The sequence below is a fragment of the Synechococcus sp. N26 genome, from assembly GCF_900473975.1.
Lineage (GTDB): Bacteria > Cyanobacteriota > Cyanobacteriia > PCC-6307 > Cyanobiaceae > Parasynechococcus.
Genome location: NZ_UCNM01000012.1, coordinates 55026 through 110553, shown reverse-complemented (window position 1 = coordinate 110553; position 55528 = coordinate 55026). Strand labels below are relative to the sequence as shown.

Genomic DNA, 55528 nt, shown 5'->3' with positions numbered 1-55528 from the left:
ATTCCATTTCGATCCAGCACCAGTGAAATTAAATAAACGCTCCGTACATAGAACCGCAATGAAAAGAGGCTGTTTTTGAGGGTTTACGCCTGGAACTACAATTGAATCACCCATTTTTTGAGCGCGTCCAAAATCAAGTATTAATGGACCATATTTTCGGGTTTCAGCTATTGCAGGGACTGCAATCAAAAGAGCTACTACAAGAAAAGGAAGGCGATTCACGGTTCTACGTCATCAGAAAGGCTCTTTAGCCTGATTATTTAGTATTCATTGATGCACTCGCTACCAATCATTGAGAGCTACAACCATATTGCTCGCAGTTGATTTGCACATCTGAGAGCGGCGAGATCACCTCTGTGAAGGCTGGTGGTTTCGCTTGTCTAGCCCGCCTCAGGAACCCACAGCCCATCTCCTTCTGCCACGTCGGCGCCCAGAGCTTGCACTTCTTCTTCAGGTGCTCGACCTGCAGCAATGGGGCCACCACCGTGGACAGAGCTGCAGTGGGCGACGCTGCGCAACGTGATTGAGCTGGCTCAGGACAGCTAAGCCTCAGTAGCGAGCGAAGACAGAGGTTGTTCCGTCATGGGCAATGGCAAGTACCTCAAAAGGTTCAGCCTCGACGCCAGGCACCTCCATCCCAGGAGAACCCATTGGCATCCCTGGAACCGCCAGACCTCGGATATTGGGCCGTTCCCTCAAAAGGCGCTGAATCGCAGATGCAGGTACATGCCCTTCAATCACATATCCCTCCACATCAGCGGTGTGACAAGAAGCCTGTTGAGAGCTAACACCACGCTCCTGCTTCACGGCATCCATGTCCTCGGTGACATGGTCATCAATGCGAAACCCCGCCGAGGCGATGTGTGCTCCCCATTGAGTACAGCAGCCGCAACTCGCTGATCGATAAACCGTCATCTGCGGGCCCGCAGCACTGCTGGTATCAGGCATCGCAGCATCCCCTTTCACATCACCGTGCGCGTGAACAGGTTGAATCACCCAAAGCAGCGATCCGACTACGCAAGCTCCAACTAAGCCCTGTCGCGCAGAAGCTTGCCAACGGGCTACAGAACGCGATGCCTTCATGGAGTCGTCTACCAAGCGAACAGAGTCGATTTCTGGATTATCGCGACTTGCTCTGACTCGTCGGCGGATGCTGCGGCACAAGCAGATTGAGGCTTGGCAGACGATGCAGAAGACGGGCTGGAGGCGCTGACCTCCACCTGTGTGGTGAGCAGACGGACCCAAGGCTGTCAGGCATGGGTCCGCGTCCTGAGGAGTTTTCGCGTCACCTCTAGGACTTTTTCTTTGTACTCAAGTCATACCAGTCGATTCAGCGAAATTTGCTACCAAACGCCTGAGGTAATTGCGCAAAAAAACTCAGGTTTGTGGGCCAAGAGCTGGCATAGAACCTTTTCAGGCACGGCCCACGACTTAGAGCTTCGATGCCTTGGGGGCGGACATGAGACGCCGCCCCTCCACACACAGCAGCTACTGCTGTTGCTGCATCTGCTGGTGACGCCTGCTGCTCCAACTCGGGATGCCAACTCGAGGCAAAAAGAAACCCCTGCCGAGGGCAGGGGTTCGGGATCTGATCAAGCTTTGATCACTTGGTGTAGGACGCGCCTCTGTAGGTAAGGCTTGGGTGAGCATTGTGAGCGAGTTCTTCGCGGCATGTGTTGTAGTGCTGGCGGCGGTAGGTCAGCTCGACACAAGCTTTGGGTGAAGCTGCTTGAGCTTCGTAGGAGTGACCTCTGTAGAGAAGAGCAGTCATGGTTAGTTCCTCAGAAAATTCCAAGTCCCCGTTCAGTGGCTTGGAGTGTCTGCGCCCCATCGAAAGGGGTGAACGTTATGTAGCGGTTGCTACAGATCCTTTATAGGGGAGTGTCAACCCCTGCGTCGTTCAAACGGATACACAGCGCGTTTTTGGCACTAGCACCGCTCAACACCCTCCCCCGCAAGATTGGCGCACACTTTGGCGCACAAAAAATGATATTTAGCCGTTTTGCACTAAAAAAGCGGCCCGTGTGGACCGCTCAGATGTCAGTGCTGAACTGACTTTTTTGAAAAATGGAGCCAAGGAGACTCGAACTCCTGACCCCCTGCATGCCATAGAGGCACTTTGGACGCCAAAAACCACTGCAAACACTGGGCTGGCGCTTAATTAATACAAACTATGTGCGCAGAAAGGTGCGCAGAATTGTCCTACTTCAAGGCACCTATCAGGCTGAGATCACAGTCAAAATTGATCAACGTCGATTTGATCCTTGCCGATCTGCGACCTGAACAACTCTGCGGCAGTAAGAGATGAACTCCTCAGGGGGCATATCCCCCTTGGCGTCATTGGTCTGCCAGCTAACGATTTCAAAGTCAGGGACCGGCTCTGCTGTGACGTGATCAATCGTCGGCAGCAGAGAGAAGCGCCTCTTGTATTCAGCGCCCTCGGCCTTCGCGTCGTCGTTGTTGTACGTGCCAAGCAGCGTTGGATCGAGCTTGGACCCGTCGTATGGATCAGAGCCGTTACAGCGGTGAAATGCCTCGTTGATGGCTTCTATCGCTTGCTTGACGGTGTATTGACCACCACGCCTCTTGTCGCGCCTGGTGACTGCCACAGCCTTCCGCTGGATCAGTTCGCTGTACTTGCCATCGCTTACCCCAACCCAGCTAGGAGCACTCCAACTCACGCCACCACCTGTCATCCACTGCCCCCTGGGTAGCCATGACCCGAAAGAGAGTCACCGCCAGCGAGAAGAAACAACGCCATGAATGGGCGGTGCGGCAGATAGACGCCGGAATGGGTCTCAGCGAATTAACCGCCTTTACTGCCGAAACATGGGGGTGCTCCCGAAGACAGGCTCGCGATGTTGTGGCCAAGGCCCACAAGGACTGGCTGGACGCTTGTTATGGATCTGAGGAGATCGACCAGAGGGACTTGCTTTTCCAGCAGGTGGGACGGCTAGAGCGCATCGCCCGCAAGGCAGAAAATGCAGGTCAGTTTTCAGCGGCAGTCGGAGCCATTAGTGCGCTGAATCGAATGATGGCGTTGGGAGCTGACCAGAAGGGCTTCAGCGGTCATCGCCCTAACGGCCACTACCGGCGCTGATCCCATCTGGGGGTAGCTGACGAAGGTCCCGCAGCCTTTTAGTGATGGTGCAGAGGGTTGACCCGGAAGCAGCTCTCAGCTGAACAGACCGATCTGGAGGTGAAGCCGCTTCCAGATTTTTCGTTGGCTGATTTGAGTGTTGGCGGCGCCCCCCGCCTGTGCGCTGATCAGCCGGTGATTGCCTCAGCTTTTTTGGACCATGCTCAGATCTGCATCCTGACGAGCGTTGCAAGCTTCGGATTGAGCCAATGCCGGATCAGTCGCGCAAAGGCGTTTCATCAGTTCATCTTGATCGTGCTCGGACAATGAGCCGTCAGGAGACCATTTCAAGCAAGTTCTCCCTGTACACGTTTGGGGAATGAAGGAAGTGGCCACAAGACCCTCCTGTCTCGATTGTTGCAATTTCCCATCCGACACAAGCACTTCAATACCCCTGCCTGGGGACAAAAGAAAAACCCTGGAGAGTGACAGCTCCAGGGTTCGGCTTCCCTTATTCACAGGAGGAAAGCCTTGGCTGCAGCACCAAGGCCCTCGCTCGATGACCGACAGAAGTAACGGTGGATTCTGCCGATGGAATCAATCAACTCCTCTTTGGTGCGTGCCAATACCCCTGCCTGGGGACAGTTCAGTGCGTAGTGCTTCTGCCGCATCTCCATTCTTTCCAGGCCAGCCTTGGCGCGCTCCAGAGGGTGGCTAGCACCAAGGGAGTGACCGGCACCGCGGTGATCACGATGAAGGCCTGCAGGGCATCGATGGAGGTGCTGTCCCCCAGACCCGAGCCGATGCGCAGCAGCACCAAGGTAAGGCTGCCGATCATCAAGGCCCAGAAGAGGCGCAGCAGAGCAGGGGGCTCATTGCGGCCGCTCACCACCATGGCCGCGGCATAACTCATTGAGTCGGCGCTGGTGCACATAAAAAGCACCACCAGCACCAGGCCGATCGGAATCAGCAGACCGGCCAGGGGGAGTTGGCTGAGGATCGTGAGCAGGGCAGCGGCGGCTCCGTTCTGGGCCAGGGCTTCGCTGATGCCGCCCCCCGCCAATTCGAGATGCAATCCGGTGCCCCCCAGCAGGGTGAACCAAAGGTTGGTCACGAGCGGGCAGAGGATGGCCACCGCCAGCACCAGTTCACGGATGCTCCTACCGCGGCTGACTCCAGCGGTGAACAGCCCCATCAAGGGCGCATAGCCGAGGAACCAGCCCCAGTAGAACACCGTCCAGCCGTTCACCCAGTTCGCCGGCACGGCATTGGGAGTGAGGGCCATCTGCGGAAGATGGATCAGGTAAGTGCCAAAGCCACTGAAGAAGTGCTGCATCAGCCAGAAGCCCGGGCCTAACAGCAGCAGGCCCGCCGCCAGAGCCAGGGTGAGCCACACATTGAGTTCCGACAGCCACTTGATCCCTTTTTGAATGCCGCTGACGGTGGAGGTCGCGAAGACGGCGGTCAACAGCACCACCACCAGGGATTGCAAGCCAGCACTGTCGCTGAGCCAGGGCAGTTGGCCTGCGGCATTGCTGAGCTGCAGCGAGAGGAAACCCAAGGGGCCAACCGTGCCGGCGATCGCGGCCACCACAGACAATCCATCCGCCAGGTGACCGAGCGGACCATCCACCCAGCTGCGCGGCACGATGTTCACCAGCAGCGTGCGGGGACGCAGGGGTTCACCGCGTCGCTCCAGGATCGAGAAGGTGATCGTTGTGGTGGTGGCCACAAGAGCCCAAGCGAGGAAGCCCCAGTGCAGAAAACTCACCGCCAGGGCGGGATCCACGGCTGCGGCTGTGCTGCCCTCGACCCCCGCAAACACCGGTGATGGGGTCTGGAAGTGATACAGCGGTTCAGCTGCCGACCAGAACACACCACCCCCCGCCAGCAGGGTGCAGATCAGCACTGCGCACCAATCGAAGAATTTGAGACTGGGCTTGCTCTCCGCGCCTCCAAGCCGGAGTTTGCCGACTGGGCTGATGGCCAGGATCAACGCGATCAGAAACAGCAGCACCACCATCCACTGCCAGACCCCGCCGAGGGCATCACTGATCACGGCTTTGCCGTTGTCAGTGAATTGCTTGGCCAGCGCCAGGTCGATGGCCGACACCAGCAGAAAAATCAGCAGGGGAGCAGCCCCCACCCAGAGAGGGGGCTGTCGCCACCAGGAATGCTGGTTCGCGGGGGTGTCAGACATTGGATGAAGGGTGAGGGGTCAGGCGCGGACGGCGGCGCGTTGGTGGCTCCAGCAGGAGAGATCCACCGCTGGTTGTTCGCCACTGGCGAGGCGTGCCAGGGAATCACCGATGAGGGGGGCGAACTTGAAGGCCTGGCCGGAGCCTCCTGCGAACAGGCTCAGCTTCGGGGTGAGCCGGTCCAGCACGAAGTTCACGTCGCTGGCCATGGAGTAAGGGCTGATCACGGTCTCCACCCGCTCCTGCACACCCTCCAGTTCGTTGAACAGGAAGGTGTCGAGCAGCTCCACCAGGCGAGCGGGTGGCTCGTTAACCATGGCGTTGGGTTCGGCGACGCGCAGCTCCCGCGGAGCCCAGTCGATGCCCGCCTTGATCCGGGGGCGGCCATCCGCCGTTTGGCTGAGGACGGGGAATCCGTAGTAGAGGCCACCGTCATCGCCGCGCTCCTGCTGGAAGCAGAACCACTGGGGGTAGCGATCGGCAAGTGCCGGGTCGACGGTGTAGTGGGCCCAGAGCATGGGCCACACCTCCAGTTTGGGTGCGAGGCCTAGAGGTGCCAGCAACAGCTGGCTCCAGATCCCGCAGGCCACCACCAGCTGTCCGGCGGCGATGTGTTCGCCGCTCTCCAGGGTGACGCCACCGCCATCGGCATCGAGGCCCGCCACGGGGCAGTGCTCGATCAGCTGATGGCCGGCGTTGCGGGCGGTGTTGATCCAGTGGGCCAAGACCCTGTCGCTGCGCACGGCACCGGCGGTGGGCTCGAACAGTCCGGTGAAGCCCGGCTTCGGCTTCAGCGGGAAACGGGCCGCGATCTGCTTGGCATCGAGAGCCTCGTAGGGGATGCCCTGATCGTCCATGACCCGTCGGGCCCCAGGGATCGACCCCTCGATCGTCTCTTCATCCCAGCTTTCGCCGTAGAAGAGCAGGCCGTGGGTCTCCCGCAGTTGCTGAGCAGCGTGGTTTTCTTCCTCGCGCCAGAGGCAGTTGGCCTCCTGGGCGAGACTGCAGAGCACCGGGTCGGAATACATCTCCCGAAACATCCGGGTTTCGCCATAGCTGCTGGCTTTGGCGTGGGCCAGGGTCTGAGCTTCCAGCAGCACCACATCGCGCACGCCGCGGCGGGCCAGGGATGCAGCGCAGCTGAGGCCGGCCATGCCGCCGCCAACGATCACGACGGCTACTCGGCTGGGCAGGGAGGCGGGTGTACTCATTCGCCTTCTCCAAAGCTGAGGCCGATGGGCTCGGTGGTGGGTGTTGCAGCCACCTCCTCAAGGGCTGCTCCCACCGACAGGCCCTGTTCGCGCTGATTCAGATACTCGCTGGCCCGTTGGCGCACCTCATCGCGAACGAAGGCATAAACGTCTTTGGCACCCGCGTCTTTCCAGGCGTCGGGGGAGAACCGCTCGATTGAATCGGCGATCACAGCTCCCGCATTCACCAGAGGGTCCGGCAGCACCCGCACACCCCGGCGACGCAGGTCATCCGCCAATTGGGGTTGCTGGAAGGGGGCATTGGCGGCAGGCACCACGGCGGGGGTTTTCAGCGCCGTCGCCATTTCGGCGTTGATCAACCCCGAGATCGAGCAAGGCAGCAACAAGTCGAGGTTCAGCTCCCACCAGGCGCAGCTCTCCGGCAGAGGCGTCGCGCCGGGAAAACTGGCTTTCTCGCGGTCCAGATCCACGGTGAACACGGTCCAACCGTGCTCGACGAGATGGCGGGCAACGGTGCCACCAACGGCACCGCAGCCGTGCACGAGGGCCCGACCGGGACGGGCGTCGTTGAGGTCCTTGTCCAGAACGGCCTCCACAGCACCGAGGGTGCCGTGGGCGGTCGCGACACTGGCGTCCACAGGGCTGCCGACCGCCGCCAGCACATGGGGGGTGAGCGCCGTCAGACGCTCCATATCCTCCAGGCTGGTGTTGAGATCGCAGCCGGTGATCATGGCTCCATCAAGCGACTCCAGCAGCTCGGCGGTGATGCTGATCAGCTCATCCTTGACGGCATCGGGTTCAGCGGCCCGGGCAACGATCTTGCCGCCGGCAAAACCGGTGCCGTAAAGATCGTGCTTGTGGGTCATCAACCCCGCCAGCCGCTGGCCGTCTGCGATGCAGGCCTCATCGCTCGGGTAATTGAGCACACGCAGGCCTCCATTGGCGGGGCGCTTGGCATCGGTATCTTCCGCCACCACGAATACCGAGAGGTGGTCGGAGACGTGTTCCGCCAGCACCGACACGGTCGGCGCTGTTTTCTTGCCGCTGCTCATCAGGCCACCTTCTCCATCATCTGGTGGTGTTCGACGTAGTCGAGGCTCCATTCGCTGGGGGCTTCGGCGATGCGCTGCTGCAGGCGCTCGAACACCGTGTCTGCTGCGGTGTCGCCGGCAGCATTGGCAAAACTGTGGCGGCTCCAGCTGCGGATCGTCGCCATCAATCCGGCGGCGAAAGTAGCCGTGTCACCGTTCTCGTTCCATCGGCGACGGTAAGGGCACTTCACGTAAACGGTGCGCTCGTCCACCAGCCGCAGGCCGTTGCGGTAGGCGGCGCTGCTCTCGTCCTTCAGCGGAGCCATGAACTCCTCGGGGGACTTGTAGAAGTTCAGAACCGTGCCTTGTTGGTACTGCTCCTGGCTGATTAGGCCTTCCTCGGCCATGCCCCGCCAGATCTGGTGCAGCTGGTCGTGCACGTTGCGGGTTTCGCCGCCGTTGTGGCCGAGATAGAGCCCTGCTTCATCACGGGAGAGGTTCACCGTCAGCAGGCGGCCGCCCAACTTCAGTTCGCGGCTGCGCAGCTCGAGGATGTGGCCCCAGTCCTTCATCGCTTGGGCGGTGAAGCATTGAAGTGCGTCGGCATCACCGGAGGCCAGCACATGGGTATGGCTGTTCAGGGGACCGGGGGAGGTGCTCAGCCAGTGCATAGCCGTGGCGGAAAAACCGAAGCTCACTGAGTTCGGCGCCACAGAGGGCTCATAGAAGCTGCGGGCACTTACCAGCACCGTTGGCTTCGGATCCCGGGGGATCTGCAGGGCCAGGTTGTTGGCCAGAGCAATGTTGTCGTTGCTCGGAAGATCGTTGCCGATCAGCGTCAGGTGCGCCGATGGCTGATTTGCATGTAGGCGATCCAGCACCTGGTTCCAGAGCCCAACAGCGGTTCCACCGTCGGCAGCTCCGTAATCGATCAGGACATGGCTGTCAGCGACAGCCAGTTCATCTACACAAGTCAAGGCCCAGTCCGAGGCGGCTTCGATGCACAAAAGAGCGCCCTCGGTCTGCGCGCTGTAACCCGTGGTCATGGCGATGGCCATGGACCTCGTCAGCGGCAGGCCTCACCGTACAGACCATGCCCCGAGAGCCTTTGTATCCGTGGTTCTTCTTCAGCTTGCTTCGAGCAACTGGCGCACCTCAACCAGACTGATTGCTGAGGCAGTGGTGCCTCCGAATGCGTCGAGAGGGATGGCTGAGGGGCCACCCTCTTTTTTATTGCCGCCTGAGCGCGGATTACTGCTGTTGCTGCATCTGCTGCTGACTCAGCGATTGACCACCTGTCCCCCCAGGAGGAGGTCAGACACCATGGACACGCTCAGACATGGGTGCTGTCTGCTCGGATCTCCTGCAGTGCAGTGGCCTTGCTGATGTTTAGTGGCTTTACGGTGTCAGGCGTGAGCACCGGGCCTGGCTCACAGATATCGTCAAGAACGCTTGCCATGAGCCAGCACCAATGTTGTCTAGTTCGTGTTGTAGCCAAAGGCGATGGTGAGACATTTCTAAACCTGCAGAGCGGGCACAGTGTTGTCGCCCCAGTAGCTCCAAATCTGATTATTCATGGCTGTAGTTGAGCCATCTCCAGTCGTCATGTTTTGGATCTGACTGGTGCTCAGGTTGCCTCCGGTGTAGACCGCCTCAAGGGTGCCTTTGGCGTAGATACCGATGCCGGTTACGCCGCGCGCTGTGACGTTGTCGGCTACTGAAATGTCCGAAGTGAAGACACCAATGATCTTGATCTCGTCAACAGCGTCTAAGCCTTCAATGAAGTCCGCTTTCTCTCCATTAGGGCTATTACCTGCTTTACCGTACCACCAATTACTTAAATGCTGGTCGGATTTGATTGCGATTAGATCCTTGATGCTGTCTTGTTGTGATTTAAAAGTGTTCCACCCGAAGTCACCGTGAAGTTCATCCGATCCACTACCGCCATCAATGATGTCGCGACCATTTCCACCGTGAATCAGATCATTCCCAGATCCACTGCTGATTAAGTCCCATCCAGCAAGACCCCTCAATGTGTCGTCATCTTCGCTACCACTAATTGCTGAACCTTCAGGGAGGAGAAAATCACCCTTTTCAATCTGTTTTCCCTGACCAATTTGGCCTGAAGAGTCAACCTGTATTACAGCACTAATTTTTACTTCCGCCTCCCATGTAGAAGCCTTGACGAGGTTGATCACGTTCTGAGATTCAGTGAGAAAATGCCTGCCATACTCGCGTAACCAATTTTTTGTTATGTCTACAGAAGCGGTGGTCGAAAACTTCAACGGTGCTTCGAGCTTGAAAAATGCAGTCTCCTCGAATCCAGGTGAATGCGCAAAACCATAATCCTCTCCGCTAAATCCGCTAAAAAAGCCGGATTGGACTCCCTCGCCAGAATCGACGTCTGGGGAGATATATCCACCTATTCTGATATCTATCTCTTGCACAAATGCCCCGTTATTATCGACATCTAAATAGACATTCCCATAGTTATAGCCGCTGCTTGTAAATTGATATTGGAAAAAGCCTTGATAGCCATTTTTGCCTATCCAAGTGCCCTCGCCATCTACCCGTTCCTTCCAGGTTCCTGACGACATTGAATCGGCATCAACATATATACCGTTAAATAAAATTGACAATGCCAGAACTAGAAATGCGATTAGTATTTTATCATTGCTTAAGCTTACCCTCGCCCGACTAAGCGCCTACTTTTTTTCTTAGCAAAGAAAATTCGAGAAGCTAGTACTCTCGGGAACCTTCTCGATCCTCGGCCATTTATTTGTAATTGGTTAGCCCTGTTTTGCCTTACGCCTGGAGAGGGGGGACAGTGTTGTCGCTCCAGTAGCTCCACATCTGATTATTCATGGCCGTTGTTGAGCCATCTCCAGTTGTCATGTTTTGGATCTGACTGGTACTCAGGTTGCCTCCGGTGTACACCGCCTCAAGGGTGCCTTTGGCGTAAATGCCAATCCCAGTGACACCACGCGCGGTGACGTTATCGACCACTGAGATATCAGGCGTGAAGACACCAATGATCTTGATCTCATCAGTGGCGTCCAATCCTTCAATGAAGTCAGCCTTCTCTCCGTTAGGGCTGTTGCCAGCTTTTCCATACCACCAATTACTCAAGTGCTGATCAGACTTGATGGCAATTAGATCCTTGGAGCCATCTTGCTGATCCAAGAAGGTGTTCCAACCGAAGTCACCGTGTAGCTCATCTGATCCACTACCGCCATCAATGATGTCGCGACCGTTGCCGCCATGAATCAGATCATCGCCAGCTTTACCAAACAATTGATCAAAGCCAGCCAATCCGCGAATGGTGTCTTCATCAGAAGTACCGTTAACAATAGAACCGACAAAACCAGAGTCGTATTCTGATTTTTCAACCTGCTTGGCTTGGATTACTGAATCAGAAGTTGAGCCATTCTTTTCAGAATTAATACGGACGACATCACTCCATGTACTAGTCTTTAGACTTTCGAAGCGAAGATAACGAGATCCCAGATATGAATTATCCTGAATATTTATCCTTTGCGAAAGCGGCTGAATAGTGGAGTCTTCGTTTAGTGATTTTATTGAAAATGTTAAATATTCAGTTGATTCTTTGATATTATCGGAGTGAATCTGTATAGATATGCTCCCATCGCGAACTCCTCGATTAAATTGCATAGTCCCGTACGATTGGGAAAATGAATAATCAAGACCCTCGGTCGCTGTATTTCCTGTCACTTCCCATCTGATCCGATCAACTTTGTTTATAAATCCTCGTCTCGAAAGACTAATAAGATAATTCCCTTTCCCACTTTTTGGTTCAGTAAACTCAAGTGATTTTTCAGATACACGATAGAATGAAGAGACCCCGTCACTTTCGTCACCGTCGTCTTTGATGGTGAATTGAGCCGTAGAGGATCCAGTAAAAGTATAAGCTCTATTATTTGTTGAAAGGTCCAACAGAACTGTCTCATCTGACTCTTTAATTGAGTCGTTTATTGTCGTCAGGTAAATATAGTTTGTGCTAAGTCCTTTTGGAAAATAAATGCTTCGACGAACATTTTTATAGTCAGAACCTCCTGTCGCGCTTCCTCTAACCTGTTTTACGGACAGGGTTGCGGGAAGTTGAATATTGCCAGATCTTGTGACTTTAATTCTTAAAAAATCTCCTTCAGTCCCATTTACGCCTTCCTCAAGTGTGAAATAATTGTATCTACCCCCATCATTATCCTTAATAGTGACAATTCCAACGTCATCAGCAAACACGGTCTGTACATCAGGGTGTTGATCAAGAACCGTGATTTTTAGCGGCACTAGTTCATCTTCTTCCGCAATAGGGTCGTCAATAGTGGGAAATAAAGCAGTCTTTCTTGTCTCACCTTCCCCGAAGCTAATGACCCTCGAATAGTTAGTAGGAAAGTCCAGACCTGTATACGCAGCAGCATTATCACCAATTCCATAATATCTATGCCTAATAACACTTACCCTCTGGGCTTTACGTGACGTACGAGTCACAACTACAATGCCATCTGAGCCTTCTTTAACGTTTAGATCCTGAATTTTGTAATTGCCTCGATCATCTAAAAATCCATTGCCATTGAGATCGTGAAGGAAGTACTCTTCAGCGCCGGAATAAAAAGGGTTCAGAGATGTATTTAATGCGCCGGAGATCGCCTCACCATTAGACGTGTAGTGCCTATGCTGAAATGTATTATTAGGATGTCTCCAGATTAGTCCAAAGAAGGTTCCTGCGAACTGAGGCCCCCATCCAAGTCCACTATTTGTATTCGGCCTCGTAATTGCTAACGGTCTTGATGAGTAACTAGTCCAAGCTGAATTTGGAGATATTTCTAATTGACTTCCATCTTTGAGGTCGCTAAAGATAGCCTTGTCTGAAAGATTCCCAGACCAATAAAAAGTTATTTGATCGCGATCATTTCTTAGGCTTACTGGCGTCGCCATCTCTAAATTTTGGAGCCTCTCTATCTGTGACTGATCTTAGGCGTATGCCCTGTTGCAGTCACATGCAAAGTCACCGAAACCGTTTAGCAAGAGAGCGCAAACAGACCACCTACGGCCATTTGGCGCACACTTTGGCGCACAAAAAATGATATTTAGCCGTTTTGCGCTAAAAAAGCGGCCCGTGTGGACCGCTTAAATGCCAGTTCTGAACTGACTTTTTTGAAAAATGGAGCCAAGGAGACTCGAACTCCTGACCCCCTGCATGCCATGCAGGTGCTCTACCAGCTGAGCTATGGCCCCATGTCGACGTGGTGGCTTCAGAGCCGCCGTCGTCGTGTCACAGCTTACACCGCGGGAGCCTCAGACCTGGCGCCAGACGGCAACCAAGCGACCCTGCACCTCCACCTGTTCGGCGGGAAGCTCAATCGGCTGGTAAGAGGGGTTGGCAGCTTCCAGCACCACCGTCGCCCCCTGTCGATGGAAATGCTTGAGCGTGGTGCCACTGCCAGCCACCAGAGCACTCACCACCGTGCCGTTGCGCAGCCGCTGGGGATCCTGCACCGGCTCCATCAACACCACATCACCATCGGCGATGTGGGAGTCGACCATCGAGTCGCCATTCACCGTCAGGGCAAACAGGCCACGGGTCTCCAGCACCGGCGCCAGGTCCAGATGCTCCTGAACATCATCGAAAGCCGTCACCAAGCCACCAGCGGCAACGGCGCCCAGCACGGGAATCCCGGCGGCACCCACCATGTCGCCCAAGAGCTGCAGCGTGCGCGCCTGGCCTTCCTGCCAGGTAATCCATCCCTTCTGCTGAAGATGGCGCAACCGGCTCTGAATCGGCGCAGGAGAGCGCAGTCCCATCGCCTGCATCATCTGGCGAATCGAAGGGCTGTGGCGATGGGTGCCGATGTAGTCCGCCAGCCAGTCGTAAAGCTCTTGCTGAGCAGTGGTGAGGGACTCCTGGGGGGCACGGGTCACCGCAAGAAAAGGTTCGGGCAATACATTTGTACCGTTCCTTGCCGTGTGCCGCAAGCGCAAGCTCAGTTCAAACCAGTTTCCACACCGCAGCCTCGGGAATGCTCGGCGCCAGGTTCAGGTCTTTGGGCTCCTTAAACACCACACGCCATTCCGGAACCCGGCAGGAGACATAGCCGGGATGCTCAATCAGCAGCCCCGGCTGCTCGGTTGTGCTGGCCACCCAGCCCGACATCCAGTGCCCCTCCTCCGAGAGGCCACCTTTGAACCAAACCCAGCAGCGTTCCTTACGCATCGCGATGCTCTTCAGCGGTTTTTGTAGGACTCAAGCTGTTGCGGACAGGCCGCCATCAGATATCCCATCAACTGCCCGGTAATACGGGACTTTTCCTGATCGGTTGGTGCGTTGGGAACATCCTCGTAACGCATCGAGGTGTCGCGCTCAAACATGGCTTTGAGCTCAGGATCCGGCAAGGCGTAAAAAGCATCCACACCCATTTCACAGATTTTCTCGGCCGTCCATCGGGCGATGATGCTCTGCTGTTGTTTATCGGTGGCCTGATCCGCTGACGCTGCCACCGCATGGGCGGTGACGATCAACGGCACCAACCAGCGGTGGATCACCGTCATAAACCACCCATCAACACCGCCAACAGAGCCTGCTGCGCATGCAGGCGGTTTTCTGCCTGATCAAAGATGCGGCTTGCCTTGCCCTCCATCACCTCGGCGCTGATCTCCTCACCGCGGTGAGCCGGCAGGCAGTGCAGAACGATCGCATCGGCTGCCGCCTGCTCCATCAGGGCTTGATCCACGCAGAATCCCGCAAAGGCCTGCTCCCGCTGCGCCTGTTCGGCTTCCTGACCCATGGAGGCCCAAACGTCGGTGTAAACGGCCTGGGCTCCCGCCACCGCCTCACGGGGGTCAGTCACCACCTCAATCGAGGCACCGTGGTGTGCCAGGGATTGGGCCTGCTCAAGCACGCCCGGCAAGGGCTCAAAGCCCTCGGGGCAGCCGATCCGCACATTCACCCCCAGCAGCGCGCCGCAGAGCATCAGGGAATGGGCCACGTTGTTGCCGTCGCCCACATAGGCCAGGGTCTGACCAGGAAGGGCGCCATGGGCTTCCTGCATGGTGAGGAAGTCGGCCAGGGCCTGGCAGGGATGCTCCAGATCGGTGAGGGCATTGATCACCGGCACCGAGGCCCAATGGGCGTAGTCCACCAGTTCCTGCTGAGCGAAGGTGCGAATCGCCAGCACATCGCAGTAACGGCTGAGGACCCGGGCCGTGTCTTCCAGCGGCTCGCCGCGGCCGAGCTGGGTGACGGAAGGATTGAGATCCACCGTCTGGCCGCCGAGGCGGGCCATGGCCACCTGAAAACTCACACGGGTTCGGGTGGAGGCCTTGCTGAAGATCAGACCCAGCACGCGGTTGCCGAGATCGATCCGACGATCGCCGCTCTTCAGTTGTGCAGCCAGATCCAGCAACGCTGCTGTTTCCCCGGCAGAACAATCCGCTGAGGAAAGGAAGTCACGTCCGCACAGCGGAGAGAGGACAGCAGCAACGCCCGCAGAAGCGGTAGCCATCGCGACGGTTCAAAGGACTGTTATCGGGGATGAGGCCCGCTGCCGTCAAGCGGTCACACCGGACGGCAGCACACTCGCCTCGAGCATCTGCTTGAGGTCATCCCCCTCGATCACCTCTTTCTCGAGGATCTTCTGGGCGATCGTCTCGAGCAGCGCCATGTTCTCCCGCAGGATCGCGAGGGCGTCGTCGTGGGCCTGGTCCACCAGCCCGCGCACCTCCTTATCAATGGCCTGAGCCGTGGCATCACTCACCGAGCGGCGTGGGTTGTTGCCTCCACCAAGGAAACGGCCACCGCCCTGCTTGTCGTAGGCCAAGGGCCCCAGGGTGTCGCTCATGCCATAGGTGCCCACCATCTGCTCAGCCAGATCGGTGGCGCGCTGCAGATCGTTGGCAGCGCCCGTGGTGATCTTGCCGAAGACAATCTCTTCAGCTGAGCGACCACCGAGAAGCGTGGCGATCTGGCCCTGGAGTTCCTCCTTGGAATTGAGGAAGCGCTCTTCGGTGGGCAGCTGCAGGGTGTAGCCCAGGGCGCTCATGCCACGGGGCACGATCGAGATCTTGGCCACCTTGCTGCCGCCAGGCATGAGATGGCCCACGATCGCGTGGCCCACCTCGTGGTACGCCACCACCTTCTTTTCATCGTCCTGCAGGACGCGGCTCTTCTTCTCCAGACCAGCCACAACCCGCTCGATCGCTTCACCGAGGTCCTGCTGCTCAACGCTGGTGCGCTGGGCACGCGCTGCGAGCAGGGCAGCTTCATTCACCAGGTTGGCGAGATCAGCACCGGCAAAACCACTGGTGGCCTGAGCCACGCTGTCGAGGTCAACACCTGCAGCCAGCTTCACCTTCTTGGCGTAGATCTCGAGGATGGTCTTGCGGCCGGAGAGGTCCGGACGGTCCACCAGCACTTGCCGGTCGAAACGGCCGGGACGCAGCAGGGCTGCATCGAGCACCTCGGGCTGGTTGGTGGCCGCCAGAACGATCACCGGCTTGTCCTGGGCGGTGAAGCCATCCATCTCGGTGAGCAGCTGGTTGAGGGTCTGCTCCCGTTCGTCGTTGCCGCCGACGACACCCATCGAACCCGAACGGCTCTTGCCGATGGCGTCCAGTTCGTCGATGAAAATGATGCAGGGCGCTTTTTTCTTGGCTTCTTCAAACAGGTCGCGGACCCGGGCGGCACCAGCACCAACGAAGAGTTCCACGAACTCCGAGCCGGAAATGATGAAAAAGGGCACCTCGGCTTCGCCGGCCACGGCCTTGGACAGCAGGGTCTTACCGGTGCCGGGAGGTCCGACCAGCAGCACACCTTTAGGAATGCGCGCACCGATCTCGGCATAGCGCTCAGGGCGCTTGAGGAAGTCGACGATCTCGGTGAGTTCCTGCTTCGCCTCATCCACGCCCGCCACGTCGGCGAAGGTGATCCGCGACTCCTCATCGGGCACGTACACCTTGGCCTTGCTCTTGGTGAAGCTCAACGCCCCCTGAGCACCACCGCCCATCGAGCGGCGAGCAAAGAACTGCAGCACCAGGATGAAGATCAGGGGCGGCACCACCCAGCTGAGGATGGTGGTGAAGATGTTCGGCTTCTTTGGGGGAGCTGCCGCGAATTCAACGCCCTTGGTTTCGAGGCGTTGGGGCAGATCCATGTCGAAGATCGGCGTGGTGGCCAGCACGGGAGGCGTTCCCTCCTCGGGATCGCTCAGCTCGTAGCGAATCTGGTCTTGCGTGATGAAGGCCCGCTTCACCGCACCGTCATTCACCTGGTCGATGAACAGGGAGTAGGGCACCCGCGGCACCTGCTGCATGCCATTGCTGGGGAGGAAGCTGCTGGCCAGCAGCAACACCCCGAAGCCAATCAGCACCAGGTTGATGATCCCGAAGCGACGGTTCGGCTGGTTGTCGTCCTGGCGGATCGGCATGGATGGCCTGAGAGTTCCGACACGCTACGAGGGATCTCTGGCAATCAACGGGTGTGAGAACCGAACGGCGCCTAGCTTCTGCCCATGTGTGGTCGCTACTGCCTCGACACGCCTCGCGCGGAATTGCAGCAGCTGCTGCGCAGCTGGTTGCGGCCGGAGGACAGCGCCTGGCTGGAGCATTACGCCCCCCGCGAGCTGATCCGCCCCCATGAGCCGGTGCTGGCTGTGCGGCGTGAGCACGGTGAAGACCGTCTGTCCCACATGCTCTGGGGCCTCCTGCCGGGCTGGGTCAAGGACCCGCTGCAGGCGCCGCGACCGATCAATGCCCGCGCCGAAACCATCGCGGAGAAAGCCTCCTTTCGCGGGCCATGGCGTCATCACCGCTGCCTTCTGCCCAGCAGCGGCTTTTTTGAAAAGGGTCATCTGATCCAGCGCAAAGACCGGCAGCTGTTCTGGCTGGCCGGTGTCTGGGACCGCTGGATCGGCCCCGATGGCAGTGAAGTGGAGACCTGCTGCGTGATCACGACGCAGCCCAACAGCCTGGTAGCCCCATTGCACGATCGGATGCCGGTGATCATTCCCGAGGGATTAGAGAGCATCTGGCTGGAACCGGGTGATGGAGCTCACCGACGCGCCCTCGAGCCGATGCTCACGCCAGCGCCAGCGGAGCCATGGGACTGCAGAGCACTCAAGCCAGCGGCCCCCGCCAACAAGCACCAGCAGCTCTCCTTGCTCGATTGAGCAAGGCTTGACAGCCGCAGCTCACTGCCGAACCTGGGGGTAGCGACAGTGGCCAAGGTGCTGGTGGGATTGGTTCAGCGGCTCCTGCGGCGGGATGACACCCAGCGGAAGCTGCTGCTGCTCTGCACTGTGATTGCCACCGTGGGCTTCGCCTTTCCCCGCTTGGTGTGGGCGACCTACATCGGCTACAGCCTGATTGCCTTGCTGCTCACCCAGGTGATGGTGGGGAGCAGCAACGCTCCGAACTGGAGTGATGCGCTGTATCGGGGTCTTGGGCTGATGGCCGTGGTGACCAGTGGCTCTGGCTGCTTACGCCCCTGGAGCTGATCTACAGCGGCATGCCGCTGGCCCTGAGTTGGAGCGTGCTGGTGGGCTGGAGCGTGATCCGCCTGGTGACACGCTTCGCCAGCACCAAGCGCGTCACCGAAGCGCTGCTGATGGGTGCCACGGCCGGGTACCTGCACATCGGACTCGCCGCCGGCCTGGTGATGAGTGCTCTGGAAACCATCCAGCCGGGCAGCTTTCAACCCCTGGAGATGGCCAACGTCGGCGATTCGAGCGTCCTGGCCAGCGCCCGCCTTTTTTCGGCAATCAACTACTACACCTTCGTTTGCCTCACCACCGTCGGTTTTGGGGACATCAGCCCGATGCTCCCCCTGTCACGGATGGTGAGTGTGGCCACCAGCGTTGCCGGACCGCTCTACCTCGCTGCCGTGATGGGGGTGCTGATCGGCCGCTTCGCCAGCAGCCTCGATCGGCAAAGCCGGGAGCGCTGAGCTCAGCTGCCGCTGCGCCAACGCAGCAACCAGTCGTTGCCCATGGGCTCGCTCTGATGCCACTGCCCCTGCAGCACCTGATCCATGGCGCTGAAGTTCAGATCTCCAAGGGGAGTGCGGGCCGCCATGCCCCCCATCAACTTCGGAGCCACCACCGCTGCAATCTCCTGCACGCAGCCCTGCTGGATCGCCGCGGCCGCCAGCTCAGGGCCGCACTCCCAAAGCACCTGGTTGCAACCGCGTTCCGCCAGGGCCTCCATCAACTGCTGCGGTTCACAGGCCGAGAGCCCCAGTGTCTCAGGCCCGGATGGCAAACGCCGGAGGTCGGCATCGGGGCCATGGGCCACGAGGGTCGGCGCCACCGCGGTATCCCAGAGCTGGGCCTGATCCGGCAGATCCAAACTGCGGCTCAGCACCACCCGCAGCGGTTCCGGCGAACGCCGGCCCCTGCTGGTGAGCAGCGGATCATCGCCGCGCACCGTGCCACCCCCAACCACCACGGCATCCATGCCGCTGCGCAGTTGATGCACCCAATCGCGGGCGGGTGGGCCGCTGATCCATTGGCTGGCGCCATTGGGCAAAGCAGTGCGGCCATCCAGGCTCATGGCCCACTTCAGAACCCCGAACGGGCGGCCGGTGCGAACGCGGTGCAGAAAGGCCCGGTTCTGCTGGCGGGCCTCCTCGCGCAGCACACCACTGATCACCTCAAGCCCCGCCTGCCTCAGCTGACGGACGCCGCCCCCATCCACCCGGGGATCGGGATCCTCCAGGGCGATCACAACGCGGCGAATTCCCGCGCGCAGCACCGCCTCACTGCAGGGGGGCGTGCGGCCGTGGTGGCAGCAGGGTTCAAGGGTGACCACAAGGGTTCCGCCCCGGGCCGCATCCCCGGCCTGCCGCAAGGCTCCCACCTCGGCATGGGCATCTCCGGCCCGGGCATGAAAGCCTTCACCCGCAAGGCGCCCTTCGCGATCAAGAACCAGGGCCCCCACGAGGGGGTTGGGGCTGGTATGGCCTTCGGCAAGGGCGGCCAGGGCCAGGGCACGCCGCATCCAGAGCTCCCACATCAGCTGAGGGGCAGCTCCTGCAGGGAGCGCCATTCACCAACGACGTAGGGAGGGATCGGCAATTCGGTGAAGACACCCGGCAACGCCAGACGTAGCGGTCGGTTATTGCTGAGATCGTCCAGCAGAGGATCGAGGGCAAATTCAGCCGCTGCGTCGCGGCCATCGGTGGCCAGCACCGGGTTGGCCAGGGTGATGTCGTCCAGCTGCCATTCGCGGCGACCCGCCAACACCTGGAGGCTCACCGGATGATCGAGCCGCAGTTTCCCGGGATAGCCCACCACGCGCAGCACCACCGGCTGGCCCGGAGGGCCTTCGCGGTAGGCCACCGCCTGCCAGCTGTCGTAATCGAGGTCCCTGAGGCTCTCCAGCGAACGGACCATGGCGACGCCATCCTCGTTTTCGTGCTGATGAACCTGGGCCCATGCCAGACCTGGCGTGAGCAGCAGCAGCCCCAGAGCAGCCAACAAACAGCAGAGCAAACGGCGCATGGGCAGGAGGTGAGTGAGTGAATTCTCACAACAAACCTGCACAGAAGGCGATTCACGCCAACAATCAACCCCTGGAGGTTGCATTCCACTCTGCTCCGGGCCTCAGCAAGAGCCTGCAGGCGGTGGGCTTCGAGATGGATGTCGCCCAATTGAGCCGGGGCCGGCACAAAGGGAGCTTGCAGCTGGGTGGTTCACGGCAGCTGCCGGTTTTATCCATCCAGACCAATCAAGACCTGCTTCTTCAGGGCAACCGACGACCTGGGGGTGATGCCCCTCAGCTCCCCAGAGGTACAGCAGACCATCGGCGGCAACACCGTGCATGAGATTGCCTGCCATTACGGCTTCCAAAGCCGCAATCACTTCGCCAGGGATTTCCGCAACCAATTCAGTGAATCCCCCAGCGCCACGCTTCAACGGGTATCAGCTCCGGGGATGAGCGTCCAATCGGTCTCCGTGGCCCAGAGCCCCCAGATGGCCATGGCCCTGAGGTAGTGGCAGGCCCGGTAGGTGTTCACTGCGGTGATCGCCTCAGGGGTGCGGAACTGCAGACCACCGGAATACACCTGCTCAACAACCGCTGAGCAGATCGCTTGCGCCGTCTGCTTGTCTCCCATCAGGCGGTAGTAGCTGGCGATCCCAAAGTTGATCCCCGTCCACACCTCGAGGGGGTGGGTGCCATTGGGATCCAAAGGCGTGCCATCGCGGCGCAGACCATTGGCCACACCGAGGGAACCGCTATCGAAAGCCTCAAAGCAGGCCTCCTTCACGGCCTTCAAGGTGCTGCGGCTGTTGTTGTCACTCACCACCGGCGGCAGGCCCAGGAGCCGTGCGTAGAAATCGCCGCAGAGTTGATCGGCCATCACCACCGGCGTGCCGCTCTCGGCATCAATGTCGTAGTACTCGCCGTTCCAGAGCAGCTTGTCGAAATTGCCCCGGGATTGCTCCAGCCAACCGCTGAATTCACGTTGCTCAGCGGAGGTATCCAGCCCGGTGCTGAGTTGCAGCGTCTGGGCAATGGCCAGGGCTGCCTCAAGCGCAGCAATCCAGAGGGCACCGCAGTAGGCACTCACCCCTTTGAGGGGCCAGTCGTCGAAGGTCTGATCCGGAGCACCGCCGTTGTCGGGCAGGCCGTCGTTGTTCACGTCGAACGTTTTGAGGTAGCGCAGCGCCTCCACGGCCGCGGGCCAGCAATCGGCGAGGAAGCGGATGTCTTCACCACTGGGGGCGAGCTTGAAGGTGCGCCACACCTGCAGCACAAAATCACTGCCGAGGTCTTTCCAGAGGTTGCAGTCCTGATAAGCGGTGTAGTTGGTCGCATCCCAGGGGATCTCGTTGGGAGCCCCCAAGTCGTGGGGGGTGGCTCCTTTCACCTTGCGGTCAGCCTCCACCCGGCCCTTGCCCTGGGTGAAGTACCAACCGATCGGGCGCTGGGTGGCATCTGCGGCCGGAATCGCCCGGGCAAAGCTGCGCAGCACGGCCTTGTCAAGTTCCGGCCAGAGCTGCAGCAGGGCCAGGGATCCGTAGAGACGAACGTCAAGACTTTCGTACCAGGCGTAGTCGAGGCACTCGAGAACGCCGAAACGACCGTAGGGATCCTCCGGTGATGCCGCACTCCAGAGAGTGCCGCCACTGCAGAGGTCGTAAAGCTCATTGAACAGAGCCATCCGCAGCGGTTCCGGCAGGTCCTGGCGTTGCAGCACCGGCTGCTGCCAGTCCTCGATCTGCTGGCGCCAGCTGCGCCAGTCACGCAGCGCTTCAGCGGCAATGGCAACCGCCTGGTTGGCATCCGCAGCGAAGAAATCGGTGTAGCGGCGCAGCGCCTGGCTGCCGGTGGCAAAAGCCGTCACAGGCAGATCCCAGCTGATCACCAGCGGAATCTCAATGCTCTGCCCGGGGGCCAGCTGACACTGCACCGCCAGCGCCGCACTGAGGGGATCGCCGGAACCACTGCGTCGGTCGTTGTTGCTTTCAGGGATGGAACCATCAGCACTGAAGCTGTCCCACAGCTCACGTCCATCACCGCTGGGATTCCAGCGACTGCAGCGCTGGATCGTCACACCGGGCTGCTCGGCTGTGGCAATGCACCACTGGCCCTCTCCTTCGGCAACGGGATTAGAGACGTTTCCCTCCAGCACCACTCCCTTGAGGGAGCCATCGTCAATGCAACGGTTGCGCTGGCCGGTGGTGCTGCCGATGGCCGGGGCGTAGTTGTGCTCCGGGCTGCCGTCATCGCGGAAGTGAACCTCAGCCGAGGAATCGGTGTTGGTGAACCAGCCGGTGGTGTTGCGCCAACTCAGCAGCAACGACAAATCCAGAGGCTGATCCGTGGGATTGCGCAGCGTCCAGACGAACACCGCCACCGGGTAGCTGGTGCGCTGGTAATCACCCGGCAGGATGGGGCTGAAGGCCTCACAACGCACCTCGGCGTCATACACGCCCTCATAGCTGGTCCAGCTGAGGGGATAACGGGCGGAATAGGTGCCGGTGCTGCGATCCGACGTGCTGGCCGGGTACCACTCCCAGGCCTTTAGCGGCTGGCCAGCCGCCGGCCGCGAGGCATCCTGATCCGGCTGAACCGCCAGGGCGTGGGCGCGCTTGCCGCGGCCATTCCCTTCAAACAGAGCGAACTGACAATCGGGCAGCACCCCAAACCAGTGCTCGCCGCCATCGAGGTGCCAGAGGTTGATGTTGCCGTCGGGCGCCCGCCCGAAGCAGCCAGCTCCAAAGCCCCCCAGCGGCATGCCGTGGTTGGGGCCATCGTCGAGGTTGCTGTCATAGCGAACCGTGTAGGGCTTATCCCAGCCCAGGCCGAAGGGTCGGCTCCAGGAGGCCTCCGGTGGCTGCCAGCCCTTGGCGTGCTTGCCGCGACCCAGCAGGGAGTTCAGGGCGGACCAACCGAACGAAGCCATGCAGGGGCCGAGAGTCGCCCCAGATTGCCAGGTTTGACGCGATCAGCCAGCCGTTGCGATCAGCCTGCAGACATCAGCCTGCAGACAGTGGTGAGGGATTGTCTTCGGCATCCAGCAGGGCATCCAAGGTGACCGCCGTGCGGACCAAGGCTTGATAGCGATGCAGGCTGCGGCGGTTCTGATCCAGCCAACGGCCGGGGGCCGTCCCCTCCAGGTCGGGCTGATCGGGATCGAGCAGGGGCACATCGTCCTGCTGAGCAATCAAGGCAATCACAAGCTCGTGCAAGCGTTGGCGACGATCGTGGGCTGGGGTCATGCCTCCTCCATCAGGTCGTTCAGGCGCTGTTCCGCCGCCAAGGGCAGCGTCACCGGATCAGCGGTGTAACTGCAGGCCTGGGCAATCCGAGCCTGCAGCAGGGCCTGCGCCAGCGGCCATGGCCCCGCAAACCCTGACACCAGAATGACGGGATGATCGATGTGATCGGCACCGACGCCGGGGCGCCCGCCTCGTTGCCCGCTCCACAGCAGACGCTGCTGCGAGCAGCCGCCGTGATTGCAGCACCGCAGCGGTTGCAGGCTGCTCTGCAGGACTGGCTGGGGGAAGCCTTGCCGGAGCTGATCAGCAGCGATGACCCGCGGGCTCTGGTGGACAGCCTGCAATCAAGAGCTGCTGATCAAGCTGTGGTGGTGCTGGCCAGCGGCGATCCGCTCTGGTTCGGCCTTGGGCGCATCCTTTGCGACCGCATCGGGGCAGAGCGGCTGCGGTTTCATCCCGCCCCCACATCGCTGCAGCTGGCCTTCGCCCGCATTGGACGCCCCTGGCAGGACGCCGACTGGGTGAGCCTGCACGGGCGGGACCCCGAAATCCTGGCCAGCACCTTGCAGAAGCGACCGGCGGCCCTGGCGGTGCTGACGGACCCGAACCAGGGGGGCGCCAGCACCGTGCAACAGATGTTGCGCAGCAGCGGGCTGGAGGCCAGCACGGACCTGTGGCTCTGCGAAAACCTCGGCCACCCCGATGAACGGGTGCAGCTGATCGCCCCACACGCCTCGTTACCAACAGATCTGCAGCCGCTGCTGATTGCACTGCTGATCGCCCGCGAACCCGCCGCACCGGATCCGCATCAGCTGCCGTTGTTCGGGCTCGATGACGGGCTCTACCTGCAGCACAGCGATCACCCCGGATTGATGACCAAGCGGGAGGTGCGCATCCAACTGCTGGCCGAACTCGCCTTACCGCCACAGGGCGTGCTCTGGGATCTGGGGGCCGGCACCGGCAGCGTCGGTCTGGAAGCGCTGCGCTTGCGCCCAGGGCTGCAACTGCTGGCGGTGGAACGCCGCGCCGGTGGCGCGCAACTGATTCAACGCAATGCACAACGGCTCGGCGTCAGCCCTGCGGCGGTGCTGGAGGCCGACGCCAACACGGTGCTGAACGGCGAGCTCCCGAGCCAACTCAGCCAGCCCGACCGGGTTCTGCTCGGAGGCGGGGGCGCCCAACGGGAGCGCCTGCTGCAGGAGGTGCTGACGCGGCTGCGGTGTGGCGGTGTTGTGGTGATCCCCCTGGCGAGCATCGAGGCCTTGGCGAGCGTTCGGCCACTGCTCGAGAACGCTGGATTGGCCGTGCGCGTGCAGCAACTGCAGGCCTGGCGGGGACAACCGCTGGGGGATGGCACCCGCCTGGCTCCGATGAACCCCACCTTGATCGTGACGGGAAGGAAGCCGGCTCAAGCCGGCTTCACGGGGAAGACTTGAGCGGGGTGATCCGAACCGGATCGCCGATGCCAATTCCCAGCCGCTGCGCCTCACCGGCACCGATCTCAATCACCGCGCCAACGAAATCAGCCCGTCCATTTCCATCGGCATCGGCGGCGTAGGAGCGGCAGGGCAGGGCAGCACAGGTGGGAACGGCAGGCACCAGATCGAGCACCCGCCCATCGCGCACAAAAATCATGTCCAGTGGCGCAAGGGTGTTGAACATCCAGAAGCGCTGCGGCTGGGGGGTAGCAAAGGGAAACCACATCCCGCGCAAGGGCGGCAGAGCCGGCCTCTGCATCAAGCCCAGCCGCTGCTGCTCCGGACTGCGGGCCACCTCGAGATCAATGCAACGCTGCTGGGCCACGCACCAGCGGGCCTCAACCGGCAGCCATTGCGGCGGTGACTCAGGGGGCAGAGCATCCATGGCCGCTCAAGCCTCCGGCAACACCTGCCCGAGGCAATAGCCCCGGCCGCGCACGGTGTGCAGCAAACGGCGTTCTCCACCGGCCTCCAGCTTCTGGCGGAGATAGCGCACGTACACCTCCACAACATTGCTGCTGGAACGCTCCCCCTGCCACACCTCCTGAAGCAGCAGCTCGCGGCTCAACACCTGGCCGCGCCGCCGCAAGAGCACCTGCAACAGCATGAATTCCCGGGCCGTCAACGCCACCACACGGTCTCCCCGCCGCACCGTTCGGTTGGCGGGATCGACACTGAGATCGTCCAGCTCAAGCAGCGCCGGTCGCTGCCCCGAGCGCTGTTGAATCGTGCGGTGCAGGCGCAGACGCAACAACAGATCGCTGGGCCCGATCTCCGAGAGCCAGAAATCATCGGCACCACTTCCCAGGCAGGCGGCGCGAGCCTCAACGCTGTCGCGTTCCAGATCCAACAAGATCGGCATGGCCCCGAAACGGCTGCGCAGGTCTTGAATCAATGCGGCCTGATCGGCCGCCAGCACAGCGGCCACTGGAGATTCACCCGGTTCAGGGGCATGGGCCGAGGGCCCGGCACTGAGCAAGTCGAGGGTGGCGTAGCCCGATGCAGCCAGACGGGGCGCCAGCGACACCGCCGAAGGGCCTGCCAACAGCAACAGGGGATCAGCGTTCATTCTCGCTCGGGCTTGGCGATGTGGGGCAGGCCCCAACCCAATTTGTTGCGCAGCACCTGGAAGAACTCATGGTCGGCGAGACGCACAAAGCGCACCGGGTGATCGCTGCGGCGGATCAGCACCCGATCTTCCGGCCAGACGTAGCAACCGGCACTTCCGTCCACCACCATCATCAGCCGCTCCGGCGTGACTGGAAAAATCGTGACGGGTTCACAGTCGCTGAACACCAGGGCGCGGGAGGCCAGGGAATGGGGCGCGATCGGGGTGAGTTGCAGCACCGGACAATCCGGCGTGATCACCGGCCCACCGGAGCTGAGGGCGTAGGCCGTCGAACCCGTCGGCGTGGAGAGGATCACACCATCAGCGGCAATATCCACCGGGGCGTGGCGGCCGATGGCGATCTCGAAGTGGCACATGCTCGTGAGCGGCTCACGGTGCAGGGCCATCTCGTTGAGAGACAGCGCCTCCCAGCGGCGCTGATCACCCCGCATCACGCTCACCACGAGGTTGCTGCGTTCCTCGATCGTCCATTGCTGGGTGAGCACCACATCGAGGGCCCGGTCCAGATCATCGAGATAGGCCTCGGCCAGAAATCCCAGGTGGCCGGTGTTGATCGTGAGAATCGGAATCCCCACTGGGGCGGTCTGCCGCGCAGCGGAAAGCACCGTGCCGTCACCCCCCAGCACGATGGCCAACACCATCGATTGATCGAAGCCCTTGGGCACACAGGCGCTGTAGCCGCGCAGGCGCAGGTGCTGATCGGGGTTGGCAAAGCCCACCATGCCCCCGGAACTGCTGGCCCGCTCCACGGCATGGCCGGCAGCCTCCAGGCGCTGCTGAATCGTGTCCGCCGTCTGCACCGCCAGCGGCTTGCCGTCATTGACGATCAGTCCGATCCGGGGCACTGATCCACGACGGGTAGAGGTCAGCCTCAGCCTATGGGACGCGCAAGAACAGAACGCCGCTCAGTAACGAAGGTTCCCGATCAGAACTGCTCGAGGAAGCGCAGATCGCTGGTGTACAGCCGGCGGATGTCGTCAATGCCATGGCGCACCATGCAGAAGCGCTCCACCCCAAGGCCCGCGGCAAAACCGCTGTAGCGCTCCGGATCGAGGCCCAGCCCTTCCAGCACGGCGGGATCCACCATGCCGCAGCCCATCACCTCCAGCCAGCGGCCGCGCCACTGCACATCCACCTCGGCGGAGGGCTCGGTGAAGGGGAAATAACTGGCCCGGAAACGCACTGGCAGGTCACCGAAGAAGGCCTTGAGGAAGGCCATCACCGTGCCGCGCAGGTGGCTGAAATCGAGCCCTTCATCAATAGCCAGCACCTCCACCTGGTGGAACACCGGCGAGTGGGTGGCATCAACGGCATCACGGCGATACACCCGTCCGGGAGCCACGATCCGCACCGGCGGCGGGTTCTCTTCGAGGTGACGGATCTGCACCGGGGAGGTGTGGGTCCGCATCAGCAGATCACCACCTAGATAAAAGGTGTCCTGCATGTCCCGGGCTGGATGGTCCTCGGGGATGTTCAGCGCAGTGAAGTTGTAGTGGTCCCGTTCCACCTCAGGCCCCTCTGCCACGCTGTAGCCGAGGCCCAGGAACAGATCGACGATCTCTTCAGTGGTGGTGATCAGGGGATGGCGATGCCCCATCGGCACCCCGGAAGCCGGGGCGGTGACATCGAGGCTTTCCCTGGCGATGCGCTCCGCCATGGCCGCCTGCTTCACGGCCTGGAGCCGCTCTCCCAACAGCGACTGCACCTGCGTTTTCAGCACGTTGGCGCGCTGACCCACCAGGGGACGCTCCTCACCGGGCAACTTGCCCATCGCCCCGAGCACACCGGAGATGCGGCCCTTCTTGCCCAGCAGCCCGACCCTCAGTTGCTCCAGCGCAGCGGCATCGGCCGCCTCGGCGATCTCCGCCGCGGCCTGCTGCTCGAGGGCATCGAGTTGATCGGTGAGCTGCTGCAGGGTGACCGGTGCGCTCACAGGGATGGAACAGACAGCTGCTGACTGTAAGCAGCCGTGCCGCTTAGGTTCATCTCAGTGCGTATGACCCCATGGCCCCGCTGCGGATCCTGATCAGCAATGACGATGGGGTCTTCGCCGACGGCATCCGAACCCTGGCCGCCGCAGCGGCAGCCCGCGGCCATGAGGTGACGGTGGTCTGCCCGGATCAGGAACGGTCGGCCACAGGCCATGGCCTCACCCTGCAGACCCCCATCCGCGCCGAGCGGGCCGATGAACTGTTCGCCCCAGGGGTCACCGCCTGGGCCTGCAGTGGCACCCCCGCCGACTGCATGAAGCTGGCCTTGTTCGAACTGGTGAAGGAGAAGCCAGACCTGGTGCTCTCCGGCATCAATCACGGCCCCAACCTGGGAACAGATGTGTTCTGCTCCGGCACCGTTGCCGCAGCGATGGAAGGCACCCTTGAGGGCATTCGTTCCCTGGCGGTGAGCAGCGCCTGCTTCCAGTGGCGTCAGTTTCAGGCGGCCGCCGACCTTGCCCTTGAGGTGAGTGAACAGGCCATCGCCGACCAGTGGCCCGACAACCTGCTGCTCAACCTCAACATCCCCCCCTGTGCCCGGGAGGAGATGGGAGCACTGCGCTGGACCCGTCTCTCGATCCGGCGCTACGACGAGCAATTCAGCCGTCGGCAAGACCCCCGTGGCCGCGCCTACTACTGGCTGGCCGGAGAAGCCGTGCAGGATCTGGAATCAGCCGGAGAAGGCCCAAGGGATTGGCCTAGTGATGTGGCTCAGATCCACGCCAATTCCCCCTCACTCACACCGATCCAGCCCGACCTGTTCTGGCGGGGCCCCCTCAGCGGACTGCCGCAGCTCAAGCTCAAGGATCAACTGGTGCGGTAAACCCGCTGCAGCAACCAAAGGGAGAACAACACCCCGATCAGGTGGGCGAACAGCACCTGGGTGTTGCTGAGCACAGACAGCATTTCCAGGGAGGTGATCGCCAGGTTGTCGGCCATGCCGCGGCCGCCGATGGCAATTCCGGGTGTCTGCATTGAGGCCTGCACGAACAGGCTGCCAGCGAGGGCCTGATAGCCGATGGTGGCGAAGGTGAGACCCAGAAGATCCGCCAACAGCCCCCGTTTGATCAGCCGCGCCACCTCGCCCCGACTGGGACGAGCCGCGCTGTCGATGGCCCGACCGGTCCGAACGATCAGCCAGCCCTGCCAGAGGCTGAACAGCAGCACGAGGAAGGCCAGGGATGTGAGCGAAAGGCCAGGCCCCAGACCCACGGCACGTTCGGAATTGCGGGCCAGGCTGCCGCCGATGTTGTTGAACAGCAGAACGCCCACCACAACGATGCCAAGGACCACCTGGATCCAGAACCGGATCCATCCCATCCGACGCACGCCGAACGACAACTTCTGGAAATCGAGGCGGTCTGGCATGCCCTGGTGCTCGGTCGTTCAAACTTGCCACCAAAGCGCCCCTTCTGCACCTCTTTGATTCCGCTCTGCTCTCCAGAGGAAGCCCGTCGGCCCACTGCCCTGGCGCTGGGGAGTTTCGATGGCCTGCATGCCGGCCATCGCCGCGTGATCGCCGAGGCCATCCAGGACAGCCCGGACGATGCCGTTGCCTCAGTGGTGAGCTTCTGGCCGCATCCCCGTGAGGTGCTATTCGGGGAGGCACGCCTGAGGCTGGATCTACCCAGCGAAAAACTCGCTCTGCTCGAACCCTTGGGGATCCAGCAGCTCGTGCTGGTGCCCTTCACCCGCGAGCTGGCTCAACTGAGTGCGGAGGACTTCGTCACCAGCGTGCTGCTGAACACACTTCAGGCCCGGCGCATTGCCGTGGGCACCAACTTCCGCTTCGGTCATCAGCGGCGCGGTGACGCCGAAATGCTGGAACGGCTGGCGGCTCGCAGCGGCGTTGAGGTGAAGGTGGTGCCGATCGTTGAAGACCAAGAGGGCCGGATGAGCAGCAGCCGCATCCGCGCGGCCCTCGACCAGGCCGACCTCACCACCGCCAAAGCCTTGCTGGGCCGGGCCTACCGCTTTCAGGGACGGGTGGTGCGGGGCCGAGGCCTGGGACGTGAACTGGGCTGGCCCACCGCCAATCTCCAGGTAGATGGCCGTAAGGCCTTGCCAGGGCTTGGCGTCTACGCCGCCTGGGCCCAGCTGGATGGGGATGGCGATCGGCTGCCAGCCGTGATGAACCTCGGGCCCCAACCCACGATCGATCCCACGTCCCCTTCAGCCGTGGAGGTGCACCTTCTGGATCAGAGCCTGGAACTGGAAGACCGGCAGCTGGGCGTCGAGCCGGTGCAGCGCTTACGCGGCCAGACCAAATTCAGCGGCCTCGAGGAGCTCAGCAGCCAGATCGGCCGCGACGCAGCCCAGGCCCGCGCGATCCTTCAGACCGGTTCTCAGGCCACGGTCGGATAGGCATTCACCAGCCCCCAGACGATGAACACGCCGATGCCGCCGAGAAGGACGATTCCCCAGACCAGAACGTGCATGGTGCTCTCAGAACCACCGTTCTCCATGACCGACGCCGAAACCGTTGCCCACAGGGTGCCATGAATCCAACCCCAAGCGATGCAACCCTTGATCCACGGGTGGCACGCCTGATCGACGCCAACCTCGACCGTGCCCGGGAAGGCCTGAGGGTGGTTGAGGACTGGTGCCGCTTCGGGCTGGAGCAACAGGATCTGGTGGTGCGCCTCAAGGACTGGCGTCAACGCCTGGGTCGACTCCATCACGACAGCTACAAGCAGGCCCGCTCCACCAGCACCGACACCGGCGCCGGACTGGAGCATCCGGCCCAACTCGATCGCCACAGCCCCGACCACGTGGTGGCGGCCAACTGCGCCCGGGTGCAGGAGGCTTTGCGAGTGCTGGAGGAGTACGGCCGCACCATTGATCCTGCGCTGGCCGCTGAAGCGGCAGCGATCCGCTACGGGCTTTACGACCTGGAGGTGACCTGCCTCAACGCCACCCTGGGAGCACGGCGACGCAACAAACTCAAGGACGCTCGTCTCTGCCTGATCACGACCCCCGGCGATGACCTGACCGATCGGGTGGAGGCCGCCCTGCGGAACGGCGTGGGGATGGTGCAGTACCGCTGCAAAGCGGGGAACGACCGCGAACGCCTGCGGGAAGCTCAGCAGCTCAGGCAGCTCTGCAACCGCTTCGGGGCGCTGTTGTTCATCAATGACCGTGTGGACCTGGCCCTGGCGGTGGATGCGGATGGGGTGCACCTGGGCCAGGACGACATGCCCAGCGAGGTGGCCCGCGATCTGTTGGGCGTTGATCGTCTGCTGGGCCGCAGCACCCACAGCATCGATCAGGTTCATCAGGCTCAGCAGGAGCCAATCGACTATCTCGGATTTGGCCCGATCCATTGCACGGCCGTCAAACCCGAGCGGAAGCCTGTTGGTGTGGAGCTCCTGGCGCAGGCCACTGCGATCAGCCAACGCCCCGTCTTCGCCATCGGTGGAATCACCTCGGCCAACCTGCCGGCACTGCTCACGGCAGGTGGCCAGCGCGCGGCCGTGATCGGCGCGATCATGCACGCAGATGACAGCGGTCTGGCCTCGCGGCAACTGCTCCAGCAGCTGGACCACGCCATGTTCTGAGCCATGCCTCTCACCCTGATGGTCAACGGTGAAACCCGCGTGCTGGATCCAGCACCGGATCCCGCCAGCCTGGCGGCGGTTGTTGCCTTGCTGGCCAACAACCCCCAGCTGGTGGTGGCCGAGCACAACGGTGTGATCGCACCCCGCAGCCGCTGGGACAGCATCGTGGTGAAGGATGACGACACCCTTGAGATCGTCACCATCGTTGGTGGTGGTTCCTAGAGTCGCCGGATCAATGCTGTGGGCGCTGCTGTGGCCACTCCCCGACTGTTGACACGATCCCGACGACTGCTCGCATCACTGCTGTTGCCGCTGGTGATTGTGGGGCTCTGCCTGTTCCAGGCACAGCCAGCTGATGCCGCCCGCGGTGGGCGCATGGGAGGGGGCAGTTTCCGCGCTCCTTCGATGCCGCGATCCGGTGGGAGTTACCGGGGTGGCAGCTACGGCGGTGGCTACCGCATGGGTGGTTACCGCGGCGGTGGGATGGGCTTCCCCTTCCTCATCCCCATCTTCGGCTTCGGTGGGGGCGGACTGTTTGGTCTGCTGATCCTGATGGCGGTAGCAGGCGTGCTGGTGAACGCCCTTCGAGGCGTTGGCAATGCCCCCTCGATCGGTGGTGCTGCTGCAGCGCCGGCCATGCCGCGCAACGTGAACATGATTCAGGTGCAGGTGGGCCTGCTGGCCAGTGCCAAATCCCTGCAGGAGGATCTGCGATCCTTGGCCGCCTCTTCAGACACCAGCAGTTCCGCCGGTCTGCAAAGACTGCTGCAGGAGACAACCCTGGCCCTGCTGCGCCAACCGGACCTCTGGGTTTACGCCAATGCCGAGAGCGGCAGTGTTCCCTTCAGTTCAGCTGAATCGACGTTCAATCGCCTCTCGATGAACGAGCGCAGCAAGCTGGACGCTGAGCTCACCAGCAACGTCGGCGGACAGCGGACCACGGACACGAGCAACAGCTCTGGAGACGCGGATGCCACCAACGAATTCATCGTTGTGACCTTGCTGGTGGCCTCCACGGCATCGGCCAAGCTCGCCGGAGCCGACACTGGAGAAGATCTGCGCCAGACCCTTCGCATTCTTGGTTCCACAGCCTCCAGTGAACTCATGGCCCTGGAAGTGATCTGGCAACCGGAAGGCCGCGGAGATGTGCTGAGCGCCAACGACCTGGTGACGGCTTACCCCAACCTCCAACACCTCTGAGACGCCAGAGCCATTCATGACTCATCTACAGGTTTTCTGAGTATTTTTCCCCAGCGATCAGGCCTAGCCTGGCTTGATTAGATTGCGCACCTACAGCGTTGGCTCCCGACCCCCGCTCCATGCAATGGCAACAGGACGGTGAGCTGGCGCGGGCTGATCTGGAAGCTCTTGTGCATGCGCTTCAGCAGGTGGAGTGCGATCACAACAGCGCTGAGCTGCAGCGTCTCGGCCAGATCGATCCTTCCGCTGCGGCTTGAAGCCTCAGCTTGAAGCGTCCGGGGCACAGCCCCTGAGCATCCGCAATGCAGCCATGGCTGCGCCGTAGCCGTTGTCGATATTCACCACCGTCAAGCCTGGGGCACAGCTGGCGAGCATGCCTTCCAAAGCGGTTCGTCCCCCTGCACTGATTCCATAGCCAACCGAAACCGGGACGCCGATCACCGGTTGCGGCACCAGACCAGCCAGCACCGTCGGCAACGCACCCTCCATTCCCGCGCAGGCGATCAGGATCCGCGCCGTGGCCAGACGTGGCAGTTGATCCAACAAGCGGTGCAATCCAGCCACCCCCACATCCATCACAAGATCCACGCCGATGCCGTGGCAACGCAGGGCCAAGCTGACCTCCGCCACCACCGTGCGATCACTGCTGCCTCCGCTGAGCACCGCCACCGCAGCAGGTGACGCAGGCACAGGAGGCAATGCACCCAGGGTGAGGCAGCGAGCGTCGGCATGCAGCTCCACCGCTGGCAACGCCTCACACACCCGTGCCGCCTTTTCGGGATCCACCCGGGTCACCAAACCCAGTTCTCCTGCAGCGGTAAAGCTTTCAAGGATGGCGATGATCTGATCGGCTGTCTTGTGTTCCCCCCACACGGCCTCGACCATGCCCAAGCGCTGACGGCGCCGCAGATCGAGGCGAGCATCCGGGGTGGTCACTGCGGCAACAGTTCCCCTTCAAACACCAGCGGGAATGGGTTGCCCTGGCGCTGTCCTGTTTGCTCGCGGGCCAAGGTCTCGAAGCGCTCCTGAACCGTCTCTACCTCAGCCATGGAGATCGATTTCCATGCCTTACGACTGCTCCAACGAATCAGCAGCGTTCCCTCTTCGGTGGCCGGATCCCAGAACAGATCACGGCCCAGAAAACCCGGCTGTTGCTTCAGCCAAGGCTCCCAGCTGCCGCGTTCCGCCGCCATCCACTGCTCACGGCTCTCCCGGGGGACCTGCAGCCGCAGGTGCTCCACCACAGCCACCACGTCACCACGTGTCGGGTCGGACTCTGCTCGCAACTCTGTCTCCGAAAGCCCGCCCAACAACAGAACCAACGCCAAACAAGGTGCAATGACCCTAAGCAGAACAGACCTGAGGCGATGCACGGTTCAGCTCCGCTGCAGCAGGGCCACAGCCTGGCAACTGATGCCCTCTTCCCGTCCCTCCGGACCCAAGCCTTCATTGGTGGTGGCCTTCACACCCACGGCATCGGGGGCGATGCCGATCGCAGACGCCATCCGGCTGCTCATCTTGGTGATGTGCGGCTTGAGCTTGGGGCGCTCAGCGATCACCACCGCATCGATGTTCACCACCGACCAGCCTCGCTCCTTCACCAGCTTGACCACCTGATCCAGCAGCTTCAAGCTGTCGGCCCCTTTCCATTGGGGATCGGTGGGGGGGAAATACTTGCCGATGTCACCGAGGGCGAGGGCCCCGAGCAGAGCATCCATCACCGCATGCACCAGCACATCGGCATCGCTGTGGCCATCCAGGCCAAGACCATCGGGATGGTCCAGGGTCACACCCCCGAGGATGAGGGCCCGTCCGGGCACCAGCCGATGGATGTCGTATCCGTTGCCGATGCGCAGCTGCATGCCGGGATCTGAAGGGTCATCCATTGTCGCGGTCTGCCAGCGGACAAACAGATCGGGCCGCCGCTCGCGGGTGCGCTGCTCCCGCTGCTCCTGGCGCCACCGGGCGATGGCACCGTGGTCGCCACTGCGCAGCACATCCGGAACGGTCATGCCGCGGAAGTCGGCGGGGCGGGTGTAATGCGGGTGTTCCAGGAGGAGTGCACTGTGGCTTTCCTCCACCAGGGAATCGGCGGTCCCCACCGTGCCGGGCAGCAGGCGTACAACACCGTTGATCACCGTCATCGCCGGCAGCTCACCACCGGTGAGGACGAAATCACCCATCGACACCTCCTCATCGGCCAAGCCGCGAATCCGCTCGTCGAAGCCCTCATAGTGACCGCAGAGGAAAACCAGTTGATCGTGGTCAATGGACCAACGCTGCAGATCCGCCTGCTGCAGGGGACGCCCCTGCGGTGACATCAACAGCACCCGGCTGCGGGGACTGCGGGGAATCGCCTCCATCGCGGCGAACACCGGCTCGGGCTTGAGCACCATGCCGGCACCGCCCCCGTAAGGCTCGTCGTCCACCTTGCGATGGCGATCCGTGGCGAAGTCCCTGGGGTTATGCAGATGCAACTCGGCAATGCCCGCGTTGAAGGCACGACCGATCACCCCCAGCTCCAGCAGAGGAGCAAACGCCTGCGGCGCCAGGCTCACCACATCAAGGCGGTAGGGGGCCATGCCGCCTCAGGCCGCGGGTTTGGACACCCTGCGGATGTCCGTGCAGAAACTGCCCTGCACCGGTGTTCCCTGGGCATCCACCGCCGTGGTGCTGCGCAGGCGCAGGTTGGCCCGCGTGAACCAGATCCGCTCCTGAACCTGCACGCCGTCAGCCCGGCTGAGGTTCAACTCCATGCTGCCGTCAGGCCAGAACCTCCAGTTGCCTGGGGAATCTCCATCGAGGATCAGCTGTCCATCAGCGGCGAAGGTGAGGGTGCTGCTGGTTCCACCAGGGGCCTGCACCTGCAGTTGGCCGAGAGCCCCCTGCTCGCTCACGCAGCGAACGGTGAGTTCACCCCGTTCACTGCTGTGCCACTCGTCATCACCACCGGCAGCCAGCTCAAAGCAACTGCGAAGGCTCATCCACTCCCCGTCGCAGAGGCTCAGAAAAGAGCCAGGGTCTTCCGGGGGAAAGGCTTGTTCACTCATGCGCCCATCCTCTCAGCCGTAGGGCAGGCATTTCTCGTTATTGATCCCCCGTGTAACCCAGCTCCGCCAAGCGGGCCGGTTTGCTGCGCCAATCAGGCACCACCTTGACGAACAGCTCCAGATACACCGGGCCATCAATCAGCACCTGCATCTGCAGCCGCGCCCCCTGGCCGATCGTCTTGAGCATCGCCCCGCCTTTGCCGATCAGGATCCCCTTCTGACTCTTCCGTTCCACCAGAACCGTGGCTAACACGGCCGTGCGACCCGCACCCTTGCCCTTGGCCGGCAACTCCTCAACGCGATCAATGATGACGGCAACGCTGTGGGGCACCTCCTCCCGCGTGTGCAGAAGCACCTGCTCACGAATGAGTTCCCCCAGCAGCACCCGCTCCGGTTGATCACTCACCATCTCGGGCGGATACAGCTGTGGCCCCAAGGGCAACTGCGCCGCCATCGCTGCTGTGAGCTCCGCGCAGCCATCGCCTGACAGGGCGCTGCAGCGGTGCACCGGCCAATTCGTCTCCTGCAGCAGGGCTGCATAGGCCTCTTCCGCTTCAGAGCGGTGCTCCTCCGCCAGCTTGTCCCACTTGTTCAGGGCCACCAGCACCGGCAGGGACTGCTGCTGCAGCAGATTCACGATGAAGGCATCACCGCGCCCCGGGCGCTCGCAGCCCTCCAACAGCAACACCACCAGGTCCACTTCACCGATGGCGCTGCGGGCACTCTTCACCAGCCGTTCCCCCAGCAAGTGGTGGGGTTTGTGGATGCCTGGCGTATCCACCAGAACCATCTGGGCCACCTCCGTGGTGAGGATGGCCCGCAGGCGGTTGCGGGTGGTCTGGGCCACGGGCGATGTGATGGCCACTTTCTCCCCCACCAGCTGATTCACCAGCGTGGATTTGCCCACGTTCGGGCGACCGATCAGTGCGATGAAGCCAGAGCGGTAATCCTCTGGCAGGGGAGTTGCATGCATGTTCTAAGTCTGCGCCGCCATTGGATCGACCCGTTGGATCGGCCCGTTGAATCGACCCATAGCCTTAGGGCAGGAATTGAAAAGGTCCATGGCGGATCAGCAGCCCACCTTCCAGCAGGCCATGGAGATCACAGCGGCCTGGCTGCAGCAGTGGGACAACGAGGAGATCAGCGATGAGGTGCTGGCCGACCGCATCGGTGAAATGGTGGCCAGCCGCGATGGTGCCCGGGGATTTTTCGTGGTGAGCCTGGCGGGCGAGAGCGTGCTGATGGATCGTTTGCCCGATGCCGTCGTGGGGCAACTACGGGGCGCCGGGGCTGGCGTTGTGGATCTGAGCGTCCGCAATCTGGCCATGAGCACCGCCATGGCCGTGCATCACCGGCGCACGGGAGATGAGGCCCAGCAGGCCGGCTCGGAGCGGGTCAGCAGCCGTTGCATTGAACTGCTCAGACTGCTTGAACCAGCGGAGGTGAAAGAGCGCCTGGAGCAACTGCTGGCCGCAGCCCTCGACAACCGCGGTGAAGACGTCTCCTTCCTGGAGAAGTGGGGGTACGACGCCGAGCAGAAACAAGCCATCGGAGACAGCGTCTATGCCGTGGCTGAGGGCTGAGCCACAAAAAAAGCCCCGGACAGGCCGGGGCGAAGGTTGATTCGATTGCGTTGGCATCGTCAGTCGCGACGATCAGCCGCAACGGTCAGTCGCGACGACCGCCACCGTTGAGCACGATGATCAGGCGCAGGATGAAGATGAACAGGTTGATGTAGGTGAGGTACATGCTCAGGGCACCTGCCAGGTATTGGTCATCCCGGTAGGAGCGGGGCATCGTGTAGAAGTCGACGAAGGCTGCGCCCACGAAGAGAACGGTGCCGAATCCGGCGATCATCAGCTCAAAGCTGGTGCCATGGAACATGGCAGGGGCAAAGATGCCACCGATGAACTGGACGACCATCGCCAGGATCAGGCCGATCAATCCAAGACCCACCACTCCGGAGAGCGCCTGGCCAACGGAATCGCTCATGCGACGGCCAACGATCGAGGCAATCACGAAGGTGATTCCGGTGGCCAGTGCGGCGGTGCCGACTGCACCCACACCCGCAACGGCTCCCGCCAAAGCCACGAGACCACTCAGGGTGAAACCGGTGATCAGGCTGTAGACCGACAGCAGCGGCAAGGCTGTGGCGTTGTTGCCCTTCAAGGCGACGTTCTGCGCCACAAAGAACAGCACCAGGTTGCCGATCACAGCCACCCAGAACAGGGGCATGAACAGCGGTGTGGCCATCATCGAGAGACCACCAATCACCCCGATTGAGGTGAGCACCATGCCGCCGCCGACGTAGGGCAGCGCTTTATTGACGACGTTGGGGCCGACGAGGGCGCTCGATTGCGCTTCGCGGATCGCCTCCTGGAAATTGCTGCTTGCTGGCATGTCGACCAGGTCACCAAAGACTCATCACATCCTGCCAGCGGTGACAAGGGATTGGGGTGTGGATCTCCCTATCGACGCTGAACTTTGGGCATTTTGCGTTCGTCCCGGCGGGCATAAGCCTCCACCACCCGCTGCACGAGGGGGTGGCGCACCACATCCGCAGCGGTGAGGCGGCAGACCGCAACCCCTTCAACACCCTCCAACACCTCGGACGCCTCCACCAAACCGCTCTGCACGGTGGACGGAAGATCCACCTGGGTGATGTCTCCGGTCACCACCATTCGCGAACGCTCCCCCAGGCGGGTGAGCACCATGCGCATCTGAGCCGGCGTGGTGTTCTGCGCCTCATCCAGGATCACAAAGGCATCGCTCAGGGTGCGGCCTCGCATGTAAGCCAGGGGAGCGACCTCGATCACGCCCTTCTCCAACAGCACAGTGGTTTTCTCCGCGCCGAGCAGGGAATGCAAAGCGTCGTAGAGCGGACGCAGATAGGGGTCCACCTTCTGCTGCAGGTCGCCCGGCAGGAAGCCAAGGCGCTCCCCGGCTTCAACAGCCGGCCGGGTGAGAATCAAACGCTCCACCTTGCGTTCGGTGAGCATCCGAACCGCGAGAACGGTGGCGAGAAAGGTTTTGCCGGTGCCGGCAGGACCGAGGGCAAAGGTGAGGTCGTGGCGCTCCATGGCGTCCACGTATTTCTTCTGGCGCAGGGTGCGCGGGCGCAGCAGATTGCCCTTCTGGCTCTTCGCCAACACCTGCTCGCCCATGGCGGCATGGTCATCGCCGCGGCCGGTGTTGAGTGCTCCCAGCGCCGACTGGAGGTCCACTGGTGACACCGACTGGCCGTCCTGCCAGATCGGGCGCACCAATTCCACAACCGCAGCAGCCCTCTCAATCTGCGTTGGCCGCCCGGTGATCACCAGTTGAAGACCCCGCAACACCATGGAGGCTCCTGTCAGAGCTTCCAGGCGATGCAGGGTTGTTTCCGCTTCACCGGCGAGGGCCAGTGCAGCATCGGGATCAGGCAGGTCGAGAACGAAACGGCCGCGTTCGCCGTCGTCAGACACCGGAATGATCAGCCCTCGGTGGATTCGGATTCTGCGGAATCAGAGGCTTCAGCTTCTGCAGCCTTCTCCTCAGCAGCTGCAGCCTTAGCCTCGGCAGCCTCCTTGGCGGCTTGCTTGGCATCAGCTTCACGCTTGGCCGCTTGCTTGGCTTTGCCCACGGTCTCTGCAGGACGCACGGTCTTTTCCAGAAGACCGCCGCGCTCGAGCAGCGTGCGAACCACATCGGTGGGTTGGGCACCCTGACCCAAACGCTCACGGATGGCCTCGGTGTCGAGGCGGGTTTCCTTCGTCCGCGGGTTGTAGAAGCCCAGCTCCTGCAGGGGACGACCGTCCCGACGTGAGGTGCTGTTGCAGGCCACGAGGCGGAAGCTCGCTTCCCGCTTCTTGCCAAACCGCTTCAGGCGGAGCTTGATCATCGTGGCCCTGGAATGAAGGAAAAGAGGTGATCCGGCGACGCCCAAAGGCCCGCCAAACAACCACCATACCGTTCCGCCCTCACAGATCCCCGAAGCCCTTCTTCTTCTTGGCGGGTCGCTGCCGCTTCGGTGGTCCACCGCGACCAGGACGACCTCCACCTCCGGGCATGCCACCCATTCCAGGCATTCCTGGCATTCCGCCCATGCCCGGCATGCCAGGCATTCCAGGCATTCCACCCATCCCGGGCATGCCTCCCATGCCAGGCATGTTGCCCTGGCTCATCTGCTGCATGAAGCCGCGCATTTTCTGGAAGTCGGCCAGCACCTTGTCCACATCTGCGGCCTGATGGCCGCTGCCGCTGGCAATCCGGCGACGCCTTGAGGGTTGACTCGCCAGGAGATCGGGATTTTCCCGCTCCTGCTGGGTCATCGAGCCGATCATCGCCTCGATGCGCTTGAGCTGCTGCTCCCCCTGCTTGAGCATGCCGTCATCGATCTTGTTCATGCCCGGGATCATTTTCATCAGACCCCCAAGCGAGCCCATGCGCTTTATCAAGCGCATCTGCTTCACGAAGTCCGAGAAATCAAACGTCGCCTCCTGCAGCTTCTTCTGCATCTTTTCGACGTCGGCGAGTTCGACCTCCTTCTGGGCCTTCTCCACCAGCGTCAGCACATCACCCATGCCGAGGATGCGGCTGGCCATCCGTTCGGGATGGAACGGCTGCAGGGCCTCCACCTTCTCTCCGGTGCCGATGAACTTGATCGGCTGACCGCTCACCTTGCGGATCGAAAGGGCGGCACCACCGCGGGAATCACCATCAAGCTTGGTGAGCACCGCTCCGGTGATACCCACCTGGTCGTGGAAGGCGCGGGTGAGTTCGGCCGCTTCCTGGCCGATCATCGAATCCACCACCAGCAGCACCTCATCGGGCTGCACAGCAGTGCGGATCCGCACCATCTCCTCCATCATCTCGGTGTCGATCTGGAGGCGACCGGCGGTGTCGACCAGGAGCGTGTCGAAGCCTTCTTCTTTCGCCTTGGCCAGACCAGCGGCTGCAATGTCTTCCGGTTTGGCCTCAGCACCGAGGCTGAACACCTCCACATCGATCTGAGCACCGAGCGTTTTCAACTGCTCGATGGCGGCTGGTCGGTAAACGTCGGCGCCCACCATCAGGGCTCGTCGCCCCTGATCCTTGAGGTGGAGGCCCAACTTGGCCGTTGCGGTGGTTTTACCGGCACCCTGAAGGCCGGCCATCAACACGACGGTGGGAGCTTCAGCTGCCTTGGCCAGAGGAGCGTTATCGCCCCCCATGACCTCCACGAGCTGTTCATGGACCACCTGGATGAACTTCTGATCCGGGCTGACCCCGCGCACCACCTCCGCACCAACGGCTTTGTCGCGGACCTCAGCCACGAACTCCTTCACCACCGGCAGGCTCACGTCGGCTTCCAGCAAGGCCCGACGGACGTCCTTTAGGGCTCCATCGACGTTGGTTTCGCTGATGCTGTCTTGGCCACGCAGCCCCTTGACCGCATCCTCAAAACGGGCTGAAAGCTCGTCGAACATCGGCGTTACGCCCCTGGATCAATGGGGTGATCGTAAAAAGCGACGGTCAAGCAACCCGGGCAAGCAACTCAGGAGCCCGAGATGTAGTCGTGCAAACGCCATTGGGTTCCATCTCTGCCGAGCACGTAGGTCACGCTGAAATCAGTCGGTGCCGTCTCATCAATGACGGTTCCATCAGCAGCCTGAAGGCGATCGCTGTAGGCCACCTGGGCCAGCAGTTCAATCCTCTGAGGCTTGCGGTCGACCACCTCAATGCTGGTGATGGAGGCATCAATCGACTTGGATCGCCCTGCAGCCTGATCAGCTTCCCTCTCCTGCTCCACGCGCTTCACCAGGGGCTCCCTGGCCACGACGGAAAGATCTGCCGGCTCACCGGAGAGCATCAACGCCTTGGCATCAAGCCATCCTTGGAGCAAAGCCTGAAGCTCAGCTTGGGTTGGGGCCTCACTGAGCAGTGGTTCTGTGGGCGCTGAAGGCTCAAGGTCGGGCTTCAGGCTCGCGATGGGCTCGTCATCCACCGGCGCGTCATCCACCGTGGATGAAACGGCATCGAGCTCCTGCTTACCTTCAACCTCCTCTTCCTCAGCGGAGAGTGAAGCGATTTCCGGCAGCAGAGGCGCAGGATCCCAGTTGCGTCGAAGCAGGGCGAAACCCGCAATGGTGATCCCGACCAATGCAACAGCGGCAGCAGCTGGGCGAAACCAACTTTGCTGCCAAAAACGTTGCTGCCAGAAAGGCATGGCATCCGTGTCTTCGGAGTCAACGTCCTGATCTGATTCAGCTGCGTCGCTCGAGTCACCAAGGGATGCATCGCCTGCCATCGCCCAGGCCAGGGTGATTTCTTCGGCACCGATCTGGCGCGACGCCTTGCGATCGAGACGATCGACAAAGCCCTGCACGTCACGATCAGCAAACCAGGCATCCAAATCAACACCAGAGGCATCGACGTCGCGATATCCCGGCAAGACATCGCGTTCAAGCCAGGCCCGGCAGTACTCGCATTGCGCAGCCAACCGATCACCAGGATGGTTCAAAAACCAGGCCTGCAGATCCGGATCACGCAAAAGCGCGAAATGCCGATCCGCATCCTTGACGTTGCCCAAAAGCAGATCCAGGCAGCCAAGCAGCGGCATGGGATCGAGGTCGGCATTGGCAAGCGTCTGCAGCCGATCGCGAGCCTGCTCGAGAAATTCAGGCTTTCGCCGCGAGAACCCTGCTGCGGTGAGGGCCAAAACTGTGAGGAAACCGGCATCAGCTGCGCCCCGCTCAAACCAGCGGCTGAACAGATCGATCTGCTCCTGAACTGTGAGGAAGCGGCGGATCTGTTGGAAGAACGATTCGAAATCCTCCTGGTTGAGGCTGCCGGGCTGAACGCCATCAGCATCGGTGGCCTCGAGACCACCACGGGCCACGACCAGCTCATCCAACAGCTTCAACCCCCGTTGATGGGAATCCTGATCACCAAGATCTCGGCTGAGCAGATCCAGAATCCTGAAGGGAGTCAGCCCCTGCAGGGCGTCTTCCAGCTGGCGCTGCTGGTCGGGCAGCTTGCCCATCCGCTGTTGCAGCTCAATGCCGTCGATCAAAAGTTGGGCCGCCGACTCATAGCGCCGTTGGCCCTGTTCCTCCACGGCAGCATCGCTGCAGGCCAAGGCGGCAAGAAGCGTCAGATCCGCTTCACGGCCACTCCCGAGGGCCGGGGCCTGAGGGGGTTGGAGACCCTGGCGTGCCAACTGAAAGGCCTCGAGAGCGCCATTGGCCTCCCAAAGCAGAATCAGGCCCGCCACCTCACTGCTGGTGGGAAGGTCCAAGCCCACCGTGCCGTTGGGATGGGATTCACTGAGGCGCAACAGGGCTGCTTCGTACTCAGCCCTGTCGGCGGGATCGGTCAGCAGATCGGCGGAGCGGCGCAGCAGATCAGCCCGTTGGAGCAGAACCTCGTGGGTGAAGCCCTGATCAGGTGGACTGTCGCAGCGGGCTTCCAAGCGGCGCAGAATCGCCTCTGGCGCTGCCGATGGACTAACGCCCAGAAGTCGGAAATGATCGATGGGCAGATCCAACAGCACCGCTGCGAGGAGACGCGGATCTTAGTCAGTGTCAGGGGTTTTGCCCATCGCTCATCGGTTGGCCCTTAAAGTTGAGTGCAATCCCCTAGGTGGACATGGGTCAGGACCTCGCTGTCGATTCCGCTCCAATTGGCACTGCGACTGCTGGCCCCCATGCCGAACGGCTCTCCAAATTGGTGACGGCACAACGGGCCACCGTGGACCGGGAGACCGGTCTGGAGCTGTACCGGGACATGACCCTGGGCCGGCGCTTCGAGGACAAATGCGCCGAGATGTACTACCGGGGCAAGATGTTTGGCTTCGTGCACCTCTACAACGGTCAGGAAGCGGTGAGCACCGGTGTGATCGGTGCGATGAAGCGTCAGCACGACTGGTTCTGCAGCACCTACCGCGACCACGTGCATGCCTTGAGTGCCGGCGTGCCGGCCCGCGAAGTGATGAGCGAACTCTTCGGCAAGGAGACCGGTTGCAGCAAGGGTCGTGGCGGCTCAATGCACCTGTTCTCCAAGGAGCATCACCTTCTGGGCGGGTTTGCCTTCATCGCTGAGGGCATTCCCGTGGCACTTGGATCTGCCTTCACCAGCCGCTACAAGCGCGACGCCCTCGGTGATGCCTCCAGCAACGCCGTGACAGCAGCGTTCTTCGGCGATGGAACCTGCAACAACGGTCAGTTCTTCGAGTGCATGAACATGGCGCAGCTGTGGAAGCTGCCGATCATTTTCGTGGTCGAAAACAACAAGTGGGCCATTGGCATGGCCCACGACCGGGCCACCAGTGACCCGGAGATCTGGCGCAAGGCCAGCTCCTTCGGCATGGCCGGAGAAGAAGTGGATGGCATGGACGTTCTGGCGGTGCGGGCAGCGGCCCAACGCGCGGTGGAACGGGCCAGGGCGGGTGAAGGTCCGACCTTGCTGGAGTGCCTCACCTATCGCTTCCGTGGCCACTCCCTGGCCGACCCGGACGAACTGCGGGCGGAGGAAGAAAAGCAGTTCTGGGCCAAGCGTGATCCCCTCAAAGCCCTCGAGCGGGACCTGACCCAAGCGGGTCTGGTGAACAGCGAAGAGCTGCGCGCCATCGAAAAGGACATCGACGGCATCGTTCAGGACTGCGTTGACTTCGCCCTCTCGGCACCCGAGCCAGATCCCGCAGAACTCACGCGTTACATCTGGGCGGAAGACTGATTCAACCGAACGGGATCCGTTGAAACCAACGACTCCCGAGGCAGCTCAAATGCCGCTCGGGAGACGGCGGGTGAGGTTGCGCAGCTTGCGCAGCGCCTTGAGCTCAACCTGGCGCACCCGCTCGCGGGACACCTCCATCAGGCGTCCGATTTCAGCCAGGGTGTGACGCTCGTTGCCCTCAAGCCCGAAGCGCATGCGCAGCACGTGCTGCTCCTGTTCGCTGAGGTGACTCAACCAGCGGCCCAGCTGCTCGTGATGAATCCGCTGTTCCACGATCTCGAGCGGTTCATCGAGGGATGAATCAGCGATCAGATCCCCAAGGAAGCTGCGCCCCTCCTCACCGTTGACGGGAGCATCCAGGCTGCTGGTGGTGAGCGCCTGACGCAGCAGCGAATCCAGCTCATCCAAGGGGATGTCCATGGCTTCGGCAATCTCCACACGGCTGGGCATGGCGCCGAGCTTGTGGGCGAGATCAAGACTCACCTTGCGGATCGTGGTGAGCCGCTCACTGAGATGAACAGGGAGCCGGATCGTGCGCGACTGACAGGCAATGGCGCGGGTCATGCTCTGGCGGATCCACCAGAAGGCATAGGTGGAGAACTTGTACCCCCGGGTGGGATCGAACTTCTCGACAGCACGTTCCAGGCCGAGGGAGCCCTCCTGAATCAGGTCGAGCAATTCCAGACCTTTGCCTTGATATTTCTTGGCAACGCTGACCACAAGACGAAGGTTCGCCTTCATCATCCGCTCTTTGGCACGGCGACCGATCCTCAGAAGACGGCGCTGTGCCGTGGTGAGTTCTCCACCCTCGAACTCACGGGAACCGTCTTCGGTGAGGGCCATCATGGCCTGTACCTGATTGCCCAGCTCGATTTCTTCAGCTGGGGTGAGGAGTGGAATTCTGCCGATGGTGGCGAGATACCAACTGACGGGGTCGCTGCTGCGCCGGCGTTGCGTCTCCAGCGGCTTGGAAGCTGTGGACACCTTGGGTGCTGCGGAAGTGAGTTGACTTTCCTACGAACAGAAAGAATGTCGAAGTGTTTTCAGCAACCCTTCAGATTCAGAACAGCAAACCGCAACATTTCAGATTTACGAAAGATTTAAAAACCAAGAAAAGCTCTTTTGGGACCTGCCAGCCGAGGCAATCAAAACGAATCATTTGTTCAGACTTCGTTGAACATCGTTGTTTGCTTTTTCTGACACCGCGCTGTATTGATTTTCAAACAATCCGCAATCGCAGAAGCATCACTGGAGCGAGCACGAACGGCCGCCAAACCGTGCAAAGCCGCAGCGGCAGTGAAGCTTTCCAGCCCAGGCTGCTGCTGTGCTGCAACCGCCTGGGCACCCCAACCGGTGGCAAAACCGGCCAGCACGTCACCCAGGCCGGTGCGGGCCACCCGTGGGGTCGTGCCGGTCAGCACCACGGCTGCACCCGATGGATCCGCCAGCACCGAATGCGCCCCCTTCAGCAAAATGCAGCAACCGCTGCAGCGGGCTGCGGAGATCGCCCTTTCCAGCGCGTCACCTGCTCCACAGTCTGGAAACAACCGCGCAAACTCGGCCGCATGGGGCGTGAGCCAGGTGGGCCCCCGCCGCTTCAACAACCAACGCCACCCCTCCGGACTGGCCGCCAGACCGTTGATGCCATCGGCATCTAGCACCAGCAAACCAGCGACGCTGAGCATCTGCTCCGACCACTGGCTCCACCAATGGCTGGACTCCCCCAGACCGGGACCGACCAAAACCGCATCCAGCCGCTCTGGAATCACCGCGTCCTCCAGTTGCATCACCTCCGGCAACACCTGCCACAAGCCGGATTGCAGACGGGGCGGCACAAAGGCCTGAACACATCCGCAGCCACTGGCCATGGCCCCCCGCAGCGCCAGATGTGCTGCGCCGGGATAACGATCACTGCCCGCCACCACCAGGCAGCGGCCGCGTTCGTACTTCATCGCCGTGGGCGGCAGCGGCGGTAACGGGGCCGAGCAGGCCTCTGTCACCGGCAGGCGGCGCGGCAAGACCGCAGCGGCGTTGCTCATCACCGAAGGCGGCAAGCCCAGATCGATCCGCACCAGCGCACCCACCCAGGGACGGGCCGGGTCCAGACACAACCCGCGCTTGATCCAGCCAACGCTGAGGGTGACCGAGGCACAGGCTGCCTGCTCGCCCAGCACGGTTCCTTGGTCGGAACAAAGGCCTGACGGCAGATCCAGACTGATCAACGACCCAGGCTGCAGCTGCTGCCGACGCCGGAACAAATCCGCCAAGAACTCAGGCAGCGGCCGACTCTGGCCGAGACCGAACACCGCATCAAGCCAAAGTGCGGCTCCGCCGGGTTCGGGCTCGTCAGCCAGGCGCTGCAGACCAAGCCACTCGCCATGGCGCAGATGTTCAGCGGTGAGGGGCTTGCGAATCGGCAGGGGACACCACAAGGACACCTCAACGCCAGCAAGGTGCAACTCCCGAGCCACCACCAAACCATCGCCACCGTTGTGACCGGGCCCCACCAGGACAACCACGCCATGGCGCAGCAGATCCCGGCGCGCCAGCAGCCAAGCCGCCATGGCCAGCCCCACCTTCTCCATCAAGGCCGCAACAGGCATGCCGCTGTCGAACACCCTCTGTTCGCAGGCGGCCATGGACGCGGCATCCAGAAGCAGATGATCAGAATCAGCGGGAGGCCACACCAGTTGCGGTTGCCGGGACCTCACTATGGAGAGAACTCCCTGCGCCGCCCATGGCCGTTGGATCCACCACAACCCGCGCTGGAGAGGCTGCTCTTGAGCGCCTGCGGCAATGGCCCGGGGAGCACCGCGTGGCCGTTGGTCTCTCTGGAGGCGTCGACAGTTCCCTGACGGCGGCACTGCTGGTGGAAGCGGGCTGGCAGGTGGAAGGCCTGACCCTCTGGCTGATGAGCGGGAAAGGGGCCTGTTGCGCCGAGGGGCTTGTGGATGCAGCCGGCATCTGTGAGCAGCTCGGCATTCCCCATCACGTGGTGGACACACGGGAGACGTTCCAGCAGGAGATCGTGCAACGGCTGGTGGATGGTTATCGCGATGGGATCACGCCATTGCCCTGCTCCCAGTGCAATCGATCGGTGAAATTCGGACCGATGCTTGATTGGGCCCTGCAGGAACGCAAGCTGCCCCGCATCGCCACCGGCCACTACGCCCGGATCCGCCATGGCGGCGATCAAGGGCGCCATCAGCTGTTGCGGGGCCTCGATACCCGCAAGGACCAGAGCTATTTCCTCTACGACCTGCCCCAGGAGGTTCTGGGGCGCATCGTTTTTCCCTTGGGGGAACTGACCAAACCCGACACAAGGCTCGAAGCCGCCCGCCACGGTCTGCGCACCGCAGAAAAACCGGAAAGCCAGGATCTTTGCCTGGCCGACCACCACGGATCGATGCGGGCGTTCCTGGATGCCTATCTGCCCCCGCGGCAGGGGGAAATCGTGCTTTCGGACGGGACTGTTGTGGGCGAGCACGACGGCATCGAACACTTCACCATCGGCCAACGCAAAGGGCTCGGTGTGGCCTGGCGCGAACCGCTTCACGTCATCCGACTTGACGCTGCGATGAATCGAGTGGTCGTCGCACCCCGGGCCGAAGCCGGCCGAGACAGCTGCGTGGTGGGTGCGGTGAACTGGGTGTCGATTGACCCGATCGAGGCGCCACGAACCGTTGATGTGCAGGTGCGCTACCGCAGCACACCGGTGTGTGCGGAGCTTTCACCCCTTCCGGCCACCGAAGCAGATCAGCAACGGGAGCGGCCCCACCGCTGTCGTCTCCGCTTTGAAGAGGAGAAGTTCTCGATCACACCAGGCCAGGCGGCGGTTTTCTACGACGGCGACACAGTCCTGGGTGGGGGGCTGATCCAACGGGAATAGGGCGTGACGCGCTGGCGCACCTGAACGAGGGCCTCAGCGACGCCTGGAGCCTCAGGCGCAAGCAACCACTGCACCGACCCGTTGGCCGAAATCAGCGCCGTGGGGCCCGTGTTGCCAACGCTGAGCAGATCCCGTCCTGTCTCGATCGCCCGCAACTGCGCAAGGGCCAGAAACTGCTTTTGCAGCTGCATCGGGTAGGGGTCGAGATTGGCGATGGCCAGGAGCCAGGTCGCTCCATCGGCAGCAGCGCGTGCCAGGGCCAGACCATCGGCGATCTCGTAGCAGATCGCAACTGCCGCAGGGGGTTCAACCACTTCCATCATTCTCGGGGCCGGACCGGGGGTCAACCCACCCACCGCAGACAGTCCTGCCGTCAGCCCGGCGGGAAGGGGCGGGATCCATTCCCCGATCGGCACCAGACGGTGCTTGTCAGCCAGAGGAACGGGAAACCAGTCAGGCGGCTCGTACAGCAACAGAGAACTGCGTTGCTGACCCCGCACCCAACGAAATCCGCCACTGATCAGAGGAATGGCTGGAGCCTCGACCGGCAGCTGAAAACGCGCCGGCAGCGCTCCTTCCGGAGCCACCACAGCAGCCGGATTGGTGGGCTCCAGCTGACGCATCGCCTCCACCAGAGCTTGGGGAAGCGCCTGTTGACGCTCCAGATCGAACTTTTCTCGCGTGGGAACAGCGGGTTGCCAGGCCCCCAGAGCAACGGAACCGACCGGCGGCGGCGGCGCCAACAACAGCAAGCTGCCCAAGCCATGGGCCAGCAGCACACTGGCCAATCCGAGCAGGCCCCAGCGACGCCAGGCTGCGGGTTGCTCGAACAGCGCCAGCAGGCAGCAGCCCCAGCACAACTGCAGCCAGGTCAGCCCTCCGGAACCGAACCAGCGGGCCAATCCCGCCAGGGGGCGGTCCCAGGGAAGGGTGGTGCCGCCGACGCCGATCCAGAACAACGGCGACCCTGATAACACCAGTTCAGCCAGGCCCCAGAGCCCGGCCAGCAGCATCAGCCGCACTGGACGCGGCCAACGGCGAGGCAGACGCCGCGCCAGCACAGACCATCCGGCCAGGAGCAGAGCGGCAAGGCTCCCGCAGGCCAACCAGAGGGCCAGTGCCACAGGCAGGCTGAGCCAGGCGGGAACGCCCATCCAGGTGAGTGGATGCAGGGCCAGCAACCAGCGGTGGCTGATCAAAACGGCCAGCAGTCCCCAGACCGCTGACCAGCGGGGACGCTCAACCACGGACCAGAGCAGCGCCAGGGCGGGGACCATCAGCAGGGGGCCGCCGAGGGATGGAGCCACACCAGCCAGGACGCCGCCCAACAGGCCCCGCGATCCAGCCTGCAGTTGGTGATTGCCCATGGTCAGCAGTCCCGGCCAAAGGCATCCTGGATCGGACCCGCCCACCTGTCGCCATGGATGCCGCGAATCCTCTTCAGCAATTGCTGCTCCGCGGCCTGGGCACAACCACCCTCGTTGCTGAGCGTCTGCGCGGCGTCACCCAGAACTGGGTGAGCAGTGGCCGGCTGGATCCGAACGAAGCGTCCGCATTGGTGGACGACGTGCTCAAGGCCCTGCGCGGGGAAACCCCCGAACTGGAACAGCAGATGGGGCGCAACCTGGAACGCAATCGCGACAACCTTCTCCAAGACTTCGGCGTTCCAAGCCAGAAGGAAGTGGATGAGCTGCGCGGCCGCATTGATCGCCTCGAGCAACAGCTGCGGCAGATGAACCGGCCTGAATGAACGCCGGCTCCGCGGACCGGAAGTCAGAATCAGCGCAACAGAAGCCCTTCCGTGCGCGACATCATCATCAGCACAACGGTCTGTGTGGCCTGCCTGCTCCTTGCCCTGGTCAGCCAGATCGTGGCCCCCTCCACCGTTTCCGCAGCCCCGGCGCAGCCTGCTGGCGTTCGCAGCGAGGCTTCGAAACCCCAGAAGGCGTTGAGCTTCGAACTCGACCCTGACGACCCCAACCCGACTCTTTTCGCCATGGCCAACGATTCCGCTCCAGCCGACGCCTCAGCCCTCGGCGGCCCCCTCGATGCTCCTGACACCACCATCACCGCCAGTGGTCTGAAAATCATCGAGCTGGAGGTGGGCAGCGGCGACGAGGCCACCCCCGGCCAAACGGTGGTGGTGCACTACCGCGGCACCCTGGAAGATGGACTGCAGTTCGATGCCAGCTACGACCGGGACACCCCTTTCAGCTTCCCCCTCGGGGCTGGCCGAGTGATCAAGGGTTGGGATGAAGGCGTCGCCGGCATGAATGTGGGCGGAAAGCGCAAGCTGGTGATCCCTTCCGACCTCGCCTACGGAAGCCGTGGAGCCGGTGGTGTGATTCCCCCCAACGCAACCTTGATCTTCGAGGTGGAACTGCTCGACGTGAAGAAGTAAGCGGAAGCTAGGCTCATCTCAAGCCAATTCCGCTCTGAACCGATGCTGCGCTCGGCCCTTTCTGCCCTTGCATGTGCCCTCCCTGCCCCTGTGGCAGAAGCCCACTGCGACGGTCCTTGTGGCGTGTACGACCCGGCTTCCGCTCGCGTGGCAGCCGAAGCCGTGCTGTCGATGACCAAGAAGCTGAAGGCGATGGAAGCTCCCGCAGCTGGTGACGCCGCTGCCCTGGCCGCTTACAACAACACCTTCGGCCGCTACGTGGCCATCAAGGAAGAGGAAGCACAGAAGACCAAGAAAGAACTTTTGATCCTCTGGACCGACTACTTCAAGCCCGATCACCTGGCCACCTTTCCCGACCTGCACGACACCTTCTGGAAAGCAGCCAAGCTCTGCAGCTCCTGCAAGGTGAACATCGATCAGGCCAAGGCCGAGGAACTGATGGCCGCCGTTGAAAAAATCCACGGCATGTTCTGGCAGTCCAAGGGCCGTTCCGACGCCTGGGTCACCGCATCCTGAGTTCAAACAGAACCAATCCCTCTATCGCAGCAGCTGGTCTTCGCGACCTGTTGCTGCTTTTTTGTGGGCGACGTCTGCTGCTGCGCATCGAAGGACGATCGATGCAACCCAGCCTTGAACCGGGAGACCGGGTTCTAGTCAGACGACTGGGACAGACGGCCGCACCCAGCCTGGGATCCGTGGTCGTGACCTGGCATCCCCAGCGAAGCGGGCTGCGCCTGATCAAGCGCCTCAGCCGAGTGGACAGCACAGGGCTTTGGTTGTTGGGAGACAACCCCGCTGAAAGCACCGACAGCCGCCAACTCGGAGCGGTGCCAGCCAACCTGTTGATTGGTGAGGTGGTGGGCCGGCTCCCGCTCGGGGAATCAGAACAGAGCCGGTGAAGTCTTCTGCAGCCAGATGGCCCCGGTGATGATTGAGAGAGCACCCGTACCGCCCACGAGGAAGGGCATCAGCCGAGCACCGCTGCGGAGGGTGAGAAACGAGACAACCGACACAACGGCCACCATGGCGCCGATGGATCCAAGCAAGTAAGCCACGAGGTAGCCCACAGCGGCATAGGGCGGCAGGGCCAAAGCAGGGATCACGGCCAGCAGGTGACTGGCCCCCGCCAGTCCATGCAGCAAGCCCAGGCCCGAGGAGGCATGGACGTGGCGACGGTGGTTGCTGGCGCCGCGCACATGCAGATGAAGATGACGATGCTCGGCGGCACCATCGTGGCGGTGCTCATGGGTGTGCAGTTCCAGCCCGAACGCCGTGCGCACGGCCAGGGCACCCACCACAAGCAGGGCCACGCCCACGAGGAATTCTGCCCAAGACGACATGGCCTCCACATGGGCCAGGTCTTTCAGACCGATGGCGATCAACGCCAGAACCACAACTCCTGTGGAATGACCAACGCCCCAAGCCAGGGCATGACGAAAGGCGGCCCATGGCTTGCTCAGGGAGAAGGGCGCCATTGCCACCAGGTGATCAGCACCACCCACCACATGAACGGCCCCGGCTGCAACACCGGTCAAAACGCTAATCAGCACAAAGAACCGCCTGAATGTTGCAATTGTGCATCAGCAGTGGAAGAGGAACGGCCTTAACCGGGCTGGATCAACTGCAACAGACCAGCTTCAACATCCGGCTGCCGCATCAGGGCTTCCCCCACCAGCACAGCCCCGGCACCGGCGGCCTGCACACGGTCGAGATCGGCCCGACTGAACAGACCCGATTCACTCACCAGCAGCACCCCCTGTTGCTTCAACCGGTCGTTGAAGTCGACCAGCAGCCGTTCGGTCGTGGCCAGATCCGTCTCGAAGCTGGTGAGATCACGGTTGTTGATTCCAATCAGGGGGAAGCCACCAATGCTCAGCACACGGTCCATTTCGGTGGCGTCGTGAACCTCCACCAACACGGTGAGGCCCAGAGCCGCCGCAGCCTTGTTGAGATAACGAAGATCCTGATCCGAAAGGATGGAAGCAATCAGAAGCACCGCGTCAGCCCCGGCCGCCCTGGCCTGGAACAGCTGATAGGGGCTCAGCACAAACTCCTTGCAGAGCAGAGGTAGGTCTACGGCCTGACGCACCTGCACCAGGACATCAAAGCCACCCTGGAAGAAGGTTTTGTCGGTGAGCACTGAGAGGCAGCTTGCACCGCCAGCGGCGTAGGCCTTGGCGATCGCCACCGGGTCGAAATTCTCACGGATCACCCCTTTGCTGGGGCTCGCTTTTTTCACCTCAGCGATCACCGCAGGTTTCGTGGCGGCCGCCTGAAGCGCCCCCAGGAAATCCTTGGTGGGGGGAAGCTTGGCAATCTGCTGCTTCAGGTTGTCGAGGGGAACCTTGTCGCGGGCGGCATCGATCTCACGATCTTTTTCCCAGATAATCTTCTCGAGGATGTGACGCGGTTCCTCGTCGTCGTGGGGCACCGCATATTCGAGATGGGCCACCCGCACCTTGGGGTTGGGGGGACGACGGCGGATCTCCATGGAAGAGGGAAAAGACTGGAACGAAAAATTGGGACGGGATCAGGCGGCCAGCTGGGCGGCAGCTTGCTTGTAAGCGACCTCCACCACCTCGCTGAGGGTCGGGTGGGTGTGCACTTCGGTGGCGAGCTGACGCACGCTCTGGCGCCGGGCAACGGCATTGGCCACCTCCTGGATCAGGTCGGCGGCGTGAAGTCCATAGATGTGGGCGCCAAGCACTTCACCACTGGTTTTGTTGAACAGCAGCTTCATCAGGCCATCGCTGTCCAGCTCAGCCAGAGCTTTGGAATTGGCCTTGAAGTAGCTGCGAACGGAACCAAGCTGGAAGCCATCCTTCTCCGCCAAAGCTTTGGCATCCGCCTCAGTCAGGCCAACAGAGCTGATCTCGGGATGGGTGAAGGTGGCTGCCGGAATGCTGCGGTAATCGATCTCGCGCGCATGGCCAAGGATGTTGTCCACCGCACAGGTGCCTTGGGCAGCAGCCGTGTGGGCCAGCATCAGCTTGCCGGTCACGTCGCCGACGGCCCAGAGATGGGGAACAGGTTGGCCGTTCACCAGAACACGCATGGCGTCGTCGATCGGAACAAAGCCACGGTTCGTCTCCACATTGAGCGACTCCAGATTGAGGCCCTTGCTGCTGGGAACACGCCCTGTGGCCACCAGAACGGCATCCACCTCAAGGGTCTCCACCAGTTCACGGCTGTTGAAATCAGCCAGTTCGATCTGCACGGGACAGCCCGGGGTGACCTTGCGGGCCAGCAGACCGGAACGCGCATCGATATCGCGACCATCAATCAGATGACGCCCAGCGATCTTGGCGATGTCGGGATCAAAGGTAGGCATCACCTTGTCCATGGCCTCGATCATCGTCACCTCGCAACCGAGGGCGGTGTACACATCAGCGAATTCAAGGCCGATGTAACCGCTGCCGATGATGGCGATCCAACGGGGCAGCCATTCCAGGTTGATGGCTTCGTCGCTGGTGAACACCGTGCGGCCATCGGTTTCGATGCCTGGCGGCACAAAGGGATCAGACCCCGTGGCGATGATCACGTCCTTGGCGGTCAGCACCCTGTCCACCCCGCTGGGCTCCCGCAGCCCCACCTTCTGGCTGCCCTCCAGACGGCCGTGGCCTCGGAGGATCGTCACCCCTGCCCGCTCAAGGGTTTTGGTGAGGTTGGTGCGAATGGTCTGAACCAGCTGATTGGCGTGATCAGCGATCTTCTGCCGCTCGAACCGCACAGGCGCAGCATGAATTCCAAAGCTCGCGAGGTGCTTGTCGTCTGCCAGTTCCCGCACTTTTCCACTGGCAGCCAGCAGCGCCTTGGAGGGAACACAGCCCCTGTTCACACAGGTGCCACCCATATCTCGGGATTCAACGATCGCCGTCTTCAGGCCGTGTTCGGCGGCATGTTTGGCAGCGTCGAAGCCGCCGTAGCCGGCTCCAATAACAATGACGTCGAAGTCGAAGCTGGCGTCGCTCACCCGAACTGCTGCGATGTGGCGGTCATTGTCGCTCTTCGCCGCTCCAGAAGGAGAGGAACAGCGGCAGACGCCACATTCAGGGATTCCACCCGTGCGCTGTGGGGGAGCGTGACGGCATGGGTGCAGCAGGCTTGCAGGTCCGGATGCAGACCTGCACCCTCGGTTCCCAGCACCAGCGCCGTCGGCAGCGTCCAGTCGAGATCCCAGTAGGGAACAGGGGGGTCAGCCTTGGTCGCATCGGGCACAAGGGTGGCCACCACCTGCACACCCAAGGCCACCAGCTGCTTCAGTTCCTGCTGAAGCTGTGAAATCGCCATCGCTTCGCTCGGGCCAAAGCGTTGATGCGGCAGCTGAAGCAGAGCACCGGCAGAGGCCCGCAACACCTTCGTGCCGAGGGGATCAACACCAGCTCCCATCCAGACCGCATTGACGTCAGCCGCGAGGGCTGTGCGCAGCAATGTGCCCAGATTTCCAGGATCCTGAATCCGATCCAGGACAAGGAGAAAATCCAGCTCTGGAGGGACAGTGGGCAGTCGATCCAGGGGGCTCAGGCAGGCAACACCATCGGGTGTGACTGTTGTGAGCGCAGCCCGCAACACCTCATCGGTGACGATCCGCCATCGCGCCTGAGAACACCGTGCAGCCAGAGCCGAATGACCTTGCAACCAGGCTTCGGTCGCGATGATTTCCTCGGGCGCGTTGCCCTGCCTGAGAACTTCCTGCAACAGGTGGGTGCCCTCAAAAAGCAACAGCCCCTCGGCCTCTCGCCCCGCACGGGTGGCCAGGGTTCGCAGCCGTTTGACCAGGGGATTGCGTCGGCTGCTGATCAGGGGAGAGGAGGAATCCAGAGAACGACTCAGAACGCTGCGTGTTTGCGCACGTTCAGGCCTTTGTGAACGCTCAGATTTTC

Annotated in this window: 63 protein-coding genes and 1 tRNA gene (2 of these 64 only partly in view); 20 read left to right on the top strand and 44 right to left on the bottom strand. The window is 61.8% G+C overall.

All coding sequences use genetic code 11. From position 1 onward, the window contains the following. The 4 genes from DXY33_RS12100 to DXY33_RS11750 all read right to left on the bottom strand — a co-directional run. Positions 1-222, bottom strand: partial view of a hypothetical protein gene (locus DXY33_RS12100; RefSeq protein ID WP_136975472.1) — the 5' portion only. 66 nt of this gene lie to the left of the window's left edge; 222 of the gene's 288 nt are visible here — the first part of the coding sequence; the start codon lies at positions 220-222; the stop codon falls past the left edge of the window. A 327-nt stretch (positions 223-549) separates the two neighbouring features. Beyond that, positions 550-948 carry a DUF411 domain-containing protein gene (locus tag DXY33_RS11765; protein ID WP_244273054.1) on the bottom strand — a complete coding sequence of 133 codons (399 nt, stop codon included), beginning with the start codon at positions 946-948 and terminating at the stop codon, positions 550-552. A gap of 655 nt (positions 949-1603) precedes the next feature. Further along, positions 1604-1771, bottom strand: a complete 168-nt coding sequence (locus DXY33_RS11755; protein ID WP_115133054.1) for a DUF4278 domain-containing protein — start codon at positions 1769-1771, stop codon at positions 1604-1606. Positions 1772-2246: 475 nt separating this feature from the next. Beyond that, positions 2247-2696: a hypothetical protein gene (locus DXY33_RS11750; RefSeq protein WP_115133030.1), complete on the bottom strand. Its 450-nt coding sequence runs from the start codon at positions 2694-2696 to the stop codon at positions 2247-2249. Between the two features lie 20 nt (positions 2697-2716). On the opposite strand from DXY33_RS11750, the gene DXY33_RS11745 reads away from it, so the two are divergent. Together DXY33_RS11745 and DXY33_RS12580 are read left to right on the top strand one after the other, a co-directional pair. Further along, on the top strand, positions 2717-3100 hold the full coding sequence (locus DXY33_RS11745) for a hypothetical protein (protein ID WP_115133029.1): 384 nt from the start codon (positions 2717-2719) through the stop codon (positions 3098-3100). Positions 3101-3199: 99 nt separating this feature from the next. Beyond that, positions 3200-3409 carry a hypothetical protein gene (locus DXY33_RS12580; protein ID WP_170951055.1) on the top strand — a complete coding sequence of 70 codons (210 nt, stop codon included), beginning with the start codon at positions 3200-3202 and terminating at the stop codon, positions 3407-3409. Between the two features lie 316 nt (positions 3410-3725). On the opposite strand, the gene DXY33_RS11740 is transcribed toward DXY33_RS12580, so the two are convergent. The 12 genes from DXY33_RS11740 to ftsH all read right to left on the bottom strand — a co-directional run bounded on the left by DXY33_RS11740 (position 3726) and on the right by ftsH (position 16959). Further along, positions 3726-5279, bottom strand: coding sequence for a BCCT family transporter (locus DXY33_RS11740; RefSeq protein ID WP_115133028.1), 1554 nt, complete (start codon positions 5277-5279; stop codon positions 3726-3728). A gap of 18 nt (positions 5280-5297) precedes the next feature. Beyond that, complete coding sequence (locus DXY33_RS11735; RefSeq protein ID WP_115133027.1) at positions 5298-6488, bottom strand: FAD-dependent oxidoreductase; 1191 nt, start codon at positions 6486-6488, stop codon at positions 5298-5300. After that, entirely contained in the window at positions 6485-7540 is a 1056-nt protein-coding gene (locus DXY33_RS11730) for a Glu/Leu/Phe/Val dehydrogenase dimerization domain-containing protein (protein WP_115133026.1), read from the bottom strand. Before DXY33_RS11730 ends, DXY33_RS11735 begins: the two co-directional genes overlap by 4 nt. Next, complete coding sequence (locus tag DXY33_RS11725) at positions 7540-8577, bottom strand: SAM-dependent methyltransferase (protein WP_115133025.1); 1038 nt, start codon at positions 8575-8577, stop codon at positions 7540-7542. The genes DXY33_RS11730 and DXY33_RS11725 overlap by 1 nt, the downstream gene beginning before the upstream one ends. Positions 8578-9036: 459 nt before the next feature. Next, entirely contained in the window at positions 9037-10116 is a 1080-nt protein-coding gene (locus DXY33_RS11720) for a hypothetical protein (protein WP_115133024.1), read from the bottom strand. Positions 10117-10324: 208 nt separating this feature from the next. After that, complete coding sequence (locus DXY33_RS11715) at positions 10325-12475, bottom strand: Calx-beta domain-containing protein (protein WP_115133023.1); 2151 nt, start codon at positions 12473-12475, stop codon at positions 10325-10327. 227 nt (positions 12476-12702) lie between these two features. Then, positions 12703-12775, bottom strand: a tRNA-Ala gene (locus tag DXY33_RS11710). Between the two features lie 60 nt (positions 12776-12835). Beyond that, a complete protein-coding gene (gene lexA / locus DXY33_RS11705; RefSeq protein WP_115133053.1) occupies positions 12836-13459 on the bottom strand; it encodes a transcriptional repressor LexA in 624 nt (207 codons plus the stop codon). Positions 13460-13526: 67 nt separating this feature from the next. After that, positions 13527-13751 carry a hypothetical protein gene (locus tag DXY33_RS11700; protein WP_011363914.1) on the bottom strand — a complete coding sequence of 75 codons (225 nt, stop codon included), beginning with the start codon at positions 13749-13751 and terminating at the stop codon, positions 13527-13529. An 11-nt stretch (positions 13752-13762) separates the two neighbouring features. Further along, complete coding sequence (locus DXY33_RS11695; protein WP_115133022.1) at positions 13763-14086, bottom strand: hypothetical protein; 324 nt, start codon at positions 14084-14086, stop codon at positions 13763-13765. Then, positions 14083-15039, bottom strand: a complete 957-nt coding sequence (gene argF, locus DXY33_RS11690) for an ornithine carbamoyltransferase (RefSeq protein ID WP_115133021.1) — start codon at positions 15037-15039, stop codon at positions 14083-14085. The genes DXY33_RS11695 and argF overlap by 4 nt, the downstream gene beginning before the upstream one ends. Positions 15040-15084: 45 nt before the next feature. Further along, complete coding sequence (gene ftsH / locus DXY33_RS11685; RefSeq protein ID WP_006851758.1) at positions 15085-16959, bottom strand: ATP-dependent zinc metalloprotease FtsH; 1875 nt, start codon at positions 16957-16959, stop codon at positions 15085-15087. A gap of 84 nt (positions 16960-17043) precedes the next feature. Here ftsH and DXY33_RS11680 point away from each other — a divergent pair, with 84 nt between their 5' ends. From DXY33_RS11680 to DXY33_RS12955, 3 genes are read left to right on the top strand one after another with little or no spacing between them, the layout of a single operon-like run. After that, the gene (locus tag DXY33_RS11680; protein WP_115133020.1) at positions 17044-17700 is read left to right on the top strand and encodes an SOS response-associated peptidase; all 657 of its coding nucleotides are present in this window, start codon (positions 17044-17046) and stop codon (positions 17698-17700) included. Between the two features lie 48 nt (positions 17701-17748). Next, positions 17749-18027 (top strand): hypothetical protein, encoded by a 279-nt coding sequence (locus DXY33_RS12960; RefSeq protein WP_371634842.1) that lies wholly within the window; start codon positions 17749-17751, stop codon positions 18025-18027. Positions 18028-18038: 11 nt separating this feature from the next. Next, positions 18039-18476 (top strand): potassium channel family protein, encoded by a 438-nt coding sequence (locus DXY33_RS12955; RefSeq protein ID WP_371634840.1) that lies wholly within the window; start codon positions 18039-18041, stop codon positions 18474-18476. Positions 18477-18478: 2 nt separating this feature from the next. Here DXY33_RS12955 and ribD read toward each other — a convergent pair whose 3' ends face one another. Beyond that, positions 18479-19543 (bottom strand): bifunctional diaminohydroxyphosphoribosylaminopyrimidine deaminase/5-amino-6-(5-phosphoribosylamino)uracil reductase RibD, encoded by a 1065-nt coding sequence (ribD, locus tag DXY33_RS11670; protein WP_115133019.1) that lies wholly within the window; start codon positions 19541-19543, stop codon positions 18479-18481. Beyond that, on the bottom strand, positions 19543-20031 hold the full coding sequence (locus DXY33_RS11665) for a DUF3122 domain-containing protein (protein WP_115133018.1): 489 nt from the start codon (positions 20029-20031) through the stop codon (positions 19543-19545). Before DXY33_RS11665 ends, ribD begins: the two co-directional genes overlap by 1 nt. Positions 20032-20298: 267 nt before the next feature. Between DXY33_RS11665 and DXY33_RS11660 the strand changes: the two genes are divergently transcribed. Continuing rightward, positions 20299-20523 carry a helix-turn-helix domain-containing protein gene (locus DXY33_RS11660; protein ID WP_115133052.1) on the top strand — a complete coding sequence of 75 codons (225 nt, stop codon included), beginning with the start codon at positions 20299-20301 and terminating at the stop codon, positions 20521-20523. Here the strand turns inward: DXY33_RS11660 and DXY33_RS11655 are convergent. The 3 genes from DXY33_RS11655 to DXY33_RS12575 all read right to left on the bottom strand — a co-directional run bounded on the left by DXY33_RS11655 (position 20442) and on the right by DXY33_RS12575 (position 23396). After that, positions 20442-22940: a GH116 family glycosyl hydrolase gene (locus DXY33_RS11655; protein WP_115133017.1), complete on the bottom strand. Its 2499-nt coding sequence runs from the start codon at positions 22938-22940 to the stop codon at positions 20442-20444. The two genes, DXY33_RS11660 and DXY33_RS11655, sit on opposite strands and share 82 nt — an antisense overlap. Positions 22941-23013: 73 nt before the next feature. Then, a complete protein-coding gene (locus DXY33_RS11650; RefSeq protein ID WP_115133016.1) occupies positions 23014-23256 on the bottom strand; it encodes a hypothetical protein in 243 nt (80 codons plus the stop codon). Beyond that, a complete protein-coding gene (locus DXY33_RS12575; protein ID WP_170951054.1) occupies positions 23253-23396 on the bottom strand; it encodes a hypothetical protein in 144 nt (47 codons plus the stop codon). The genes DXY33_RS11650 and DXY33_RS12575 overlap by 4 nt, the downstream gene beginning before the upstream one ends. 12 nt (positions 23397-23408) lie before the next feature. Between DXY33_RS12575 and cbiE the strand changes: the two genes are divergently transcribed. Continuing rightward, the gene (cbiE, locus tag DXY33_RS11645) at positions 23409-24692 is read left to right on the top strand and encodes a precorrin-6y C5,15-methyltransferase (decarboxylating) subunit CbiE (RefSeq protein ID WP_115133015.1); all 1284 of its coding nucleotides are present in this window, start codon (positions 23409-23411) and stop codon (positions 24690-24692) included. Here the strand turns inward: cbiE and DXY33_RS11640 are convergent. The 4 genes from DXY33_RS11640 to pheS form a co-directional block, all read right to left on the bottom strand. Beyond that, positions 24676-25119 (bottom strand): DUF192 domain-containing protein, encoded by a 444-nt coding sequence (locus DXY33_RS11640; protein WP_115133014.1) that lies wholly within the window; start codon positions 25117-25119, stop codon positions 24676-24678. The genes cbiE and DXY33_RS11640 overlap by 17 nt on opposite strands. A gap of 6 nt (positions 25120-25125) precedes the next feature. Next, on the bottom strand, positions 25126-25803 hold the full coding sequence (locus tag DXY33_RS11635; protein WP_115133013.1) for a winged helix-turn-helix domain-containing protein: 678 nt from the start codon (positions 25801-25803) through the stop codon (positions 25126-25128). After that, positions 25800-26708, bottom strand: a complete 909-nt coding sequence (locus tag DXY33_RS11630; protein WP_115133012.1) for an NAD(+) kinase — start codon at positions 26706-26708, stop codon at positions 25800-25802. The genes DXY33_RS11635 and DXY33_RS11630 overlap by 4 nt, the downstream gene beginning before the upstream one ends. 80 nt (positions 26709-26788) lie before the next feature. After that, positions 26789-27796, bottom strand: a complete 1008-nt coding sequence (pheS, locus tag DXY33_RS11625) for a phenylalanine--tRNA ligase subunit alpha (protein WP_115081995.1) — start codon at positions 27794-27796, stop codon at positions 26789-26791. A gap of 71 nt (positions 27797-27867) precedes the next feature. On the opposite strand from pheS, the gene surE reads away from it, so the two are divergent. Next, a complete protein-coding gene (surE, locus tag DXY33_RS11620; RefSeq protein ID WP_115133011.1) occupies positions 27868-28677 on the top strand; it encodes a 5'/3'-nucleotidase SurE in 810 nt (269 codons plus the stop codon). Here the strand turns inward: surE and DXY33_RS11615 are convergent. Continuing rightward, positions 28662-29222, bottom strand: a complete 561-nt coding sequence (locus DXY33_RS11615) for a DUF3611 family protein (RefSeq protein WP_006849623.1) — start codon at positions 29220-29222, stop codon at positions 28662-28664. The two genes, surE and DXY33_RS11615, sit on opposite strands and share 16 nt — an antisense overlap. A 54-nt stretch (positions 29223-29276) precedes the next feature. Between DXY33_RS11615 and DXY33_RS11610 the strand changes: the two genes are divergently transcribed. The 5 genes from DXY33_RS11610 to DXY33_RS12570 all read left to right on the top strand — a co-directional run bounded on the left by DXY33_RS11610 (position 29277) and on the right by DXY33_RS12570 (position 32868). Next, positions 29277-30218: a bifunctional riboflavin kinase/FAD synthetase gene (locus tag DXY33_RS11610; protein ID WP_115133010.1), complete on the top strand. Its 942-nt coding sequence runs from the start codon at positions 29277-29279 to the stop codon at positions 30216-30218. Positions 30219-30352: 134 nt separating this feature from the next. Beyond that, positions 30353-31411, top strand: a complete 1059-nt coding sequence (locus DXY33_RS11605; protein WP_115133009.1) for a thiamine phosphate synthase — start codon at positions 30353-30355, stop codon at positions 31409-31411. Positions 31412-31414: 3 nt separating this feature from the next. Then, on the top strand, positions 31415-31633 hold the full coding sequence (thiS, locus tag DXY33_RS11600; RefSeq protein ID WP_114988409.1) for a sulfur carrier protein ThiS: 219 nt from the start codon (positions 31415-31417) through the stop codon (positions 31631-31633). Between the two features lie 18 nt (positions 31634-31651). Further along, positions 31652-32611 carry a DUF1517 domain-containing protein gene (locus tag DXY33_RS11595; protein ID WP_115133008.1) on the top strand — a complete coding sequence of 320 codons (960 nt, stop codon included), beginning with the start codon at positions 31652-31654 and terminating at the stop codon, positions 32609-32611. Positions 32612-32709: 98 nt separating this feature from the next. Further along, a complete protein-coding gene (locus tag DXY33_RS12570) occupies positions 32710-32868 on the top strand; it encodes a hypothetical protein (RefSeq protein WP_170951044.1) in 159 nt (52 codons plus the stop codon). Positions 32869-32872: 4 nt separating this feature from the next. On the opposite strand, the gene larB is transcribed toward DXY33_RS12570, so the two are convergent. The 5 genes from larB to era are packed head-to-tail and all read right to left on the bottom strand — an operon-like array spanning position 32873 to position 36634. After that, a complete protein-coding gene (larB, locus tag DXY33_RS11590; protein ID WP_115133007.1) occupies positions 32873-33547 on the bottom strand; it encodes a nickel pincer cofactor biosynthesis protein LarB in 675 nt (224 codons plus the stop codon). Continuing rightward, positions 33544-33927: a TIGR03792 family protein gene (locus DXY33_RS11585; RefSeq protein WP_371634851.1), complete on the bottom strand. Its 384-nt coding sequence runs from the start codon at positions 33925-33927 to the stop codon at positions 33544-33546. Before DXY33_RS11585 ends, larB begins: the two co-directional genes overlap by 4 nt. Positions 33928-33987: 60 nt before the next feature. Beyond that, positions 33988-35193 carry a tRNA (guanosine(37)-N1)-methyltransferase TrmD gene (trmD, locus tag DXY33_RS11580; protein WP_115133005.1) on the bottom strand — a complete coding sequence of 402 codons (1206 nt, stop codon included), beginning with the start codon at positions 35191-35193 and terminating at the stop codon, positions 33988-33990. Between the two features lie 6 nt (positions 35194-35199). Then, the gene (locus DXY33_RS11575; RefSeq protein ID WP_115081985.1) at positions 35200-35661 is read right to left on the bottom strand and encodes a phycobiliprotein lyase; all 462 of its coding nucleotides are present in this window, start codon (positions 35659-35661) and stop codon (positions 35200-35202) included. 37 nt (positions 35662-35698) lie between these two features. Next, positions 35699-36634, bottom strand: coding sequence for a GTPase Era (gene era, locus DXY33_RS11570; RefSeq protein WP_115133004.1), 936 nt, complete (start codon positions 36632-36634; stop codon positions 35699-35701). A gap of 88 nt (positions 36635-36722) precedes the next feature. Between era and DXY33_RS11565 the strand changes: the two genes are divergently transcribed. Further along, positions 36723-37244, top strand: coding sequence for a hypothetical protein (locus DXY33_RS11565; RefSeq protein ID WP_115133003.1), 522 nt, complete (start codon positions 36723-36725; stop codon positions 37242-37244). 85 nt (positions 37245-37329) lie between these two features. Here the strand turns inward: DXY33_RS11565 and DXY33_RS11560 are convergent, their stop codons facing one another. From DXY33_RS11560 to DXY33_RS11540, 5 genes are all read right to left on the bottom strand, one after another. After that, positions 37330-38061 carry a Bax inhibitor-1 family protein gene (locus DXY33_RS11560; protein WP_114988417.1) on the bottom strand — a complete coding sequence of 244 codons (732 nt, stop codon included), beginning with the start codon at positions 38059-38061 and terminating at the stop codon, positions 37330-37332. A gap of 68 nt (positions 38062-38129) precedes the next feature. Beyond that, on the bottom strand, positions 38130-39125 hold the full coding sequence (locus DXY33_RS11555) for a PhoH family protein (RefSeq protein ID WP_115133002.1): 996 nt from the start codon (positions 39123-39125) through the stop codon (positions 38130-38132). Between the two features lie 8 nt (positions 39126-39133). Then, positions 39134-39541, bottom strand: coding sequence for a 30S ribosomal protein S16 (gene rpsP / locus DXY33_RS11550; RefSeq protein ID WP_115133001.1), 408 nt, complete (start codon positions 39539-39541; stop codon positions 39134-39136). Between the two features lie 79 nt (positions 39542-39620). Next, positions 39621-41108, bottom strand: a complete 1488-nt coding sequence (ffh, locus tag DXY33_RS11545; protein WP_115133000.1) for a signal recognition particle protein — start codon at positions 41106-41108, stop codon at positions 39621-39623. Positions 41109-41176: 68 nt separating this feature from the next. After that, positions 41177-43168 (bottom strand): ARC6/PARC6 family protein, encoded by a 1992-nt coding sequence (locus tag DXY33_RS11540; protein ID WP_115133051.1) that lies wholly within the window; start codon positions 43166-43168, stop codon positions 41177-41179. A gap of 101 nt (positions 43169-43269) precedes the next feature. On the opposite strand from DXY33_RS11540, the gene pdhA reads away from it, so the two are divergent. Next, positions 43270-44355 carry a pyruvate dehydrogenase (acetyl-transferring) E1 component subunit alpha gene (gene pdhA / locus DXY33_RS11535; RefSeq protein ID WP_115132999.1) on the top strand — a complete coding sequence of 362 codons (1086 nt, stop codon included), beginning with the start codon at positions 43270-43272 and terminating at the stop codon, positions 44353-44355. 45 nt (positions 44356-44400) lie between these two features. Here pdhA and DXY33_RS11530 read toward each other — a convergent pair whose 3' ends face one another. After that, entirely contained in the window at positions 44401-45339 is a 939-nt protein-coding gene (locus DXY33_RS11530) for an RpoD/SigA family RNA polymerase sigma factor (protein WP_115132998.1), read from the bottom strand. A gap of 179 nt (positions 45340-45518) precedes the next feature. Further along, entirely contained in the window at positions 45519-47042 is a 1524-nt protein-coding gene (locus tag DXY33_RS11525; RefSeq protein WP_115132997.1) for an NAD(P)H-hydrate dehydratase, read from the bottom strand. A 50-nt stretch (positions 47043-47092) separates the two neighbouring features. On the opposite strand from DXY33_RS11525, the gene mnmA reads away from it, so the two are divergent. Beyond that, entirely contained in the window at positions 47093-48244 is a 1152-nt protein-coding gene (mnmA, locus tag DXY33_RS11520) for a tRNA 2-thiouridine(34) synthase MnmA (RefSeq protein ID WP_115132996.1), read from the top strand. On the opposite strand, the gene lnt is transcribed toward mnmA, so the two are convergent. Continuing rightward, on the bottom strand, positions 48196-49611 hold the full coding sequence (gene lnt / locus DXY33_RS11515; protein WP_115133050.1) for an apolipoprotein N-acyltransferase: 1416 nt from the start codon (positions 49609-49611) through the stop codon (positions 48196-48198). The two genes, mnmA and lnt, sit on opposite strands and share 49 nt — an antisense overlap. Before the next feature lie 53 nt (positions 49612-49664). Between lnt and DXY33_RS11510 the strand changes: the two genes are divergently transcribed. The 4 genes from DXY33_RS11510 to sodX are packed head-to-tail and all read left to right on the top strand — an operon-like array spanning position 49665 to position 51544. Next, positions 49665-49994, top strand: a complete 330-nt coding sequence (locus tag DXY33_RS11510) for a phasin family protein (protein ID WP_006850663.1) — start codon at positions 49665-49667, stop codon at positions 49992-49994. 51 nt (positions 49995-50045) lie between these two features. Then, a complete protein-coding gene (locus DXY33_RS11505; RefSeq protein ID WP_115132995.1) occupies positions 50046-50645 on the top strand; it encodes an FKBP-type peptidyl-prolyl cis-trans isomerase in 600 nt (199 codons plus the stop codon). Between the two features lie 42 nt (positions 50646-50687). Further along, a complete protein-coding gene (sodN, locus tag DXY33_RS11500; RefSeq protein WP_115132994.1) occupies positions 50688-51161 on the top strand; it encodes a superoxide dismutase, Ni in 474 nt (157 codons plus the stop codon). Between the two features lie 50 nt (positions 51162-51211). Then, the gene (gene sodX / locus DXY33_RS11495; protein ID WP_115132993.1) at positions 51212-51544 is read left to right on the top strand and encodes a nickel-type superoxide dismutase maturation protease; all 333 of its coding nucleotides are present in this window, start codon (positions 51212-51214) and stop codon (positions 51542-51544) included. Here sodX and DXY33_RS11490 read toward each other — a convergent pair. The 5 genes in view from DXY33_RS11490 to DXY33_RS11470 are tightly spaced (at most 53 nt apart) and all read right to left on the bottom strand, a layout consistent with a single transcriptional unit that may run on beyond the window. Next, complete coding sequence (locus tag DXY33_RS11490) at positions 51527-52195, bottom strand: hydantoin utilization protein A (protein ID WP_115132992.1); 669 nt, start codon at positions 52193-52195, stop codon at positions 51527-51529. The genes sodX and DXY33_RS11490 overlap by 18 nt on opposite strands. Positions 52196-52248: 53 nt before the next feature. Then, on the bottom strand, positions 52249-53136 hold the full coding sequence (trpC, locus tag DXY33_RS11485; protein WP_115132991.1) for an indole-3-glycerol phosphate synthase TrpC: 888 nt from the start codon (positions 53134-53136) through the stop codon (positions 52249-52251). Positions 53137-53175: 39 nt separating this feature from the next. After that, on the bottom strand, positions 53176-54618 hold the full coding sequence (gene lpdA, locus DXY33_RS11480; RefSeq protein ID WP_115132990.1) for a dihydrolipoyl dehydrogenase: 1443 nt from the start codon (positions 54616-54618) through the stop codon (positions 53176-53178). Beyond that, complete coding sequence (locus DXY33_RS11475; protein WP_115132989.1) at positions 54615-55448, bottom strand: RNA methyltransferase; 834 nt, start codon at positions 55446-55448, stop codon at positions 54615-54617. The genes lpdA and DXY33_RS11475 overlap by 4 nt, the downstream gene beginning before the upstream one ends. Before the next feature lie 26 nt (positions 55449-55474). After that, positions 55475-55528, bottom strand: the final stretch of a protein-coding gene (locus DXY33_RS11470; RefSeq protein WP_114988434.1) for a hypothetical protein. 195 nt of this gene lie beyond the right edge of the window; 54 of the gene's 249 nt are visible here — the last part of the coding sequence; the start codon falls outside the window, past its right edge — the gene reads right to left on this strand; the stop codon is at positions 55475-55477.

Coding starts and splice junctions, on each gene's coding strand:
- DXY33_RS11765 (WP_244273054.1), bottom strand. CDS start 948: ATGCCTGATACCAGCAGTGCTGCGGGCCCGCAGATGACGGTTTATCGA.
- DXY33_RS11755 (WP_115133054.1), bottom strand. CDS start 1,771: ATGACTGCTCTTCTCTACAGAGGTCACTCCTACGAAGCTCAAGCAGCT.
- DXY33_RS11750 (WP_115133030.1), bottom strand. CDS start 2,696: ATGACAGGTGGTGGCGTGAGTTGGAGTGCTCCTAGCTGGGTTGGGGTA.
- DXY33_RS11745 (WP_115133029.1), top strand. CDS start 2,717: ATGACCCGAAAGAGAGTCACCGCCAGCGAGAAGAAACAACGCCATGAA.
- DXY33_RS11740 (WP_115133028.1), bottom strand. CDS start 5,279: ATGTCTGACACCCCCGCGAACCAGCATTCCTGGTGGCGACAGCCCCCT.
- DXY33_RS11735 (WP_115133027.1), bottom strand. CDS start 6,488: ATGAGTACACCCGCCTCCCTGCCCAGCCGAGTAGCCGTCGTGATCGTT.
- DXY33_RS11730 (WP_115133026.1), bottom strand. CDS start 7,540: ATGAGCAGCGGCAAGAAAACAGCGCCGACCGTGTCGGTGCTGGCGGAA.
- DXY33_RS11725 (WP_115133025.1), bottom strand. CDS start 8,577: ATGGCCATCGCCATGACCACGGGTTACAGCGCGCAGACCGAGGGCGCT.
- DXY33_RS11720 (WP_115133024.1), bottom strand. CDS start 10,116: ATGTCGTCAGGAACCTGGAAGGAACGGGTAGATGGCGAGGGCACTTGG.
- DXY33_RS11715 (WP_115133023.1), bottom strand. CDS start 12,475: ATGGCGACGCCAGTAAGCCTAAGAAATGATCGCGATCAAATAACTTTT.
- DXY33_RS11700 (WP_011363914.1), bottom strand. CDS start 13,751: ATGCGTAAGGAACGCTGCTGGGTTTGGTTCAAAGGTGGCCTCTCGGAG.
- DXY33_RS11695 (WP_115133022.1), bottom strand. CDS start 14,086: ATGACGGTGATCCACCGCTGGTTGGTGCCGTTGATCGTCACCGCCCAT.
- argF (WP_115133021.1), bottom strand. CDS start 15,039: ATGGCTACCGCTTCTGCGGGCGTTGCTGCTGTCCTCTCTCCGCTGTGC.
- ftsH (WP_006851758.1), bottom strand. CDS start 16,959: ATGCCGATCCGCCAGGACGACAACCAGCCGAACCGTCGCTTCGGGATC.
- DXY33_RS11680 (WP_115133020.1), top strand. CDS start 17,044: ATGTGTGGTCGCTACTGCCTCGACACGCCTCGCGCGGAATTGCAGCAG.
- DXY33_RS12955 (WP_371634840.1), top strand. CDS start 18,039: ATGCCGCTGGCCCTGAGTTGGAGCGTGCTGGTGGGCTGGAGCGTGATC.
- ribD (WP_115133019.1), bottom strand. CDS start 19,543: ATGTGGGAGCTCTGGATGCGGCGTGCCCTGGCCCTGGCCGCCCTTGCC.
- DXY33_RS11665 (WP_115133018.1), bottom strand. CDS start 20,031: ATGCGCCGTTTGCTCTGCTGTTTGTTGGCTGCTCTGGGGCTGCTGCTG.
- DXY33_RS11660 (WP_115133052.1), top strand. CDS start 20,299: ATGCCCCTCAGCTCCCCAGAGGTACAGCAGACCATCGGCGGCAACACC.
- DXY33_RS11655 (WP_115133017.1), bottom strand. CDS start 22,940: ATGGCTTCGTTCGGTTGGTCCGCCCTGAACTCCCTGCTGGGTCGCGGC.
- DXY33_RS11650 (WP_115133016.1), bottom strand. CDS start 23,256: ATGACCCCAGCCCACGATCGTCGCCAACGCTTGCACGAGCTTGTGATT.
- cbiE (WP_115133015.1), top strand. CDS start 23,409: ATGATCGATGTGATCGGCACCGACGCCGGGGCGCCCGCCTCGTTGCCC.
- DXY33_RS11640 (WP_115133014.1), bottom strand. CDS start 25,119: ATGGATGCTCTGCCCCCTGAGTCACCGCCGCAATGGCTGCCGGTTGAG.
- DXY33_RS11635 (WP_115133013.1), bottom strand. CDS start 25,803: ATGAACGCTGATCCCCTGTTGCTGTTGGCAGGCCCTTCGGCGGTGTCG.
- surE (WP_115133011.1), top strand. CDS start 27,868: ATGGCCCCGCTGCGGATCCTGATCAGCAATGACGATGGGGTCTTCGCC.
- DXY33_RS11615 (WP_006849623.1), bottom strand. CDS start 29,222: ATGCCAGACCGCCTCGATTTCCAGAAGTTGTCGTTCGGCGTGCGTCGG.
- DXY33_RS11605 (WP_115133009.1), top strand. CDS start 30,353: ATGAATCCAACCCCAAGCGATGCAACCCTTGATCCACGGGTGGCACGC.
- thiS (WP_114988409.1), top strand. CDS start 31,415: ATGCCTCTCACCCTGATGGTCAACGGTGAAACCCGCGTGCTGGATCCA.
- trmD (WP_115133005.1), bottom strand. CDS start 35,193: ATGGCCCCCTACCGCCTTGATGTGGTGAGCCTGGCGCCGCAGGCGTTT.
- DXY33_RS11575 (WP_115081985.1), bottom strand. CDS start 35,661: ATGAGTGAACAAGCCTTTCCCCCGGAAGACCCTGGCTCTTTTCTGAGC.
- era (WP_115133004.1), bottom strand. CDS start 36,634: ATGCATGCAACTCCCCTGCCAGAGGATTACCGCTCTGGCTTCATCGCA.
- DXY33_RS11565 (WP_115133003.1), top strand. CDS start 36,723: ATGGCGGATCAGCAGCCCACCTTCCAGCAGGCCATGGAGATCACAGCG.
- DXY33_RS11560 (WP_114988417.1), bottom strand. CDS start 38,061: ATGCCAGCAAGCAGCAATTTCCAGGAGGCGATCCGCGAAGCGCAATCG.
- rpsP (WP_115133001.1), bottom strand. CDS start 39,541: ATGATCAAGCTCCGCCTGAAGCGGTTTGGCAAGAAGCGGGAAGCGAGC.
- ffh (WP_115133000.1), bottom strand. CDS start 41,108: ATGTTCGACGAGCTTTCAGCCCGTTTTGAGGATGCGGTCAAGGGGCTG.
- pdhA (WP_115132999.1), top strand. CDS start 43,270: ATGGGTCAGGACCTCGCTGTCGATTCCGCTCCAATTGGCACTGCGACT.
- mnmA (WP_115132996.1), top strand. CDS start 47,093: ATGGCCGTTGGATCCACCACAACCCGCGCTGGAGAGGCTGCTCTTGAG.
- lnt (WP_115133050.1), bottom strand. CDS start 49,611: ATGGGCAATCACCAACTGCAGGCTGGATCGCGGGGCCTGTTGGGCGGC.
- DXY33_RS11510 (WP_006850663.1), top strand. CDS start 49,665: ATGGATGCCGCGAATCCTCTTCAGCAATTGCTGCTCCGCGGCCTGGGC.
- sodN (WP_115132994.1), top strand. CDS start 50,688: ATGCTGCGCTCGGCCCTTTCTGCCCTTGCATGTGCCCTCCCTGCCCCT.
- trpC (WP_115132991.1), bottom strand. CDS start 53,136: ATGGAGATCCGCCGTCGTCCCCCCAACCCCAAGGTGCGGGTGGCCCAT.